The sequence below is a fragment of the Fructilactobacillus sp. X8R4C1 genome, from assembly GCF_059900905.1.
In genome coordinates, this window is sequence record NZ_JBWXVJ010000002.1 from 115,343 (window position 1) to 173,013 (window position 57,671).

Consider the following 57,671-nt stretch of genomic DNA (forward strand, 5'->3'; position numbering starts at 1 on the left):
GATTGAAAAACTTACTCGGAATGTTAACGAAAATAATATCAAATCATCTGAAATCAAAGAAAAGTTGATTCGCTTAAAGGAACAAAATAGTCAACTCAAGTTCAGCAGGGAAAGTCTTTTAAAACAAAGGTTGAATTTTGAAACTCAATTAAAAAGCTTAGCCAATAGTATAAATGGACTTAAGCAATCAATTAATCAAGAAGTGGTGGCAGTAAAAACTAATATTCCCGAACTAGAACAACAAATCCAAAGTACTAAGCGGGATGTTAACGATCTTAATTCAAAAATTGATAAGTTTAACCAAGATGATCAAAAATATGATCATCAAGTTTCCGATCTTCAGGATCGTTTAATTTCTCAAACAGAAATAGTTCAAAAGCTAGAATCGAATTTAAAAACTGCTATAGATAACCTTGATTCTGAGCGTTATCAACGCGATAACATGATTAAAGGAACTAGCTCAATGAAGAAGGTGGAACTTGCATTACCCGAAATCGATTCATTGATTAAATCCATCCAATCTAAAATTGACGAGTTGGGTCCGATTAATGTTAATTCAATTGATGCCTATGCAGAAGTGAAAGATCGTTACGAATTTATGAATCATCAACTTGATGATTTAATTGAATCTAAGAGCCAACTGATTGGGATAATGAATGAAATGGATCAAACGGTAAAAGTTAAATTTAGCGAAACTTATGATAAAATTGCAACTGCGTTTAGTCATATTTTTCGCAATATTTTTGGTGGTGGGGAAGCCAAACTAAAAATGGATGACCCGCATCATTTACTTACAACCGGGATCGATATCTTGGTAAAACCACCCGGAAAGAAATACCGTAATCTCAATTTACTTTCTGGTGGTGAGAAAGCTCTAACGGCTTTGGCACTGCTTTTTTCAGTTCTTGAGGTAAAACCAGTTCCGTTTGTAATATTGGATGAAGCTGAATCTGCTCTTGACCCTGCTAATGTGGATCGTTTTGCGCGGTATATGCAGAGTTTAAAGAATAATACACAATTTATTGTAATTACTCACAGAAAGGAAACGATGGTCTATGCGGATCATCTTTATGGAGTTACAATGCAAGATTCGGGTGTATCTAAGGTTGTTTCGGTCAACTTGGATGAATCTAAAAAGCTAGGAGAATAATTATGGGTTTATTTGATATTTTTAAAAGTAAGAAGAAGGAATCTGACGACAAAGAGAACGAAACCAAGCAGTCTAAAAGAGAAGATGAGAAAGCAAAGGCTACTGGTGACGACACCTCTGATCGAGGTGACCACTTTCAACAAACTGAAGAAAATGAAGTTAGTCAGAAAAATGATGGATCAAGTGAGAGTAAGAATGATGGAGCTGATGTTTCTGAAGAACCGGAAGAACAAACGCAAACATCAAAAGATGGTGTTCGAAGCACTGACGATAACAAGTCAGATGAAAAAGGCCAGTCTATGGTTGATACAGATCATTCTTCTAATAAAAATGAAGATGTCAAAGAGTCTACTGATGATGTAACTAAGCAGCCTGAATCAGCTGAAAAAGCATACGAACATGGTCTGGCAAAATCACGGTCTTCGTTTGGACAAAAATTAAATGCGCTATTTGCTAATTTTCGCTCAGTTGATGATGATTTCTTTGATGATTTAGAAGATACGCTGGTTGAATCCGATGTTGGATTTGAAACTGCAATCCAACTAACTGATGAACTAAAAGAAGAGGTTAAATTAAAAAATGCCAAGAAACCAAAAGAAGTTCAAAATCTAATCGTCCAAAAGATGATCGATTTGTATGATGCACCAAGTGATAAAGATAGTTCAATCAAATTATCTCAAACTGGCCCAACTGTGATTTTATTTGTTGGTGTCAATGGAGTTGGAAAAACGACGACCATTGGTAAGATGGCCAATAATTTTAAAAAGCAAAATAAAAAGGTGCTTTTAGCGGCTGCTGATACATTTAGAGCGGGTGCCATTGAACAATTAGATGAATGGGCCAAACGTGATGGTGTTGATATTGTTAAAAAGTCAGCTGGAAGTGACCCAGCTTCGGTTGTTTTTGAAGCAGTAGATAAAGCCAAAAAAGAAAATTATGATATTTTATTTGTTGATACTGCCGGAAGATTACAAAATAAAGTTAATTTGATGAATGAACTTGCTAAAATTGATAAGGTCATTAAGCGTGAAATTCCAGACGCACCTCAAGAAGTGTTGCTGGTGATTGATGCAACTACTGGTCAAAATGCTTTGAATCAAGCCAAGATGTTCAATGAAATCACTAACATTACGGGAATTGTTTTAACAAAGCTTGATGGAACTGCCAAGGGTGGAATTGTAATTGCAATCAAAAATAAGCTTAATATTCCGGTAAAGTTCGTTGGACTGGGAGAAACGGTTAATGATTTGCGTAAATTTGATTCTAAGAGCTTTATCGACGGTTTATTTAAGGGATTAATTCAAGACAATTAGTGGTGACTTTAGATGGACATTAAAAAGAATAATCGGATTAATGCTTTGTATGATTTTTATGGTGAATTACTCACTAAGAAACAGGCAGAGTACATTCAAGAATACTATGCAGATGATTTTTCGTTAGGTGAGATTTCAGAAAATTTCAATATTAGTCGCCAAGCGGTTTATGATAACATTAAAAGAACTGAGCAAATTCTTGAAGACTATGAAAGTAAAATGCACCTATATCAATTGTTTGTATTACGCAATCGGCAAACCGATGAGATTAGAGATTACATTAAAAAGCACTATCCAAATGATGAACACTTAAATGCGTTGGTGAATCACTTAGAAATTACGGAAGAAAATTAGGGGTGAAAAGATGGCTTTCGAAGGTTTAACCGATCGATTACAAAAAGCTTTTAAAAACTTAAGAGGAAAAGGCAAGGTCAGCGAATCTGATTTGCGTGAAACAATGCGGGAAATTAGATTGGCATTACTAGAAGCGGACGTTAACTTTAAGGTGGTTCGTCAGTTTGTAAAGAAGGTTCAAGAAAAAGCTAAGGGCGCGGATGTTCTTGAAGGATTAAATCCGGCCCAACAAATTGTTAAGATCGTTAACGATGAACTGACTAACATGATGGGTGAATCTGCCACTCCGCTAGTTAAATCAGACAAGATTCCTACAGTCATTATGATGGTAGGACTTCAAGGAGCAGGTAAAACTACTTCAGCGGGTAAATTAGCTAAAAGGCTTAAATCTGAAGATAATGCGCGTCCATTAATGATCGCTGCCGATGTTTATCGTCCCGCAGCAATTGAACAGTTAGAAAAGGTGGGCGAACAAGTTGATGTTCCAGTATTTCAAGAGGGAACGGATGTTGACCCAGTACAAATTGTTCAAGATGGTTTAAAGGAAGCTAGCAATAATAATAACGATTATGTGTTAATTGATACGGCCGGTCGGCTTCAAATTGACGAAAACTTGATGGATGAATTAAAGAATATTAAAAAGGTGGCCAATCCAAATGATATTCTTTTAGTTGTTGATGCTATGACAGGTCAAAATGCCGTTGATACGGCGGTCGGATTTAACGATGCTTTAGATATTACCGGTGTTATTCTAACAAAGTTAGACGGAGATACTCGTGGTGGAGCTGCTTTGTCAATCAGGGCAGTGACTGACAAACCAATTATGTTTGTTGGTCAAGGTGAAAAATTAGATGATTTGGACGTATTTCACCCCGATCGAATGGCTTCTCGAATTTTGGGAATGGGAGACATGCTCTCGTTCATCGAAAAGACTCAGAAAGAGTATGATGAAAATCAAGCTAAGGAATTAACCGAAAAAATCAAGGAAAATTCTTTTGATTTTGATGATTTTGTTGATCAATTAGAACAAATTCAAAAGATGGGTCCAATTCAAGATTTGGTTAAAATGATTCCAGGAATGGCCAATAATCCGGCATTAAAGAATTTAAACGTTAATCCAAAAGATTTAGACCACATTAAAGCGATTATCTATTCAATGACTGATGAGGAACGTTCCAACCCCGATGTTTTAAATCCCTCTAGAAGGCGTCGAATTGCTCGCGGATCGGCTCAACCGATTCAACAAGTCAATCGACTCATTAAACAATTTGATCAAATGAAGAAAATGATGAACAAAGTGTCTAACGGAAATATGTCTGGTTTGTCAAATATGATGGATTCTGCTGGAATGGGTGGAGGAATGACTGGTAAATTGTCGAATCTCGCCATGAAGCGGATGAGTCGCAAGATCAAAAAGAATAAAAAAAAGCGACGAAAAAATAAAAAAAGACATTAATTTCAGACTGTAAAGAAAAAAACCTTTACATCACTAATATTTATTGGTAATATTAGTAACTGTTAAGAAAACTATTAGGAGGTGTGTTTATGTCATTAAAAATTAGATTAAGAAGAATGGGTTCCAAGAAGCGTCCATTTTACCGTATCGTGGTTGCTGACTCACGTAGCCCTCGTGACGGTCGTTTTATCGAAAATGTTGGTACTTACAATCCATTAACTGAACCTGATCAAGTAACTTTAAAAGAAGAATCAATCATGGACTGGTTGGAAAAAGGTGCTAAACCTTCTGATACTGTTCGTAATATTTTGTCAGATGCAGGTATTATGAAACAATTACATGATGCTAAATTAGCAGCTAAGAAATAAGTGATTGATTATGGTTAATTTTGATAATTTAATTAAAACAATCGTTAAGCCATTAGTTAAGTATCCTGATGATATTAGTATTAATCATCAGGATACTGATCAATTTAGCGAATATATATTGTCTACCAATCCTAATGACGTTGGACGTATTATTGGAAAAAAGGGTCGAGTTGCTCAGACGATTCGAACCATAATTTATAGTGTTCACGTTAATGATGGAAAGCGAATTAAACTCGTTATTGATGATGGCAAAGATTAGCTCTTAGATAAAACTCGTTTTTATTTAAGAGTTTTTTTATAGAAATAGGTGAACTATGGATTACTTAGAAATTGGGAAATTAGTAAATACTCAGGGAATTAAAGGTGAAGTACGAATAAAACCTACTACTGATTTTATTGATCAACGCTTTAAAGTTGGTAATCTTGTTTATGTATTCCCCAAAGACGGAAAAATGGAAGAATTGAAGATTGACGGGGTTAGAAGCCATAAGGGATTTATTCTGTTGCATTTTTCTGGTCGCAATTCTATAAATGATGTTGAATACCTTAAACCTGCCATCCTAAAAATTACGTCGGAGCAAAGAAAAAATACTGACTTACAACCAGGCGAATATTTCTATCAACAAATTATCGGCATGGATGTTATCGATAAAGATGATAATAAAATTGGTGTAATAAGTGATATTATGGATATGCCTGCCAATGATGTCTGGGTAGTGGAGCGTGAAAATAAAGATGATTTGTTACTTCCAAAGATTGATTCGGTCGTAAAAAAAGTGGATATTCCTAATCATAAAGTAGTCGTTGAGTTAATGGAGGGAATGCAGTAACGATGAAGATCGATATATTGAGCCTTTTCCCTAATATTTTAAAGGGCCCTTTGAGTGAATCCATTATCGGTAAGGCCATTGAAAAAGAAATCATAAATATTGATATTACTAATTTTCGTGATTTTTCGACTAATAAACATCATAACGTGGATGATACCCCCTTTGGTGGGGGAGCTGGAATGTTACTTAAGCCTCAACCAATGCTTGATGCTTTTGCGCATTCTCAAGAAGTTTCAGAAAAACAGGGTTATTCATCTGGTAGAGTCATTTTAACTGATCCGGCAGGGAAAAAATTTGATGAAAACGATGCTGCAAATCTTGCCAAAGAGGACCATTTGACCTTTTTATGTGGTCACTATGAGGGCTTTGACGAACGAATTAAATCCGTAGTAACTGACGAGTATTCAATTGGTGATTTTGTCCTTACGGGTGGTGAATTGCCTGCGCTAGTAATGATTGATGCGACCGTTCGACTCATTAAGGGTGTCCTTGGTAATCAAGAGTCAGCTCCAGGAGATTCTTTTTCAAGTGGATTGCTTGAATATCCTCAATACACGCGACCAGCAGACTTTAGGGGATTAGAAGTTCCACCGATTTTAACTAGTGGTGATCATCAAAAAATTGATGATTGGCGACAGAAGGAATCTTTAAGAAAGACATATTTAAGACGACCAGATCTGATTAATTACAATAAACTGTCAAAAAGGCAAAAGGAATTATTGGCGGACGTTAAAATTGAGGAAGAAGATCGGTAAGTATTGAGTTTTTTGGTTTGTATGTTATAATTTTAAGTGGTCTTTTATGGCTAAATAAAACGGTATTCCGCTGTCGAGAAGATAAGAATGCTAGTTAGGAGAAATGATTATGCGTCAAAATAAATTGATTGATAAGATCAATAGTGATCAACTTCGTTCAGATATTCCTGAATTTCGTGTCGGTGATACCGTTACGGTTTCCGTAAAGGTTGTTGAAGGTAGTAACGAACGTATTCAGAAGTTTACTGGTGTTGTAATTAAACGTCATGGTTCAGGCATTCAAGCTACTTACACAGTAAGAAGAATTGCCAGTGGAGTTGGGGTTGAAAGAATTTTCCCATTACATTCACCACGAATTGCTAAGATTGATGTTGTTAGACATGGTTCAGTTCGTCGTGCTAAGTTGTATTACTTACGTGATCGTTCTGGTAAGGCCGCTCGTATTAAAGAAGCAAGTCGTAAGCATTAATTTTATGTAAAAAAAAGAGTTCGCATTGCGAACTCTTTTTTTATTGGTCATCAATTTCTTTAGCAGTTTTAGTACCTCTTCGACTGTTGTATTCATACATTAACCAACCAACCAGTGCAAAAGCTAGTGGTCCCACAATGGTCCAGAAGGCGGTGGTGTAATCATGAGTCAAGATTGGTTGAATAGCAGTAAAGCCAATTCCTAACACTAGTACAACCAAGATAATGGTTATCATGATGTTAGTAGCAATTCGATTCTTGTAAAAGACAAAGGGACGAGGAACATTCTTTAGTTTCTTGAAGAATGGGAAAGCTCCAACTAAGAATAAGTATGGGAAAGTTGTCGAAATATTAGCCATGTCAGTTAAAATTAAGTAAAATTGTTGAGCATTATTGCCACTGAAAGAAATGACAAAGATAACGGCAACAACAACAAATGCTTGAATCCACATTGCAAACCCTGGCATACCATGTTTATTTAATTTAACCACTTTTTTAGGCCATAAATCTGGATTGGATCCCTCAATAAATGATTTGATTGGGGAATATATCAGAACAAAGAAAGAACCTAAGTACGGAATAAACATCCCTAAACCGGCTATTCGGGCCATGAAGCGACCGAATTCCATTGCTGATCCGGCTGAAAAGCCAAGGGTTTTAGCGAAAACATAACCAAGGTTATTCATTAAAACGTAAGTGATATTACCTAGGTTGACCGAACCCTTTCCGACAACTTCATGCCAGTTAGCTGTAATACCAACCAAAAAAATGGATCCAGAATAGATGACTGCCATGATGATTGCCGCAATGATGACCCCACGGGGGAAAGTCTTCGTAGGATTTTTGACCTTATCAACGACTCCACCAATTGACTCCATTCCTCCATACGCAAAAATCGCATAAACAACAAATGACATGATGGCGATTGGAGTTACGAATAATGGATTAGGGGATTGAATGAAACTTTTAGCGCCATTGACTGGTTCAGCAAGTTGGCCCTTATTTAAGACCCAAACAATTACTGATAAGATAGCAAAGATCAGTGGCAAAGCAATTGATAATACTCCCCCGATGTTTGCAATCTTAGCAATTGAATCAAAACCATGAGTCGCACACAAAGTAATAATTAAAATCCAGGCAATCCCGAGGATTCCAATTGTTTGCATTGGGGTAAAAATTCCGAACAAATGCCATGTTTGGGTTTTGTCCGTTCCGAAAATAATGTTAGAAAATGGGATCCAAACCTTAGAAGAAGTCGAGATCATCCAAATGATCCATGATGATAACCAGATAAAGGTTCCGATGAAGGCTAAGCGTTCACCAATTGACTCTTTAAGCCAGGAATAAATTCCACCTTTAGCACTACTGAAAGTCGAACCATATTCGGCAAACATTAATGAAACCGGTAAGAAAAATACTAGTGCTCCAAATATGTACCAGATAATACTGGCGTAGCCCATTTGATCATAGGCGACGGTCGTATTACCAAAGCCAAATATCGCAGTGAGTATCATTAAAACTAAAGACATTAAGCCTAATTTACTTTGCTTTTTCCCTTTAGACATAAAGTCACTCTCCTTGATTAAATTTAATGGAAATACTAATAAAGTATACTCTCTTTTTTTATAGATTTAAATCTTGGTGATAGTTAAGAGGAGAGAAGTCCGTTGAGTTTGTAATCAAGTATTGACCAAGGTTCTTAAAGCTACGCAAAGCGAGTTTACTTGTCTTAGAACTGGCCTCATTAGCAAGCTGAGTTAGTTCTGTTGAATCCAAGCCGTGGGACTCCTGTTCTACCTGCTGTAAAATTTGTTCGTATTGTTCGATTAAACTTTGTTGCACGTTTTTAAGTTTGTCACCAAATTCAAGGTAGTGGGGGTCAACTAAGATTCCAACTAGCTTGAAGATCCAGTAAGCCGATTTAGGATCAAAATCCATCTTGACGTGGTACTTATATGCTTTGGGAGTATCAGAAATTCCCTCAAGAAATGGGACGTAAGTACTCTGAGCCGCTACACCCATAGCAAGCCAGTGAATTCCACCAATTTCAATTGGTAGATTAGGTTTGATTTGGAGCACGTGTGATTCTTGGGTTTTGGCTAAACTCACGGGACGAAATCGAGTTCGATCAGCTTCTTCGCCTGCACCAATTGGATCGAACTGAGTTCCCTGATAGTGTGAACTGAGCAACTTTTGGGCATCGAGTGCCGATATTAATTCTTCACTTTTCCTTGTAAAGGGGAGGTCTTGGGAAGTGGGATCCTGATTGATTTCTGGGTTAAACATTTTTTGTCCGTACCAAACTCGAGGGGTGTTGTAGTAGGTGTCTGATAAGTCATGGGTTCCAAAAATGTGTCTAAAGTTAAAACCAGAACGATCCGGATTTAAATTGTTTTTTGATACAAAGTCCCTAATCCCTGGTGACCACATGAAGTGATCATTATCTTTAAAGTTAACTTCTTCAATGGCCATTTGATTAGCAACGATGGCGTATTCATCGTCAGGAATTCTTTCAGCGATCCATTGGTGTCCGGAACCGATCTCTAAGTACCAAACTTCTTCTTTATCAGACATAAGGACTCCGTTGTTTTCATTGGCCCCATATTTTTCAACAATGTTACCAAGACGTTTGACGGCTTCCTTTGCGGAATGGACATAAGGCAAGACTACGGTTACCATGGCTTCTTCGCCGATTCCATCTTTTACAAGGGGGTCATAACCTAGGACACGTGCGTTAGCGTACGTACTTTCAGTTGCACTCATAGCAACCCCATATTCGTTAATACCATCCTCTTCAAATAAACCGTCTTGGTCGGTCCATTCGGGAGTAGCAGTGTATTTTCCCCGTGTTTTTGGTAGCGGCATTTTGAAGCCGTTATCAGTTGATTTGAATTCCTGATCATCCTGATACTCCTTATGTTCATGGACAACAAATCGTTTTGGCCATGATGCTTTAGCATCTTCATTGCGACCAATTAAAGTGCTGCCATCAACCGTGGAATCTTTTCCAACTAAAATGCTGGTACATGCGGAATATTCATTAAAACTTGTCATTTAGATTGCCTCCTATTAAATCACATGTAAGTATTCTACCATATTGCCTTTGTTATGGTATAACTTCACGTTTGGTATGCTAAATTACTTAGGGTATAATTAACACATAACATTTATTTGAAAAAACGAGGGAAAATATGAGTAGCAAGCAATACATAATGGCAATTGATGAAGGAACGACCTCTGCTCGAGCAATGTTATTTGATCATGATGGCCAGATTGTGGGAAAAGTACAACGTGAGTTTAAACAATCTTTTCCTCATCCAGGGTGGGTGGAACAAAATCCAATTGAAATTTGGAATGCCGTTGAATCTGTGATTTCTGAGGTATTGATTAACTCTGAAGTTCCTCCCTATAAAGTGCGAAGTATCGGCATTACTAATCAACGTGAAACGACTGTAATTTGGGATAGACGAAGTGGAAAGCCCATCTACAATGCTGTGGTGTGGCAATCAAAACAGACCAGTGAAATTGCTGATCGGTTAATAACTGATGGTTACGCTGATTTAATTCACCAAAAGACGGGACTGATTGTTGATTCTTATTTTGCTGGTACGAAAATTAGATGGATTTTAGATCATGTAAAGGGATCCCAGAGACGGGCGGAGAATGGAGATTTATTATTTGGAACCATTGATTCATGGTTGCTATGGAATCTGACCGGCGGAACCGTTCATGCCACTGATTATACTAATGCTAGTAGGACAATGTTATATAACATCAACGATTTGAAATGGGATGATGATCTGTTAGAGCTCTTCGATATTCCTAAGAAAATGTTACCTAAAGTGAAACCATCGTCACACTTCTTTGGATATACGAAGGGATATTCATTTTTAGGGGTACAGATTCCAATTGCCGGAATTGCCGGTGACCAACAAGCATCATTATTTGGACAATTAGCATTACAACCCGGAATGACGAAGAATACTTATGGAACGGGTGCCTTTATTATGATGAATACAGGAAAAACGCCAAGGTTTTCTAGTAATGGATTGTTAACCACAATTGCCTACGGATTGAATGGAGAAGTTAAATATGCTTTAGAAGGTAGCATTTTTGTGGCTGGATCGGCAATTCAATGGTTAAAGGATGAGATGGGTTTAATTTCATCGGCTAAGGCCTCTGAGCAAATGGCTTATGATGCCAAAACGAGTGACGGAGTTTACGTAGTGCCAGCGTTTACTGGACTAGGGGCACCATATTGGGATCAGGAAATTCGTGGATCGATTTTTGGCTTGACATCATCAACGACGCGTAATCAATTAGTTCGTGCGACCATTGAATCGTTAGGATTTCAAACAAAGGATGTTCTTGATACGATGGTAGAAGAGACTAAGATTCCGGTTAAATCACTAGTAGTAGATGGTGGAGCTGCTAAAAATGATTACTTAATGCAGTTTCAAGCCGATATTTTAAATGATCAAATTGAACGGTCATTAATTTCAGAGACTACGGCACAGGGAGCAGCTTATCTGGCTGGTTTGGCGGTTGGATTTTGGAAGGATATTGATGAAATTAAAAGAAGTAAGCGTGTTGGTACTTTTTTTGAATCACATATGAGTGGCGATAAAAGAAAAAAACTATACAAGGGATGGAAGATGGCCGTGAGAGCTGCCAAGCAATTTGAATAATAAGGACTTATCAGTATGAAATTACCTGAAGATTTTAAAAGTAAATATCATAATCTGTTAAAAGATGATTATCAAAGTTTTATTGATTCTTTTGATGAAGATTCTTACAATGCCTTTCGAACTAATCCGCTCAAAACTAAAGCTGATGTTCGTTTGGATATAACAAGCCCGATTTCCTATACCCAAAATGGTTATTACGGAAAAATTAGCGGGAAAACCGTCGAGCATCAGAGTGGTTACGTTTACAGTCAGGAACCATCTGCCATGTACGTAGCAGAGGTGGTTGATCCTAGTGTGGGAGATCACGTATTAGACTTGTGTGCTGCCCCAGGAGGAAAGTCGACTCATTTGGCTGGTATGATGAAAAACAAGGGCTTACTTGTATCAAATGAGATTGACCGGAGCCGAGCTAAGATTCTAGTTGAAAATCTTGAACGGTTTGGGGTGTGGGATCCGTTAATCTTGAATGAAGATCCACATAACCTGTCAAAGCATTTTCCAAGGTATTTTGATAAGATCTTGATTGACGCACCATGTTCGGGTGAGGGAATGTTTAGAAAAAATCATGACGCAACAAAATACTGGTCAATTGATTATCCGAAAGAGTGTGCTGTGCGGCAAAAAGACATTGTAAGAGAAGCCGTTAAGATGTTAAAACCAGGTGGACAATTGATTTATTCAACTTGTACTTTTTCACCAGAAGAAGACGAACAGATAATTGCTTGGATCTTAGCTAATTATGATTTTAAGGCTCTCCCGATTAAGAAGTATGATGGGATGATCGACGGAAAACCGGAATGGGCGGATGGAAACGAAGAGTTAACTAAAACGGCTCGTCTGTTTCCTAACTTATTTAAAGGTGATGGGCATTTTATTGCCAAGTTGCAGAGTACAGATGTTGGAAAATCCAAAAAGATTAAGCATCAAAGAAGTAACGTCTCAAGTAGTATAAAAAAAGAGTGGAAAGAGTTCTGTAACGTTAACTTTAAGCGCGATTTTTTGACAAAAGATCTTCTAGAATTTGGGAGTACCCTGTATTCATTTAATCCGGCAATCCCCGATTTAGATGGTTTAAAAGTAATGCGACCCGGAACGCCACTTGGAACGATTAAAAAGAATCGGATTGATCCTTCGTATGCATTGGCATTGGCAATTAATCCTAATGACGTAAAGAACATCGTTAAAATTACTGATCATCAGTGGCAGAGTTATGTCCATGGTGACACCGTTGCCGTGGATCCCAACTTAAAGAAGGGGTGGTACTTAATTCAATGTCGCGGAATGAGTGTTGGATTTGGTAAAGTCGTGAATGGGACGTTAAAAAACTTTTTCCCTAAGGGATTAAGGTTTAAAGCATGAGAAAATAAAAAGACCTTCGTTTTTTAAACGAAGGTCTTTTTACTTGCGTTGATTTAAGTAACTTTGTAATTCTGGACTGGTTACTGATTCACATTGACGCAGTTCATTAATGTTGTGCGCACCCAGTGCGGTGAAAATGGACTTAATGCCAATAATCCAATCGTTAATCATTTTCACGGTTTCATCTTCACCGTCATCAATTAGTTTCACCAAAATCTGACTTGCAATGCCAACGACATCGGCTCCCAAATACAATGATTTGACGATTTCCATGGGATTAGTGATACCACCAGTCGCTACGATGTTCATGTAAGGAACTTTTTGAGCTTCAAAGAGAGATTCTACCGTGGTAATCCCCCAGTTTTTAAAATAATTCATTTCTTTTTGATGACGACGGAAGTTCTCAATTTGAGCAAAGTTCGTCCCACCACGACCACCAATGTTTACATATTCAACTCCAAGGTCCAAAAGGGTTTGAATTGATTTAGAACTCATCCCGAATCCAACTTCCTTGACGATTACTGGTACTTTAATATTTTGGACAATGTTTGAAATATTGGATAGCCAGTTAAATGAATTTGATCCCTCGGGCATGATGAGTTCTTGAACTGAATTAACGTGGATCTCTAATGCATTAGCTTGAAGAATATCAATTGCTTGCTCAGCCGCTTTTGGGGTTGTCCCAGCACCAATGTTAGCAAAGATCAGTCCATCTGGGTTTTGCTTTCTAATGATCGAAAAGGTATCAATTAGTTCCGGATGTTTGATTGCTACACTTTCAGATCCCGAAGCCATTGCGATTCCACAGCGCCTTGAGATAGAAGCTAGGTGAAAATTTAATTTTTTGGTATACTCACTGCCACCAGTCATCGCTTCAATGTAAAAGGGGACCCTTAAAGACAGCGAGCCTAATTGAGTCGAGATATCTACATCCTGATATGTCATTTCAGGGAATGTTACTGGCATAAAATGAACCTGATCGAATCCAGCTTCAGATTCCGTATGGTGAAATTTTTTAGCAAGCGAGACGTGTTCATCTTTTCGATGTGACTGTTGGTTAGTCATTTGTTTCTCCTAATTATTATGAATATTAAGGTCTAGTAGCTTAATTCCATGGCGGTTCCAATCGCTAACAAGATCATCGATATTATCATCCTTATTAATAATGACGATCCCACAATCACCGCCACCAGCTCCCGAAGTTTTGGCTGCACCACCAAAATGATCGGCAATGTCAATTAATTCTTTTAGCTTGGGGGTTTCAATTTCAACGTTGGCAAATTCACCGAGTTTTAAAAGGAGTTTGCGGTTGTTTTCAATGTTCTTTTGGATCGTTTCCAGATTAGAACTTTTAAAGCCATTAACAATATTTAAGACACACTCCTGACTGAAGTGAAGAAAGTCTTGATAAAGTTCAGAATTTCTGGCTTTTTTTAGCTCCACTCGATCAACTAGATTTGAAGTTGAAGCGGGTGAACCTGACCATCCAATTAATAATTGTAAATTCTTTGGTGCTGTTAGTGGCATAATTTTTAAACTAGGCCATTTTAAATCTAACAGTTCCACTAAATCAACATCTTTACGGGCATTGGCTAACCACTGTCGGTCAAATGAATGGTAAGCAATCCAACCGCCGAATACACTAGCAGCTACATCGCCTAATGAACCATTTCCTTGAACTTCAAAATGAGCAATTGCGGCTAGCTTGAAGAGCTGCATCGTTGAAAGGTTAATGTCGTAGAATTCGCATAAGGCTTTAACGGTTGCAACCGTGACGGCAGCTGAAGAACCTAATCCGTACTTACGTCCGTCGGCACTATCGAGTTCACTATTTACGATGATATCGTATGTTTTTAAACTTTTATTGAGAGTTTCAACGTATTCTTCAGTTACTTTAATCGCTGAAATGATGTACTGAAAAGGATTATCACGATTATCGAAGACCATGCGATGGCCTAATCTCTTCCAATGGAGCATATTTTCATCGTACTGTTTTGAATAGATGCTTCCAAAATCTGAACTTGCTTTAATGCCAACCCTAACAAAGCGATCACATGCAGCGATGATAGCAGGGTAGCCGGTCTCAACTACTGCATATTCACCAGCTACGTACAATTTACCCGGTGCTTTTGCGGAAATCATGTAATTAATTACTCCCTTAATTTAAATATTCGATTCCAGGACCTGGAGTGGTAGCAACCACGTTTGATGATCCAAAAGTGCTTTTAAATCGATTTACAACTTGGTTTAAATTATCATGTTGGACTAACACTTTTACATTTGGACCAGCGTCAATTGTAAAATAGCAACTGATGCCATTGTCTCTTAATTCGTGAACAATTTGAATTGCTTTAAGTGTATCTCCATTAAAATATGTAAAAGCTGGATCGGAACTGAACGTGAGGGCGTGCATTTTCATGGCATTTTCCTCAGCAGTGTGGCCCATTAAGTCGAAGTTATGAGTACGAATTGCTTTTCTCATCGTGGTCATGTCATGACTAGTAACTTTTTTCCATGCTTGATAGTAAGGGGAGGTGGACTTAGAAATTTTCATACCCTCTCTACTAGAAATCTTTTTTTCGTTTCGATTAATAATAACAGCTACTAGGTTAATGTCCCAATCAATGTCTTCTTCAATTGGAATGGCAAAGGAAGTTTCGTCACTATGACCCTTTTCCCATTTGACGAAACCGCCAAAAATAGAGCGCGTTGCTGAACCTGATCCTCGTCTAGCGAGCCTAGAAAGATCTTTTTTAGAAAGATTCATTCCAATGGCTTTACTAGAAGCGGCAGCGAGAGCAGCAAAACCTGAAGCAGATGAAGCAAGCCCAGCAGCAGTAGGGATATTGTTATTTGTCTTAACGTGGGCGTGAATATCAACATTGGCTTTTTTTCGAACGATGTCAAGAAAACTGACAATCTTTTTTCCTTCCGAATCATTAATTAGATGATTGTTAAAAGTGATTTGATCAGAACTTAGAGATGGGTCAAAGCGAACTTCAGTATCGGTATAGAAGTCATTTAAAGTTAAAGACAGGCTACTGTCTTCTGGAATAATGAGTTGACTATTGGCCTTCCCCCAATATTTGATTAGTGCAATATTAGTATGAGCACGAGCCTTCTGGGTTCTATAGATATTAGTATTGTCGGACATAATAAATCTCCTTACTTCATTTCATTTAATGATTGGACCCAAACTCCTTGTGCTCCACTTTGTTTAAGAGTTGTCTTGATTTTTTGCGTGGTGGTTTTAGAATCTGACAGAGCAATAATGCATCCACCGAGTCCGCTTCCCGTTAGTTTAGCACCGAGGGCACCCGCCTGATTAGCAGCATTTACCAGGGTATTAATTTCTGTTGAACTAACTCCCAATTTTGAAAGATCATTTTGGGCCAGATTCATTAATTTGCCGGTTTGTTTGAGTTTATTGTATGTCAGAGAATGTTTAGCTGCTTCAGCTAAATCCCCCAGGTCGTTAATTAAATCATTCGTATTTTGAAAGTTATGGTCCATTTCATCTCTTACCATTGAAACCGCCGTGGAAGTATTACTTGAAATGCCGGTATCAGCAATGATGAGAGTTCCTGTGCTTGAAACGGGGAAATCATAAAACTGACCCTTTTCAAATAAGATGGGATTAAGTGCGCTGACGGTTTTAGCGTCAATTCCACTTGGATTACCATGAGTTATCTTTTCCTCTACATCGGTAAATTTCTTAAGCTGGTTAGCGTTTAGTTGATGATTAAAGAAATGAAAAAAGGCTCTGGTAACTGCACTAGCGGTTGCAGCGGATGAACCCATCCCTCTCCCCAACGGAATTGCACTATCAATTTTGATATTAATTGGGATGCTATTAGGATTTAATGATTGGTTAAGACGATTAATAAGTGTCTGTAATCCATTCATTGAAGAAGGAAGAGCACTAATTGGACCATGGTAGTATTTACTGAATAGTTGATTGTTACCATCAGAAGTAATGGTGGTTTTCACTTTAATTTGTGGCACAGGAAAAACAATCGCAGGCTTTTGGTAGACGGCACTGTGCTCACCTAAAAAAATTATTTTTGCATGACTCAACCCGGTTGCAGTCGTGTTCATATTTCAATCGCTCACTTTCCAAACATACTTATTTTATCATAATTTAGAACATGACCAATATATTTTAGAATACTTTACTAATGATTAAATGTTGGTTTATATAAATATTAAGATAAATGTAGTAATATTATAGTGGAGTTAGTTTTAAAGGTAGGTGAGACAGGTGCCCAAGAATACAAAATATGCAGTCGTTGACATGGAGACAACTGGAACGGATGTCTCTAATGGTGACCAAATTATTCAATTTAGTTGTACTTTTGTTCAAGGTGGTCAAGTGGTCGATTCCTACTCAACATATGTTAATAATGGTGAAGCGATTCCTAAAGATATCACCCACTTAACTGGCATTAACGCCCAGACAATTAAAGGAGCACCAACGTTTGATCAGGTTGCTCCCCATATTTATAAGATACTGAGTGGTACTGTCTTCGTTGCCCATAACGTTAATTTTGACTTTCCGTTTTTAAATGCGGAATTAGAAAGAGTGGGTTATCCTGAGTTAGATATTAAAGCCATTGATACGGTCACGTTGAGTCAAATCTTTTTTCCGGAATTAACGGGATATCGATTAAAGGACTTAAGTCATCATTTTGGGATTTCACACACCCATCCGCATTCCTCTAAAAGTGATGCTGACGCAACTGCTCATTTACTGTTAACAATCATGAAGAAGATTGAAAAATTACCCTTAGTGACAATTCAGTCTATTCTTAAGGTTCATCCTGATCTCCCTAGAGATACGGTTCAATTTATTGAAGATCGTGAAGAGATTAAGCGGGAACATTTAAAGAATTTGAATTCGCAATATGTGGTTGTAAATGGGATTGCGCTAAAAAACCAAGTACCATCCTATTCAATCTCAGAGCACAATTTGATAAAGTATCCTAGGACTAAAAAGCAGAAGGAACGCCAATTTATGGGTAAGTTAAATTGGCGAAGTTCACAAAGTAAAATGATGAACTTAATTTATAATAATTATCATGATAAAGAAAACCCCACCTATAATTTATTAATTGAAGCACCAACCGGGAGTGGGAAAACCCTGGGATACCTGATTCCAATGGCTTATTTGGTTAATGAAGGTGAACAGCTAGTGGTCAGTACTTCTACCAATGGACTTCAGGAACAGTTGTATTCTACAATTAAGAGTCAACTAGAACCGTTACTTAATACTAGTTTTGATGTTGCCATGTTAAAGGGTGTCAATCATTATATTAATCTAGAACGGTTTAGCAAAACACTTCAGTTTCACGATAAGTCTAAACAGTCACAATTCATGAAAGCACGAATCTTGGTCTGGCTCACAGAGACAAGCACGGGTGATCTTGACGAATTAAATCTTCCCAATGAAGTTCCCTTTATTGATCAAATTAATTATCAAAATTCTCATGTGGAGACGGATAAGAAGAATTCTTTTCTAGATGTTGACTTCTTACTTGCTCAATTGAAGCGGATGGAACGTGCTGATATTGTTATCGTTAACCATAATTATCTTTTTGAGAATAGTCATCAATTAAGTAGTTACATGACTTCAAAGCCATACTTAGTGGTTGACGAAGCTCATAAGCTGGCTGACGTTGCGTTTTCATCGCAAGAAAAAGTCATTAAATTCAATACTTTAAAGAAAAATATTGGAAGAGTTAAGAATGATTTATTTCAAACCCACGGGTTAAATTTAAATGAAATCTTTTCTGACGATATTGATGAGTTAAATCGACTTAATGGGTTAGATTCCCGGCTAGATGCTATTTTTGATACGAATCAGTTGATTTTACAGGATTTTAAGGTCAAATTCATGAAACCCGTTACTACTAGGCGTTCTGAGTCTTCGATTAGTGCAAAAGAACTACTTCAATTTGTGAAAGACCATCAGGGTCAAATAAACCATTTGACTCATATTAACGTAAAATTGGAAGAATTTATAAATACTTTCAAAAAGTTAGTTAAGAAGGAAAAGAATCGTTGGACGATTTCTGATGAAGCTTTGATTGAAAAGTTTGAACGTCATTTACTTACAATTACTGATTACATTGATAGTGTTAATGTGGATCAAGTTAAGCAAAGGGTTAGTGAGCGATCCTCTTTTTACTGGATCTATTATACAGAGGATCTAGATCCTAATCATGTCATCCTCATGACTGGCGATTTTGCTTCCAAAAATAAGTTAAAGGAAAATATCTATCACTATTTTAAGCCAGCAATTTTTACCGGTTCGACGTTGTTTACATCAAAAAAGTCACAGTATATTTTTGATCAGCTTGATTTAAGTCGGAGTGATACGAGAATGAAACGGCTAAAATCTTCTTTTGATTATTCCAAGCAAGCTGAAATGATGATTTCTGAAACGACACCGATGCCACCTAGTGTAGATAATGATGAATATATCTCTTATCTGGCTAACTCAATTTGGAAGCTTATCAACGCTAATGCAGTACCAACGCTAGTACTGTTTAACTCATTGGATATTTTGAAAAAAGTGTACGAAAAATTAGATCAGAACAATAACGATAATTTTATGATTCAAGCCGCCGGTGTTTCTGGGAGTCAAGAAAAAATGATCAAAAGGTTTGAGTCAACCAAGGATGCAGTTCCGGTAATACTTGGAGCTAATGGTTATTTTGAGGGTGTTGATTTTTCGGATAATTTACTCAAGCAACTCATTATTACCCGGATACCGTTTGAATCTCCCAATAATCCGGTTGTTTCAAGTCGGGCTAAGTTTTTAAAGGAACAAAACAAGAATCCATTTTATAATTTTGACTTACCAGAAGCTATTATCAAGACTAAACAAGGTGTGGGAAGATTGATTAGAAGCTCAACTGATTATGGTATCATTAACTTTTTGGACAGTCGTTTGATTGACAAACGGTATGGTAAGCAAATCATCGATGCGCTTCCCTCTGATTTACCAATTAAAACGGGGTCGATCGCTAAGATTGTTAAAGATGGTCAAGATTTCTTTAATAAGAGGGATTAATTAATTATTAAACAAGGAAAGTTTGCTATAATGATGCATGTAAAAGCTAAATAAAAGAGGAATTTTCATGTACAGAGAACAATTAAAACGAAAAAGGACTCATCGGATTCGATGGATAACTGTTGCGGTGATCGTTCTAATCATTCTGGGTGTTATTATTTTCTTTCATGTTGCTAAAGCACCCCAATTACGCGCTCGTTCTCATGTCACTACGGTAGCAGAAAATAGTGCTGGATTTCATGATATTAATCATTTCTACTCGTCTAATTTAAATAAGACATACTATTCAGTTGGTGGTTATAATAAACAGAATCAGTATGCGTATGCCATCTTACCTAAGAACGGGAAAAGTATGCAGGTCGTTACCCAAAAGAGTGGGATTACACAACAGGAAGCAGAAAAGACGGCTCAAAAAATTGGGAAAGCCTCTAAGATTATTAACACCGGACTTGGGATTTATCAGGATCAGCCAGCCTGGGTGGTTTCCTATTTAAATCAGAACAATCGAATGAATTATGTCACGGTAAATTATAAGACGGGCAAGATTGTGCAAACAATTAAGAATTTGTAATGATGAATTATTGAAGGAGGAATAAAATGAGTGAAAATTTAGAGCGCTATTTAGAAAGTGGTTCAATTAGCGTTTCTGGTTTTTTATTGCAGCATTTCTCTGAGTTGGGGATGACCCCAACTGAATTAGTGGTCTTCTTGGAGTTAGTACTAGCTCGTTCTAAAGGGGATTTGTTTCCAAGTGCTACTGAGTTGTCGAAAGCAACTGGTTTAAAAGAAGACGATATTTATAATTTATTACATCAATTAGTTACTAAAAAGATTATCAACATTTCTAGTACGAAGTCTGGGAAGGACGAATATAAGTTTGATCTTTTAAATCATAAAATGGACAAGTTGCTTGATTCTACATCGTTAGTAAACACTAATAATCATGCTCAAAAAGAGCGTAACAAACAAAGTAATGATATTAAGGAACGAAAAGGATTATTTAAAAAAATTCAAGAGGAATTTGGTCGGCCATTATCTTCAATCGAGTTGGAAACAATCAATCAATGGCTTGAACAAGATCATTACTCACCAAAGATTATTGGATTAGCCCTCAAAGAGGCGGTTCTAAGTCAGGTTTATAGTTTGAAGTATATGGATCGAATTCTTTTGAATTGGCAGCATCGCAACATTAAAACCGCTGCACAAGTTCAGGAAGCCAATGAACAGCGACAGAGAAATTTAAACAGTGATCAACCAAGAAAACCAAAACAAAATATTCCGATTTTTAAAATTAATCAATGATGCATGGATGTAAAAGATCTATGCATTTTTTTTGTGGTTAAATGATTAAAATTCAGGTGAAAAGTTAAAAGTTACTTTAACTTAATTAAAAAAACAAAACAACAACAAAAAAGACCCAAGCCACATAAATCATAAAGTGGATGAGTCTTAAAGAGAATATTCAATTTATTGATTTGGAGTAGAAGTGCTTGATGATTGACTATTATTAGAAGCAGGAGTGCTCTGATTATTGTTATCTTGATTATTTGATGATTCAGAAGATGATTGATCATTAGGTTTGCTCGATTCAGATGGCTCTTCAACCTTAGAACTAGACCCCGATGACGTCTGACTTGAACTAGAATTATCGTCAGATGATGAACTGTTGGAGTCTTTTGAACTTGATGAATTTGAGACAACTGAACGATTCTTGGATGCTTGTCCAGATTGACTAGCATTATTAGCTGAAACCGCGGTTCCCATGTGGCCTTCGATATAGTATTCGTTTACGCCATCTCGTTTGGTTTCAATCACATTATCCGGCTTCTGCCAATCAATATTAGGTTTATTAGCAGATGCCTGTGACATTACTTCTTTGTAGTAGGTTTGAGCAATTCGTGTTTGTGGCTCGGAAATATAGTTTCCAGGTTTAAACTGGTGGTCATATCCGGTCCAAATAGAAAGTGAGAAATTCTTCGTGTACCCACTAAACCATGAATCCATTGATGATTGGTCAGGCACTTTCTTAATCCAATCGTCTGGATATTGAGTAGTACCAGTTTTACCAGCTTGATAAAGTCCAGGGATCTTAGCAGCAGTTCCAGAACCATTAGGGGAAGTCATGACGCCTTTGAGCATGTCATTTATCATAAAAGCAGTATCTGGTGACATGGCTCGATGCCCCTTAGGGCTGTATTGCTTTTCAACTCCGTTGACATTAACTACTTTATTGATTAAATATGGTTTGTAATACGTCCCACCATTTGCAAATGCAGCATACGCAGCCGCTTCCTGCTCTGATGAGATATAGGCACCAATTCCGTTTTGTAGTTCAAGTGGTTTATTAAATGTCATTCCTAATCCAGCTAAAAAGTCTTGTGATCGTTGGATTCCAACCTGTTGAAGGGTTCTGATCGCAGGAATATTACGTGATTCAACAAGTGCTTTTCGCATCGTGATGGTACCTTCGTGCTTATTGTCAAAGTCTTGAAGTTCTTTATTTGTTCCGGGATACGTGAAGGGCGTGTCTTGAACAGCTTGATAAGTTGGCCATTTTAAGTATTCAATTGCTGGTCCATAGTCCATTAGTGGTTTCATAGTTGATCCACTTGAACGATCGGTTTGAATTGCACGATTTAATCCAAAGGCAATTTTTTGTTTTCTTGATCCAAGCATCGAAACCACTTTACCGTTATTGGAATTTACCATCGTGGCACCAATTTGGAAGTTATTGTTAGGAAATTGAATAGGTGAGTTGGGATCGTTGGCCAGTTTATACATTTGTTTTTGAGTGTCCATATTCAAATTTGTATAAACCTTATTTCCAGCATTTAATTTGTATCCCTTTTTGTCTAGTTCTTGAACAACTTGTTGGATATAGGCATCGGCATACTTCTCATTTTTTGCGTATGGAGACGAATTTGAATTGTGTTGTTTAACCAGACCATCTTGAATACTGGTCTTTTCAGCTTCACTAGCTTGCTCCTTAGAAATCACTTTATTGTTAGCCATTGCTTCTAGAACTTGATTTCTTCGTTCAGTTGCTAACTTAGGATTTGTATAAGGATTATATTGAACAGGAGCTTGAGGTAAACCAGCCAAAAAAGCCGTTTGTGGGAGGTTAATCTTCTTTAATGGTTTATTGAAATAATAATCGGAAGCAGTTTGCATTCCGTAAGCATTATTACCCATGTAAACCTTGTTGATATAAAACTCTAAAATTTGTTGTTTACTATAATCATGGTCGACTTTGACCGCTAACCAGGCTTCTTGAGCCTTGCGTTTTAGCGTTTGGTCCGAGGCCTTAGTCGAAAAGACTGATAATTTGACTAATTGTTGGGTAAGGGTACTGCCACCTTGTAAACCACCTTGGCCACGAAGATTTGAAAAGGCTGCTTCAACAATTCTGGCCGGATCAACCCCATGATCCTTATAAAAATGACGATCTTCAATTGAAATAATCGCATTTTTTAGGTTATCAGGAATCTGATCTTGTTTCACGTAGTCCCGATTTTGGGCACCTAAACGTGAAATTATCTTACCACTTGAATCATATATCGTCGTTGAATTATCACTAGAGAGGGTATTATAAGATATCTTTGGAGCACTAGCTGCATAGTAAGTAAAAAGCCCTGCTCCACAAATAAGTATGGCAACGATTACTGCCAAAATCCATAAAATGATTTTTTTCCAAAGCTTCATCTTTTTCTTTCGTGGTTGCTGATGGTGCTTAAACCTTTGTACCCTAGAAATATTTTCATCTGAATCAGCCATTAGACTTCTCCTTTACATATTGTTCTTATTATCGATAATTTGATCAACCGCTCTGAGGTATGGAATCAAGGGTTGAAGATGGTACTTAATTTGGTACGCATTCTCCTGAAGCTCTATTTTTGAAATTGACTTTCTTCCGCCCTGATTTTGTCGGTCCCAATAATAGAATAGATTCGGTCCTTCAAGCACAAAAAGTTCATTACTTTTAACAAATTTTATCATTGCAAAGGTGATCCCACCTAATTTGGTGCATTTTTTCATGTGTTCAATTTGATGTTTATGAAAGTTACTAAGAGGAAAAGAAGTGGTACTAGTAGTTTCTTTAGCATCAAAATCAATATATTTGCCCCGATAAATACCATTATAGTCAGTTGTAGAAGCATGCTGGAAATATGCCTCCTTAATAACGGCTGCACTACGTTTGGGGTAATCAACATTTACAATTTGAACTGGAGTAGGTTTTTTATGAACCACTGCAATATCCCTTTCCAAATAATATTTGTTGCTTTCATTTAATTCAGCTTCAAGGGACATCCCCCGATCACCGTACTTAATGGTAGATTTATTTTTTTTAATGATAAGTTTACTTGATTTACTGGTACTTCGATAGGAATTACCGTTAGGATAATGGAAATTCATTGTATAACCTCAATTCATTTATTAAAAATGATCATGTTATCATATACGTAGTATATTATAGCAATTGTAGGTAACTTGGAGAAATAATTATTGAAAGGTGGATAGAAATGAGCCGCGTTTGGGTATCAGGGTACCGGAGTTATGAATTAGGAATCTTTCAAAATGATGATCCTAAGTTAAAAATTATTAAGCAAGCTTTGTTTGATCAACTTTCACAGTTAATTGAAAATGGATGTGACTGGATTATCACCGGCGGACAGCTCGGGATTGAACAATGGACAGCCGATGTTTCTAAGAAACTTCAAAAAAAGTATCCACATGAATTTCAATTAGCAGTAATGTTACCATTTAAAAAATTTGGGTCAAACTGGAATGAAGATAATCAAGCAAAATTAAATCAAGCAGTTTCTAAAGCTGATTTTTCAAATTCAGTAAGTGATCATCCGTATGATTCACCTAAACAACTAAAAAATTATCAACGATTTATGCTCACGCATACAGACCAATCATTATTAGTGTATGATCCAGAAAATGAAGGTAAAACTAAGTATGACTATCAAGCTATTCACCAGTTTCAAAAAAATCATGCATATCCGATGCAATTGATCGATTTTGATCAGTTACAAGATCTTGCTGATGATTATCAAAGACAGTTAAATGATGACTTTTAGTTTTATTTCTGATAGAATAGAATTATGCGGAAATGATTGGTGAGGTGTGCATTAATGGAAAATATTAATTTTACTCCAAAACAAATTCTACAAAAGGAATTTAAGCAAAAAATGCGGGGTTACGATCCTGCTGAAGTTGATACTTTCTTGGATAGTATCATTAAGGACTATGAGACTTTTCAACGTGAGATTGATCAGTTAGATCAGGAAAATCAAGATCTAAAGTTAAAAGTTGACGAATTATCTCGTCAAGTATCAATGGGATCGAGCACACAAAGTACTCAACGTCCTATCGAACGTTCAAGTGCTCCACAACGGGCACCAGAAGAAACAACTGCTGAGCCAACTAAATCTGAGGAAGCATCAAAGAATACTGCTTCAAGTCAGCCGGCTCAAGGTCAGAATCCTACTGACATGGATATCTTAAAACGGTTATCCAGCTTAGAGCGTCGTGTATACGGCGAGGATTCAGATAAATCTAATAGGTTTTAAAGACTTGGTGCAGGTCCTGAGTAATCGCGGTCAACAATTGTTGGCTGAGGAAAGTCCACTCTCGCACAAGCTGAGATGCTTGTAGTGTTCGTGCTCGGTGAAAAAATAAGCCGAGGGATCATTGATTTGATTACGGCGAAAGAAAGAACTAAGGCAATTGCTATGCTCTAGTATTTCATAAAGTGCCACAGAAACGACTAATTTGAGAAATCAAATTATTGGAACGCAGTAAACCCCGCGAGCGGGAAACCCAAACTTTGGTAGGGGAGCTTCACACACGGAAATTGAACCAAGTGTGGGGGAAGAACAATTTGTTCTTGAGATAGATGATTACTACTTAACCACTTTTTCCTGAAGTTGTGGTTAAGCACAAAACATGGCTTATAGGGGCCTGCACCATTTTTCAGGTTGAGTGGGATCTTCCCACTCTTTTTTTATATAAAAGGGAATGAATAAAATGAAAAAATTTAATTTAATGGCAACTTGTTCTGCTGGTTTAGAAGGCTTAGTAAGAGATGAGTTGCGGGAATTGGGATACGATCCAGAAGTTAAGAACGGAATGGTTCTTTTTACTGGAACGATTACTGACATTATTAAGGCTAATTTATGGTTAAGAACTGCAGACCGAATTAAAATTATTGTGGGTCGTTTTAAAGCGACAACTTTCGACGAGTTGTTTGAGAATACTAAGAGGTTGGATTGGGAAGACCTGATCCCGATGGATGGAAAGTTTCCAGTCGAGGGACGTTCACAAAAATCAGTTCTTCATAGTGTTCCGGACATTCAAGCCATTACTAAAAAAGCAATCGTTGAAAAGATAAGTAAATTTTATCATCGCCGCACCAGATTACCTGAATCAGGGGCACTATATCCACTTGAAGTTCGGGTTAATAAAGACGAAGTTATGGATACACTAGACACTACTGGCTCTAGTTTGTTTAAACGTGGATACCGAGTTGCAAAGGGTGAAGCCCCATTAAAAGAAAATATGGCCGCAGCTCTAATTATTTTAACAAATTGGCATCCCAAACAAATGCCATTTCTGGATCCAATGTGTGGGTCGGGGACCATCCCAATTGAAGCGGCTTTAATTGCTAGAAATATTGCACCAGGTTATAATCGTGAGTTCGTATTTGAACACTGGGATTGGGTGGATCCAGAACTTGTAAAGAAAGTGCGTGCCGATGCAGATTCAAAAGCTGATTATGACACTGAGTTTGATATCATGGCCTCTGATGTTAATGAACAAATGATTAATTATGCCAAAGTGAACGCTGAGGAAGCTGGTTTACTTCATGACATTCAGTTTAAACAAGTGGCCGTCCAAGACTTTCATACCGATAAACAAGATGGGGTTTTAGTTACTAATCCGCCATATGGTCAAAGAATGGGTAATACTAAAGAAGCAGCTCAGCTTTATCATGACATGGGAAAGGTGTTTATTCCTATGAAAACTTGGTCTAAGTATTACTTAACCAGTGATTTAAATTTTGAAAAAGAATATGGCAAAAAAGCCACTAAACGACGTAAATTGTACAATGGACGAATCAGAACGGATTATTTCCAATACTGGGCTGAGCAAACTTTTAACAAGAAGGACAAGTAATTGAAAAGAAAAATTGCGATTATTGGTGGTGGAATAGTTGGTTCCACCCTTGCATATTACCTAAGTCAACTTCCAAATGCTGATGAACGAGAGGTAACGATGTTTGACGATAGTTATGGGCAAGCAACCAAAGCTGCTTCAGGAATCGTATCACCATGGTTGTCGAAACGTAGAAATAAACAATGGTATAACTTAGCAAAGGCTGGAGCTAAGTTGATTCCTAAAATTGCTGATCAAACTCAAATGAATTCAGCAACTTTTAATAGTAGTGGGACCATCATTACAAGACAAGATAATAACGATTTAGATGACCTCTATGCTTTAGCTAAAAGAAGGGCTCAAACAACTCCTGAGATGGGAAACATAATGAGGTTAGATAAAAAAGAAGTGCAAAATAAAATTCCCATTCTTACGATTACTCACCCAGGAATTTTTGTTTCCGGAGGTAGTCGGATTAATGGGAATCTCTTCTGCAAGCATTTAGTTGCAATCGCCCAAAAACGAAATTTGACTCTTTATAAGGGCAGAGTGATACTTACTAGTGACCATACCATTAGTTTTAAAGATCAACTATTAAGTTTCGATCAAATTGTCATAGCTACCGGTGCTTGGGTAAAAGAAACACTTGCTCCTCTTAACATTAAAGTAAAAGTCAGACCTCAAAAAGGACAACTGGTAGAATTAAAAGTATCTGATATTCCAGCTCATGAGAACATGCCGGTGATGATGCCAGAAGGAGAATATGACTTTATTCCGCTTGGACACGGAAAATTGATTATTGGAGCTACTCACGACGATGAAAAGGGCTTTGATTTAAAAGAGGAACCAAAGGTTAATGATGAATTGCTTAATTCAGCCAAAAAATTAATTCCTACCTTGGATTATTCTGATATTATTGGTAGTAGAGTGGGAACGAGAGCTTATACAGATGACTTTGCTCCCTTCTTTGGTTCAGTCCCCAATTACAAAAAATTGTTGATCGGTAGTGGTCTTGGATCGTCGGGTCTAACTACTGGACCAATGATTGGAAAATTATTATCGGATTATATCGTTTTTGGCACTACTAAAGACTGGTATATGTACGAAAAACCAATCTCTAACTACGTTAATTAATTAGAATGAAGAGCTTGAAAAGCTAATTCGTGAGCACCTAGATTTTGAGTGTCTGGAATCCATTTAGTTAACACCATTGCGAAATGATTTTGTAATTTAACGATTTCATCAACGTATTTTTGATAATGTTTGGCGTATTGTTTATTAAGACTGTCGCTTAAAATGGAACTGTCAGTGTAGTACAGGACAGTAATATCACTTGGATGCTTGTTAATACTATTTAAATGATCACAAAGCTCTCTTAGGGCAGTGAGGCATGCTTTGAATTCACCAATATGATTATTCTTTGCTTTACATTGCTTTTTAATTTGAATTTGTTGTTTCTGATGAAGAATTAAAATTCCAATTCCACATTGATTACTTTTAGGTTTAATAGCTGCATCAGAATATAATTTATACATTAATAAATTACTCCATTCGTTTAATAAAGAGGTTTAGACTATGATAACTCAAAAGAGAAAATTTTTGTATCAACCAAATATCACTACTAGTATTATCTGCTGGAGTTGGACGTTTATTGTTTTGCTAATTGGGGTGATCATTTGGTTAGAAATAACTCACTTTCAAGAAATTACATTAGGTTTTTTTATTGTTTTTATCCTACTATCATGGATTCAAATTCATTTTAGAAAGTTAATCTTATCAAATAAGACATTAACAGTGCGGAGCGTGTTTCATCCCAAGGGGATTCAAATGAATATTAAGGACATTATTGATATTCATTCCAAAAAATTTCAATTATCTTTCAACTATAAGAATAAAAACTATAATTTTATACTTCCCAACAATTCTATCATCGAATTAAAAGAAGCTTTTAGCACTGAAGTAAAAAAATAGAGGGTGTATGAATGAAAACTGACATTGAAATATCACAGGAAAGTCAATTGGATCCGATTCAAGATATCGCAAGTAAACTTTCGATTCCCCAAAACGAAGTTGATCCATATGGAAAGTACATGGCAAAAATATCAGGTAATACTCGTGATCGACATACTAAAAAGAAACTGATTTTAGTAACTGCTATTAATCCCACTCCGGCTGGAGAAGGGAAATCCACTGTATTAATTGGTCTTGGCGATGCGTTAAATCAACTAAATAAAAAAGTTGCCATTGCTTTGCGGGAACCTTCTATGGGTCCTGTGATGGGAATGAAAGGTGGAGCAGCAGGAGGCGGATTTGCTCAAGTTGAACCAATGGTGAACATTAATCTTAATTTTACGGGAGATATTCATGCTTTAACTTCTGCTAATAATACTCTAGCGGCACTGATCGACAATTCGATTCAACAGGGAAATCCTTTACATTTAGATCCACGTAAAATTCAGTGGCACCGAGCAATGGATGTTAACGATCGTGAACTAAGAAATATGGTCATTGGACTAGGTGGATCTAAGTCCGGCGTTCCTAGAGAAGAGCATTTCGAAATCACAGCTGCAAGTGAATTAATGGCCATTTTGTGTCTATCAACTGATTTAAATGATTTAAAAGAACGTATTAAGAATATTTTAATTGGATACACTTATGATAATGAACCAGTTTTTGTTTCAAATCTGGGGGTTGAAAGTGCTTTAACAATTATTTTAAAAGATGCGATTAATCCTAATCTAGTTCAGACGTTAGAACATACCCCAGCGTTTGTTCACGGAGGACCGTTTGCTAATTTAGCTATGGGGTGTAACAGTGTTCAAGCTACTAATGTGGCTCTTAAAGTTGCTGATTATACGTTAACTGAAGCAGGATTTGGTTCTGATCTAGGTGGTGAGAAATTCATGGATTTGGTAGCACCACACTTAAATGCAGATCCGAGTGCAGTCGTTATGGTTGCATCAATTCGTGCTCTAAAGTTCAATGGTGGGATTAGTAAAGAAAACTTAGCTATACCAAACGTTAAAGCATTAAAATCTGGAGTAAAAAATCTTGATCATCATATTAAGGCAATGAAATCCTTTAACAAACCAATTATCGTCGCCATTAATCAGTTTACTGATGATTCCCCTGAAGAAATTAAGTGGTTAAGTGATCATTTAAGAAAACAAGACGTTGAATTTGGTATTAGTAAGTCATTTCTTGAGGGTGGTAAGGGTTCAATTGACCTTGCTCAAAAATTAATCAAACTTGTTGAGAATAATGCATCCATTAAGCGAATTTACAATGATGAAGATTCCTTGATTGATAAAATTAATATGGTCGCTAAAAAGATTTATGGAGCAAAGGACGTTGTCCTTTCTGGGAAAGCCATGAAGCAATTAAAGGGCATTGAAAAAAATGGATGGGATAAACTACCGATCTGTATTTCTAAAACTCAATATTCTTTATCAGATAACCCCAAAAAATTAGGCGATCCAAGTGGGTTTACTTTGCATATTACTGAATTATTGCCGAAACTAGGAGCAGGATACATTGTGGCGATGGCTGGAAAAGTAATCACTATGCCGGGATTGCCTAAGCATCCAGCTGCAGCAGAAATGGATATTGATAAAAATGAAAAAATCACTGGATTATTCTAAAAAACAAATCTTGGCATGGATATGTTTTGCACTAATGTTTTTTATTCTCCTGATTTTTGATCAAATTTCGAAATGGTGGATTCGGATTAACATTCCACTTGGAAAAGAAATTCCATTCGTTCCTGGAGTTATATCATTGACTAATATTAATAACACAGGTGCTGCTTGGAGTTTTCTTGCTGGGAAATCTGTCATCTTTGAATTCATCGCCACTGGAGCTGTTTTGGTTTTTATGATATTTATTTACATCGAAAGATATCATATCGGATACTTGTTTGGTTTAATATTGATGTTGGTTGGAACGATTGGTAATTTGCTAGATCGGTTGTTTCTAGGAGCAGTTACCGATATGATTCAATTAGATTTTATAAATTTTCCAATTTTTAATATAGCTGACTCCTGTGTAACGATTGGTGTGATCATCCTGTTCTTAGTTATCGTATTAGCAAAACCTGAGAGTGAGAAAAATGCAAAATAGAGAATTTAGAGCTGATAATGAAAACGAGCGACTTGATAAATTGGTTTCGGATCACTATGAAGATTTAAGTCGTAGTCGTGCAAATGAATTGATCAAGGATCATTTAATTTTAGTTAATGGTGATACTAAAAAGCCAAAATACAAATCCCAAAATAATGACCTCATTCAAATTTCTATCCCTGAGCCTAAGCAAATGAATTTAGTACCAGAAAACATTAAGCTGGATATTATTTATGAAGATGATCAGGTAATTGTGGTCAACAAACCACAAGGTATGGTAGTCCATCCAGCTCCCGGTCATCCTGATCATACGTTAGTTAACGCGCTGTTATATCATACAAAATTATCTTCTATTAATGGAACAGTCAGACCAGGAATTGTTCATCGCATCGATAAGGATACTTCTGGATTGTTGATGGTAGCTAAGACCGATATTGCTCATAGATCATTGTCCAAACAACTAAGGGAAAAAACTAATCGCAGAAAGTATTTAGCGTTGGTTCATGGTAATATTAATGAAGAACGCGGTACCATTGATGCTCCGATTGGTAGATCTTTTAAAGACCGCAAGAAACAGGCAGTAATTCCCGGCGGAAGGAATGCCATCACTCATTTCCACGTTCTTGAACGGTTTGGTGGGAAATATACTTTAGTGGAATGTCAGTTAGAAACCGGAAGAACTCATCAAATTAGAGTCCATATGAAATATATTGGTCATCCACTCGTTGGCGATCCACTTTATGGACCTAAAAATACCATTAAAGGGAAAGGACAGTTTTTACATGCTGCTGAACTGGGATTTAAACATCCAGTTACACATGAAGAACTCAATTTTAAAGTTCCAGCACCACCAATTTTTCAAAAAACAATCGATCAATTAAGAAAACAGTATTCTGATATCAGTTAAGGAGTGACATTTATGGCAAAAGAGAAAGTTGTAGTTGATGGCATGGCCATGCAACGTGCTTTGACACGAATCACTTATGAAATTATTGAGAAAAATAAAGGTATCAACGACTTAGTTTTAGTTGGTATTAAGACTCGTGGAGTTTATTTGGCAAGAAGAATTGCTAAACGCTTGGAAAAACTTGAAAATGCTAAAATTCCGGTTGTGGAACTAGATGTAACCAAATATCGTGATGACTTAAAGAACCGAAAAACAAAGCCTAATCCAACTAATAATGATGGGGTAGACATTAATAATAAAAATGTAATCCTAGTTGATGATGTGTTATACACTGGCCGGACTGTCCGGGCAGCATTAGGAGCAATCAATGAAATGGGAAGACCGAAGAGAATTGGTTTAGCTGTATTAGTTGATCGTGGTCATCGTGAACTACCAATTCGGGCTGATTTTGTTGGGAAAAATATTCCTAGTTCAAAGGACGAAAAAGTTAATGTCTTGGTTTCAGAAATTGATGATCGTGATTCTGTCGAAATCGTTTCTAACAAGTAAGGGACCTTCATTATGACTAAAAGATATTTAATCCTAAATGATGGCACTTCATTTGTGGGAAAATCGATGGGGGCTGAATCAACCGTAACGGGCGAGATTGTTATGAATACGAATCTTAATGGCTACCAGGAATCAATCACAGATCCAATTTATCACAATCAAATCGTGGCATTCACACAGCCTTCAGTTGGAAATATCGGAATCAATCGAAAAAACTATGAGTCTATTTTGACATCAGCTAAGGGTGTGGTTGTTCATCATAGTGAGGATATTTCAACTAGTTACTTAAAAAATATATCTTTAGATACATTTCTTAAGCAACGTAATATTCCGGGGATAACTGCAATTGATACTCGTTATCTTTTGAAATACATTATGGCACATGATATTTCAAAAGCGAGTCTCGTTGATGTTAATGATGAACATGCATTTGATCAGTTAAATGCAGCCGTTTTAAGTAATCAGCAGATTCAACAGGTTGCCACACCCAAACCTTATTTGGTCCCTGGGAACGGCAAAACCGTTGCGGTACTTGATTTTGGCTTAAAAGAAGGGATTATTCGTCAATTATCTCAAAGGAATTGCAATGTAATTGTGCTTCCCTTTGACACTTCATACCAAGAAATCATTGATCTTGACCCAGAAGGAATTATTTTATCAACAGGGCCTGGATCTCCGCACGAAATTGATGAAAGTGTTTTAAAGACGATTGCTAAATTAGAACAGGCACTTCCAGTTTTTGGTATGGGATTAGGGCATGAATTGTTAGCTATGGCTAATGGAGCCAGTGTTTATCGAATGAGACTTGGACACCATGGAAGCAATCATCCCATTCAAAAAATTATTACTAATCAAATTATTTATGCTAATCAAGCTCAGGATTATGCCGTAGATCCAAATTCTATCGACACATCAAAACTAATTGTGACATACATAGACTTAATCAATGGAACAGTTCAGGGAATTAGGCACCGTGACTATCCAAGTTTCTCAGTTCAATTTTCTCCGGATGGGTCTAGTGGTCCAACTGACAGTATTGACTTATTTGATGAATTTCTAGAAAGTATTACAGCTCATGGGAGATAGCCTAATGAAAGACGATATCAAAAAAATACTAATAATCGGAGCAGGACCATCTGGAATTGGTCAAGAATGTGAGCTTGATTCCGCTGCATTTCAAGCACTAAAGGTTTGGAAGAAACTTGGGATTACTACTTTTCTTTTGGATAATAATCCATATTCAGTAATATTACAGGAAATGAATCCTGATAATGTTTCCATTAAACCTGTTAATACTGAAAATGCTAAACATGTTATTGAAACAGAGAACATTGATGCAGTTACCTCAGTTTTCGGCGGAGTTAATGCACTAAAGGTTATTCAACGCTTAAATAAAAATGGAATATTAAAAGAAAATAATGTAAAAATTATTGGTTTAAATGATGATAATATTGATCTGTTTAACAATGAAAATCGATTGAATCAAAGATTAAAAGAATATGGGATTCCCACCCCTGATTATTATATTGTTGATAATTTTGATGATTTAAGGAATGTAATTGATAAAATTTCATTTCCAATTTCTGTTAGACCGTTAGATCCTAAAGTTCGACAACAACGGTTGATTTTTCAAAACATGGAACAAATAACTAACGATGCTGATACCATCTTTGAGGAGTCAAAGTCTAGTAAATGCCTAATTGAACGGGAAATTGTCGGCTACAAAGAAGTTGGAACGGTTTCACTGCGTGATACAATGGGGACAAAATTGATGGTATCTTCTTTAGAAGATATGAATCCAGTCGGAGTGAACTCAAATGATTCGGTCGTTTATACCCCGGCACAAACTTTAAGTGATACCCAGATTCAAATGATGCGATCAATTTCATTTCAGGTCATGGACGTTTTGGGAATCAAGGGCGTTTGTCATGTACAATTTGCTCTGAATACTGAAACAAATGATTGTTTTGTTCTAAAGGTAAATCCTAGTTTTAACATGAGTACTACCTTAGCAGCAAGATCAACGGGATATCCAATTGCCTTAGTTACCTCACAATTATTATTAAATTATCCAATTACTAAAATTAAGTTACCAGCACGTTTTCATAAATTTACGACGGTGCTTCAACCAATCAGTGATCATATCACGGTAAAAATCCCCATCTGGCCGTTTGAGCAATTACCTGATGCTGATTCACGACTTGGAACTAAAACCAAATCCATTGGATCAGTAATTGGGGTAGGTCGTAGTTGCGAAGCCGCTTTGTTAAAGGCCATTAGAAGTTCGCAATCGAGTCCAAAAGATGTTTTGCCAAGTTATTCTGAACTTTCCGAAGATGAACTAATTTCACAATTAATTCACCCAACCGATATCCAACTCCCAATTCTATTTGAAGCCCTCTCACGTCATTATAGTATTGAAGATTTACAAGAATTGACCAAAATTGATCAATTTTTCTTTGTGATCATGGCAAATATTGATAAGAGTCGATCGTATATTTTTAAACACCAAAATGACGCTAAAGCTTTCAGGTTAGCTCATGAAATGGGATTTGGTGATGGAATGTTGTCATCCATTTGGCATATAGATATCAATCAACTTCGTCAAAAGGATTCTTATAAAACCTATAAAATGATCGAACCAACGGCTGGAGAATTTCCCGAAAAAATTAATTCCTTTTATGCTAGTTATGAAATTGACAACGAATCTAATCAAATCGGGAATAACACCGCACTAGTAATTGGAAAGGGTAGAAATAAAATTGGCCCCAATATTGCTTCTGATTTCTATACTAGTGAAATATTAATTCAACTTAAAAAGATTGGATTTGACACTGTAATTTTAAATAATAATCCTAATTCTGCCTCCTTAGCGCCAATGATGAGTGACAAGCAGTACATTGAACCAATTCAACTGGGAGAAATTTTAGACGTCATTCAAACTGAGAAACCCCAATACGTCTTTCTGCCGGGTAATCGTCACTTCCTAATTCGTGAACTTAGCAAGTATCATGATTTCAAGTTGGTGGTTTTACCACCAAATCAAAAAGATGCAGTTTGGTATGGATCTCATGTTGATTTTGCGTTTGATTTATTAGTAACGGAGAACAAAATAGTTCCAATTTCAACCGTGGGGTTTAAATCCGGTGATGGAAACGATGACGATATCAGTCTTCAAACAGATTATTATGTTCCTTATGGTAAAGATGTTTTGAATGTGGAAGGGCTAGTTGAACGAGCTAAGGTAGCGGTGAAAAATCAAAGTCTTCATGGACTAGTTCAGGTTCTTTTTTACAGGGATCAAGACAAGATTAAAATTACTGGTGTGAGACCACTTCGAATTACCGAGACCGTTCTTTTAAATATGTCCACTGGAATTAACTGGATTGGAGTGCTGGTCAGGATGGCAACCGGACATTTAAATATTGATAAAATTGTAAATACCGTTCCCAAAATTGATTCTTCAACACACTTTACGGTGATGCAGGCTTCTTTCCCATTTAAGCAACTTGGAGTGTACGATTATCAAAAAGACCGATCACTCGAGTCAGGGGCTAAATTATCAATAGGTCATACTATTAACGAAGCAACCAACAAGTTATTGAAGTAAAAAAACAAGATACTAATTAGTATCTTGTTTTTTACTATTCTCTCTTAAATGTTTAACAATTGCTTCCGTTGGCGTTACGTAAATCGTATTTTGCCCCCGATAGGTAACAAAACCGGGTTTCCCTCCATTGGGCTTTTTTACAGCTTTTACTTTAACGTAATCAACTGGCACGTTGGCAGATGCTCGTGCTTTGGAAAAATAAGCAGCCAGTTCAGCAGCTTGAAGAATTGTTTGTTCAGTTGGATTGAAAGATCTAATTATTACATGAGATCCGTGGATATTTTGGACATGAAGCCAAGTATCACGTTTATCTGCTGTCCGAAGGGTAAGTTGATCATTTTGTAAATTATTTTTACCAACCAAAATTATCTCACCATCATCTGAGACAAACTTTTCAGGTTTGCTAACTTTAGTTTTATGATGTTTACTGTTACCTTTTTTTGACTTCCTAATGTATCCACCATTTTTTAATTCTGTCTTAATGTCATCTAAATCACGTGGATCCGCGATTTCAATTTGGGATTCAATACTCTCAAAATAATCAATTTCATCCTGACATTCCTTGATTTGCTTAACTACATATTCCTTTGCATTGCGCTTTTTATCGTATTTTTTAAAGTATTTTTGAGCATTTTCAGAAGCTGAGAGGGAAGGATCTAGTGAGATAATGATCTCCTTATTATTATTGTAAAAATTGGGTAGTTTAATCTCTTTAGATCCAACTTTAACTTGATTTAAATAAGTCATTAAAATCTCACCTTTAACCCGTAGGTCATCTGCATGCTCAGATTCTTCTAAGGTATTTTGTAATTTTTTAAGCTTTTTCCGATTCTTTTTTAATTCATTTTTGGTAATTCGAATTAATTGTGACCCTTGTTCTCGAACTCGCTCACGTTGAACCTTAGTTTGGTAATATTCATCTAACATTTCGCTTAAAGTTTTAAATCTTTTATCCGGCTGAATGCCGATATACTGAAATGCTGAAAATTGTAATTTTCCCTTCATATCATCTCCAATAATAGGTTCTGGATTTTCGAAATGATTAAAAAATTTCCAATATTTTTGTTTTAAAGTTGATCCAGATACATGAAGGGCACTTGCGAGCGCATAGGACGTATCAGGCCCAAGTCCTTGAAGATATTTACGTAATTGAGTAGCAAATACATCTACATTTGGAAACTCACGATTGATTTTTTCAATTTGTGTAAATTCTTTTTCGTTAACTTGAAATGGATCAATCAGATCTTGTTTTGGGGGTTGAATATATTTAGATCCTGGAAGAATGGTTCGATATCGATTTTGAGCAGATGAAATTCTTCTAACTGAATCAATTATTGATGAATCTTTAGCTTGAACTAAAATGATGTTACTATGACGTGCCATTACTTCAATGACAAGGACTAATTCCTCAATATCACCTAATTCATTCCTTGTATTAAAATGAATGTGAATAATCCGATCATTGTTTACTTGATGAATTTTGCTAATAAAACTTCCACTTAAATGTTTTCTTAACGTCATTGCAAAGTTAGTTGGAACTTTCGGATTTGTAAAAGGGACGTTTGTAATTTGTACTCGAGCGTATGAGGGATTCGCTGATAATAATAACTGATAATTATTATGATTAGAACGAATAGTTAAAATAATTTCATTAGGGTAGGGCTCGTTTATTTTTGAAACACGTCCGTTTAGTAATTTGTTATTTAATTCATGACTCATTGCATGTGTAAATGATCCGTCAAATGACATATATAACACTCCTTTTGGCTTCATTGTCCAGTATAACTTATATTGTTGAGTGGTAGCACATAAATATTAAATCCATAATCTTGTATTAGGCAATTAATGGTATAATATTTTACGGAGGAATATCAATGAAAAATAGTTTAACTGCTCTTAGAGTTGTTGGAAAAATGCATCAACAACAGCTCCAAGCTCTTACCAAAAAATCAAATCTTACTATTTCAGAATGGCAATTGTTAATTGCCATTGATGATGGCTATACGACCCAAGAATCGCTTTCTAAGTCAATGAAATTAGATACATCAACTTTATCGCGACAATTGAAACGATTAGTTGTAAAAGAAATGATTCAAAAGAAAGCCATTGGGCAGGATAAACGCCAGTTAATATACAGTATTACTGATAAGGGTAAGAAGGCATGTCATCAAATTAGTAATGACTACGAAGATCTTTCCACACAAATTTTTAATCAGTGGACTGATGAAGAAAAGAATCTTTTAAAGATTCTCCTCAATCGATTAGAAACAAGTATGAAGAAAATCCGTAAATAGGTTAGGTGAAAGAAATGAAGACAGCGATTGTTACTGATAGTACATCGTATTTATCTAAGGAAGATATCAAAAAATATAATGTTCATATTATTCCAATCTCCGTAATCTTCAACGGTAAAAGTTACCGCGAAGGAATTGACATTACAAATAAGGAATTCTACCAAAAGCTTAAAGAGTCACCCAAATTACCGACGACTTCACAGCCGCCAATTGGAGCACTAATTGAAGAATATAATAAATTAGCTGACGATGGTTATGATGCAGTGATTAGTATTCATTTAGCTTCAACCATTTCTGGCATGTATCAAGCAGTTTGTAATGTAGCCAAAATGATGGATAACATCAAAATTTATCCTTTTAATTCTGGAATTACTGTTGATCCAATGGCTGCTTTAGTGAAATATGCAGCTAATTTAGCACAAAATAATGTTCCTCCAGAAGAAATTATTCAAAAACTTAAACTTCTTCGGTCAACCATTGATGAGTTAATTGTTGTCGATGATTTAGATAACCTAGTGAAGGGCGGGCGTTTATCAAATGCAACAGCGTTTGTAGGTGGACTATTAAACATAAAGCCCATTTTAACTTTTGATAACCAAACTGATGAGATCGTAGCATTTGATAAGGTTCGTTCTAAGAAAAAGGCACTTAAACGTGTTGAAGATTTATTTTCTCAAGCAGTATCAAAAGCCAATTATCCAATTGAAGTTGCTGTAATTGATGCCAATAACCCTAAAGAAGCTGATGTTTGGCAGAAATCCATTCAAGAAAAATATCCAAATATGAAAGTTACCCGCGGATCATTCGGACCAGCAATTGGAACCCATTTAGGTAGCGGAGCTCTTGCATTAGGATGGATCAAAGATATTAATAGATAAAATAAGTTTGAAATTAAAGAACACCAAAAATGGTGTTCTTTTTAATATATATTTATAGAGGGAAACACTTAATTATTTATTCTTTTTCTAGTTTACATAATATATATTATACGAAGTAGACTTAATATTAATAAAAGATCAATTCATACTTATTTTAGATTATCATCATTTGTATAACTTTAAATTGATTTTGCAACTTCATCATTTGGATTCACAATAATTTGATCTGACTGTAGATTCATCTACTTTTAAAAGTTTTCGCGAGTAATTCTTGATCGTTACTATCGTTTCCAAACGCAATCTAGTTTCTAATAGTTGCTATCGGTTATAATTCTTAATGTACTGAATTTGTTAATATTTTGAGCTGTCAGATCAATATTCTTTTCGCCAAAATGACGTATTTTGTTTAATGAATACTGTATTTTATCAATTAAGTCACTATTTATGTCCAATAAAATGATTTTAACGGCTTTTTTGATTGATGAGATAGCTACATTTTCAGCTAATTGATTTGAGTCTAGTTGCTTAAATATTGGATTTAAAGCGCTTACTTTATCACTGTAATTCCAATTATCATCAATTATGTAATTTAAATCGTATTTTTTAATGATATTTTTAGTCAATTGTATATCACAATTACTAATGGGTTTTATTGAATAAGTATGACCATTTCTTGATACAAGAGCCCCATTGCACCTATTAATGTCTTATTTTTAAATGTTGGTACGCTTGAAATTAGATATCTGATTGGCCTGGTTGAATCAAAGATAATTTCATTACGTTTTGCTAGTTGTTTAATTGCATTTACAATTTCTGAATTTATTTCAACACCATTAAAGCTCAACGTTCGGTCAACATCAAAGTCTTATTTAAATAGTTTCTATACTCAATGATACGCTAATAATGAGTGCTTTTAAATAACCTTCATTATTGGCTTGCTTTCAAAAAAATAACAACAGCATTTGTTGTTATTTCATCGATTAAATTTTTGATTATTTTCAGTGGTTAAACCGGTCTAATCTAAATGGTTCTAAGTTATAAGGATTTGATTTTCCAAGATCTTGATCACTTAATAGTTTACCAAGTACACTGGCAAATTTGAATCCGTGTCCACTTAATCCAGTTACAATTTGAATCTTATTCATGGATGGAATCCGGTCAATAATAAAATCACCGTCAGGAGAAAGATCATACGAACATGTACCACCATGGTCAATACCATCAGTCCCTGTCAAATGATGCTTTAGTAATGGATCGATTTCATCTAAATCTTCAGAATAATCGCCAAAATTGCCCCTTTCTTTTCTATTTTTAATCTTTTGACCACCCTGGTGACGTCCAATTTTAATGGTGCCATTACTTCCTGGGAAACCGTAATACTGAATAGCATTTGCAAGTTCTACCGTAAAAGCTGGGAACCCTTCATTTTCATTTAAACCGTTATCGGCGACGTTAAACCATGCAAATACCTTTCTTGTTGGCGTGATTGGTAAATTTGGCAATAGTTGTTTGACCCAGGTTCCTGCTGATAAAATGACATTTTTGGCATAAAAAGTATGATCTTGTGTTTTAATCTCAACAATTCCATTGTCTTGCTGATCAATCTTTCTAACAAAACTATCAAAGCTTTGGGTAACGCCATTATTTTTAGCACCTTCGATATATGTTTTAATAATTTCCTCTGATTCTAAATACCCTGCACCTGGCTCTAAAATCCCTTCGTATTGATCGTTAAAATTCCAGTTATGCCATTGATCGTGAATTTCAGTTGAAGTATAAGGAACAATATCAATATCGTAGTCATTGGCAGACGCTTTGATATTATTTAAAAATGCTGAATCTTTTGGCCCAACGGTCAGAACGCCAGTTTTATGGAAAAGACGTTTGCCCGTCTGTTTCTGGAGTTTATCCCATAATCTTTGAGCTTCTAGTAGTAGCGGGATATACTTCTCTCCCTCACCATAGGCATGCCGGATAATTCTAGTCTGCCCGTGATGTGATCCTAGTGTATGTGGGGGTTTAGCAATATCTAGCTCTAAAATATTGCTATTATTTTGACTGGCGTAATATCCTGCCGCCGAACCAACTGATCCTGTTCCAATGATTGCTAAATCAAAAATATTATCAGACATATTATGCCTCCGTTGTTTTATTATATTAAAAGAAAATACAAAAAAGCTCTTGAAACAAAAGTTTCAAGAGCTTGGACGAATAAACGCGGTACCACCGAGCCTTGATTGTCAGTTTTCTGCCAATCCTCAGTAACATTGCTAATTATATCTAGAATAAATTAAGCAGTGTATAGCGCTCTAATGGACGCCATCCAAATATGACTTGTAAATAACTTGTCTATATATGCTCCAAGACCATTTTCCTAAATGCCAATATGCAAACATCTCAGCGTCGCTTGCTCTCTGTATCATGGTTGGTTCAGTACTCATCTTTTCTTAGCATTTTCTTTAGACAGTACATTATGCTTAACCAACGTTTTTGTCAATGATAATTAATCAATAATTTTTAAAAATTTACTGATGACTAATTCAAATCCCCATCAGCAATTTTTTCAAGCATTGGTCTTGAAGGGATGAAAAAAGTTTGACCAGTTAATAAGGTTGAGAACGTTAACAAGAAATCATCTTCATCAACCATCTGTTGAAGCATGCCCTTAATAACGTGCCAGTATCGTGAATACGCAATAAAGTAAGTTCCTGTATCATTGTTAGCAGGATCAGAATAAGGAACATTCATCCTGACAATTTTTTGTTCAACTCCATCAACGGATGTGTTTGAAGTTACATTATGGGCATTTTTAAATTTTTCTTCATCCGGTAATTCTAAGTCAGAAAATTTTTCTCTCCCAATGGCTTTATCTTGAGTAGTAGTATCTAGGTGATTCCAATAATCCATGTTATGGTGCCATTTTTGTGCAAAAGCATATGAACCATTGATAAATTCAGGATCTTCATCACCAATAAGCGCGTATGGAGCAACATCTTCAACTTGTGGAACTTCAGTCCCATCAATGAAACCGATGATAGCTCTTCCCTCTAAATATCTAAAACCATGAGTTTCGTTCACTACTTTAGTAAAATCTCTTAAAAAGAGCATGAATTGAGTAGTAACTTCGTATACAACGGCTTCAGTATTAGCACGAATATGAAGAAAGATGTCTCCTTCAGACGATGGCATCGAATAGTTTGGACCTTTAACACCAGTAAAATCTTCTAATTCTTTAGGTTTATTAGCCTTCGGAAACAAGTAGTCCCAAGCTTTACTACTAAAGCCAATGGCAACTCGAAGGTTTGCTTTAGGTTCTCTAATTCTCATTGATCTAATAATAGATTGTGAACGATCAGCAAAATCTTGGATTCCTTCTTGAGCCGCCTTTTGATCTTTTCTAGTTAGCTCTAAAGTGGCAAATTCAACGTTTTCACCAGTATCTTTCCAAACGTCTTGCGATTTATTTGGTCTTATCTTTTCTTCAGTCATTATAATACCTCCCAGAATATACTCAGTATTAATATGAGATTAGAATCACTTTATTACTAATCTCATACCACTTTTATTTTACTACATATAACTAGTCATTAAAAAAGAATGTCAAATTGGCATTCTTTTTGTTAACTTATTTACTTCTTCCAATGATCATCAATGAATTTTTTCCGTCCGCCACTTTCTTCGATGGCGTATCGAAGTGGATTCTTCTTGTAGAAGTCTTGATGGTAATCCTCAGCTGGATAAAACGGTTGAGCGTCTTCAATTTTCGTTACAATTGGTTCATCAAACTCGCCACTATTTTCTAATTCTTTCTTAGATTCTTCAGCAATTTTACGTTGTTCGGGACTATTCACGTAAATTACGGGACGATAAGAATCACCACGATCTTGGAATTGCCCCATTGCGTCGGTTGGGTCAGTTTGATGCCAATAGATTTCAACTAATTTTTTATATGAAATGATGCTCGGATCAAAAGTAATTTTAACTGCTTCTGTGTGACCGGTAGTACCTGAAGCAACTTGCTCATAAGTTGGATTTGGGACATGACCACCTGTGTATCCAGATACAACGGAGATAATTCCTGGCATCTGATCAAATGGTTGGACCATGCACCAGAAACAACCACCGGCAAAAATTGCTGTTTCTTTTTTATCATTCATTAATAAAGACCTCTATTTCAGTTATTTGTATTATTCAACAAACTTTTTGTATTTGCCATACCCTTCTTCGTCCATCTTATCATAAGGGATGAACTTAAGAGCGGCAGAATTAATACAGTAACGTAAACCACCCTTATCTTGCGGTCCATCTGGAAAAACATGTCCTAGATGGGACTTAGAGTCTGCGCCACGAACTTCTTGTCTAATCATACCAAAAGAAGTATCAGTATCATTCTTTAATTCGTCTTCACTAATTGGTTTAGTAAATGATGGCCAGCCACAACCAGCGTCATACTTATCAGCAGAACTAAATAATGGCTTACCATTTACAACATCAACATAGATTCCCTTTTTATAAAAATCATCATATTTGCCAGTAAATGCAGGTTCAGTTCCAGCATTTTGAGTTACGTTGTACTGCTCAGGTGTTAAGCGGTTTCTCAAATCATCTTTATTATTTTCAGCCATAATATAAACCTCCTATTTGTTTCTATATTTAATTTATATCTTATCCAATTAAATAGCAAACAATTTGTTTTAAACCAAAAAATCCACAATTAAGTGGATTTTTTATAACTATTCTTTTTCTAATGCATCAGTTAATGGGGGGACAACTTGCTTCTTTCGAGAAACGACTCCAGGCAAATTCATAATGTCATCATCATTGAATTTGTTATCAAAAGCTTGTTCGACCACACTCTTTGGTTCCCCAACAACAATTAGTTCTGAATTACTATCAAGAATATTGGTTACAAGCACTAAGAATAAATCATAGTCCTTATCCTTAGATTCGGCCTTCATAGCTTTCTTAATATCATCAGCACGTTTGGTAATATCGTCTAAATCAACAACGTTAATTTGGTCGATCCTGACATTTTTACCACCTAATGTAAATGACTTAGCATCTCCGTCAATAAGCTGTTGGTCAGTTTTTGCGTCAACGTTAGTCCCGGCCTTAAGCATTTTAACTCCATAATCTTCATAATCATCGATTCCGGCAATGTCCGCTAAAGCTTTGAGTGCATCGCGATCAAAATCAGTAGTAGTCGGTGATTTTAACAATAAAGTGTCAGAGATAATAGCTGACAACATTAAACCGGCTAATTTCTTGGGAATTTTAATACCCTCTTCTGAAAACATCTTAGTAATAATTGTACTGCAGCATCCATAAGGTGCAGCACGATAATACAAAGGTGCAGCAGTGTTAAAACCATTAATTCGGTGATGATCAACAACATCAGTTACAGTTAATTGATCAATATCGCTTACACTTTGTTGAGGTTCGTTGTGGTCGACTAGCATTACTTTATCAACTTCAGGTTTTGCACGTTCAATCACACGTGGTGCTTTAGTATCAAAGTAATCAAGCACATACTTAGTTTCAGCATTGGGATTACCTAAAGCGACTGCTTCTACATCATACCCGTCTTGTTTCTTCAAATATGCGAGTGCCATTGCAGCCACAATTGCATCCGTATCCGGTACTTTATGTCCAAAAACTAGTTCTTTACTCATGATTCTCTCTCCTCTTTTTCCATATTTCCAAGAGTCTCTGACGATCTCTAACTTCTATATTAATACTACTTAAGTATACATCTTTAGCCTGCTCATATTCTCCTACAAAACCACTAAATTCGTCAAATAATTTATTTAACCGCGGAATACCATCTTTAGTATCACGATAGACGGCAACGGCTTGAAGAGAAAAATCAGGAATAATATCAGTATAATAAGTATTCTTTTGAGCCATTTTAGTTCGATCACGTGTCATCATAAAGGTCTTCGGCAGAATGGTATTTAACCCAGATGATAAAGCAAATTCTATGATTTGCACTGGTCTTGTAAAACATGCTTCCATTTTTGGCATTTCATAGCGCTTGGCGCTGTAAATGTTCTTTAAAAATTGATTAAAGTAATAACCATTGGGGAAACCTACCATTGGTCCAACAACTTTTTTAAGATTGATTTTACTTCCAATTTTACTTTTATCATGATGAACATAGCACAAAGTATCGTGAGTAATCGGTTTAATGGCCATTCCCTTCCAATTATGCAATTTCTCGTTTGGTAGGTACATAATGGCTAAATCAATTCTTCCACTTTCAAGATCAGAGATTAATGTTTGTTGAGTCAACATGTACATTTCAATTCGCAAATCTGGATTCTTTTCATAGAAATATAGGGCAAAATTTTCAAATATTTCATCTTCAATTGCAGAAAGAATTCCAACCTTAATTGTTCCACGGATTGAGCTTGAATATGATTCAATTTCATCAGTAGCATTATCAAGGATTCCATATACTTCCTCGGTAGCATTTTTTAAAGTATAACCCGCATCAGTTAAATGAATTTGTTTACCAACAGAATAAAATAAGTTAGCATGGAGCTTATTTTCTAATTTTTTAATTTGTTGGGATAGTGCAGGCTGTGTAATTCCTAAAATACCCGCAGCTTTTGTATAGTTCAGCGATTCAGATAATTGTAAGAAATATACCAAAGCCTTGGATGAAAATAATGATTCCCTCTTAGATTCTCTCAAAACTAATACCTCGCACTAACATTTATTATTATATTGTGTATATTATCACGAAATCACTATATTTACTATAGCAAATTATCAACTTGAGATTGCTTTAAAGTGTCATGAGCAATCAAAATTGGAGTTCCAATCATCTTCGTATTCATTACGGACGATCCGTTTGACAAACGACCAGATGTTCCGTAGTCACCCAAGACCACTTCGTGTGAAGTCGCGTGATCAGTATAAATTTTAAGCGTTTCATCACTAGAATCAATTTTGATAAAATCAGCTAACAGGTTACTTTTGGTTTTAAACTCTTTTAAAACTTTAATTCCTTTTCGTGCACGGCTAGTCACTGGAATGTCGCTTACTCTCATCTTTTTAAAGTTCCCATTTTGGAAAACAACTCCAATTTCAGACTCATCATTTACAAATTGCATGTTAACGACGTGATCATCATCAGCTAAACTAATTGCTTTCACTCCTGTGGTCCTCGGACCATTCAACGAAACTTCCTGCAAGTCGTATCTAAGGGCCATTCCCTTTTCTGTCATCAATAAGACACTACCAGGATCTTCAACCCGATTGTATGAGACATTGACTACTTTTGATAGCGGCCCCTTCAACTTTTCATACATTGCAGCACGACTTTTATAGGTACGACTAGGAAGTAATTTGCTAAATTCAGTGCGCTTAATATGGCCAGCACTAGTTGTAATTACAAATTCACCATCTTGTTTACTTAGATCAGAGAAGTCATAAACAGCAATGATTTTCTCATTGGCATCAAGCCCATTCATTCTTGAGATATGTTCTCCCGTGTCTTTCCACTTAACGTCTTCGACTTCATAAACACGGCGATAAATCATATTACCCTTGTCAGTGAACATAAACAGCGAATCACGAGTGTTTAATTCATTTAAGTAAACGGCATGGTCATCGTCTTTTAAGCCGTTATCAGTGATCTCAGACGCATTAAATGAGCGAAGACTACTGCGTTTTAGATAACCATCATTACTTACCATTACCATTACATTTTCGTCCGGAAGCGTAACTTCCTCACTAACTTCCAGATTTTGAATTTTGTCTTCAATTTTAGTACGACGTGGATTACGGTAACGTTTTGCAATATCTCTAAGTTCACTTCTTAAAACAGAGTCAAGTTCATCTGGACTTGCTAAAATAGTCTCATATTCAGCAATTTTAGCTGCCAAATCAGCGTTTTCTTTTTTTAATTCAGTAACATCTGTATTAGTTAAACGATACAATTGTAAGGCAACAATCGCATCCGCTTGTTTTTCGGAAAAGTCGTATTCAGAAATTAAATTATTTCGCGCATCTTGTTTATCTTTACTAGCACGAATGGTTTTAATCACCTGGTCTAGGATTGATAATGCCTTAATCAAACCCAAGACAATGTGTTGTCGTGCATTGGCTTTATCTAAATTAAATTTAGTTCTTTTAGATATAACATCGCGTTGATAATCCAAGTAAGCAACTAAGATTTCTTTTAGAGAAAGCCTTTTTGGTGCCATATTGCTAATAGCAACGACATTAAAGTTATACGAAATTTGCAGGTCAGTATTTTTGAACAAGTAATTTAAGATACTAGTACTATCAACGTCCCGTTTCAATTCAATTGCAATCGTTAATCCTTCACGATCTGATTCGTCTCTTACTTCGGCAATTCCATCGATTTTTTTGTTAATTCTAACCTCATCAATTTGTTTAACTAACTGGGCTTTGTTAACTTCATAAGGAATTTCGGTTATCTTGATCATCTGTTTATTTCCACGTAATGCTTCGATTGAAGTTTTAGAACGGATCATGATGCGTCCCTTACCAGTTTCGTAGGCCTGTTTAATTCCGTCAAGTCCCTGAATGATTCCGCCGGTTGGAAAGTCTGGTCCTTTAACGTACTTCATTAGACTATCAAGTGTGGCATTTGGATGCTTTTGTAGATAAATTAATGCATCAATTACTTCACCGAGATTGTGTGGTGGAATTTCAGTGGCATATCCCGCTGAAATTCCAGTAGCACCATTTACTAGTAAGTTAGGAAATCTAGAAGGAAGAACGACAGGTTCATACTCCGTATCATCAAAGTTTAAAACCCAATCAACGGTATCCTTATCGATATCCCGCAACATTTCATCTGATATTTTACTTAAGCGAGCTTCTGTGTAACGCATGGCTGCTGGAGGGTCACCATCCATTGAACCATTGTTTCCGTGCATCTCAATCAACGGTTCCCGTAGTTTCCAGTCTTGACTCATACGAACCATAGCTTCATAGATTGAACTATCGCCATGAGGATGAAAATTACCCATGACGTTACCAACTGATTTAGCTGCTTTTCTAAATCCTTTAGAAGAAGTATTGCCATCCTTATTCATGGCATACAAAATCCGTCTTTGAACGGGTTTAAGTCCATCACGGACGTCTGGCAATGCTCTCTCTTGAATAATTGATTTAGAATAACGACTAAACCGTTCGTCCATAACTTCTGAAAGAGTTAAATCTTTAATTTTAGATCTATGTGCCATTTCATCACCTCCAAGCTAATTTTTCTCAGTATTATCTAAAATACTTCCGTCTTCTTCGAGATTAAATTGAACGTTATTTTCAATCCATTTTCGACGTGGTTCTACTTTATTACCCATTAAAGTTGATACTTGTCGTTCTGCATCAGCTGCATCATCGATTCGAACTCGAATTAAAGTCCTTTTGGCAGGATCCATCGTAGTTTCCCATAATTGATCCGCGTTCATCTCGCCCAAACCTTTGAAACGCTGTAACGAATATCCTGATTTAAAATCTTTAATGTCTTGATCACGTTCTTCATTGGTCCAAGCATATTCTACTTTGGATCTCTTCCCCTTACCATGTTGCAATTTATAAAGTGGCGGTAATGCAATATATACCTTACCTGCTTCAATCATTGGCCGCATGTATTTATAGAAGAAAGTTAAAAGGAGGATCTGAATGTGGGCACCATCATCGTCCGCATCTGTCATGATAATAATTTTGTCATAATTTGATTCCTCGATCTTAAAATCAGTTCCTACACCAGCTCCTACTGTGTAGATAATCGTACTAATTTCCTCATTTTTCATAATATCGGGAAGTTTAGCACGTTCAGTGTTTAGAACCTTCCCACGTAACGGTAAAATTGCTTGATGCTTTCGATCTCGTCCTTGCTTAGCGGAGCCTCCGGCCGAATCTCCTTCAACTAGAAATAATTCGTTTTCATTCGTATCTTTTGACTGAGCTGGGGTCAGTTTCCCAGAAAGGAGTCGTTCTCGTTTCTTTTTCTTTTTACCGTGTCGACTTTCTTCCCGAGCCTTTTTAGCAGCCTCACGCGCTGTGCGCGCATTGGTGGCCTTTTTAATCAAAGTTTTAGCAAAGTCACTATTTTCCATGAGGTAATAAAGTAATTGTTCTGAAACAACACTATCAACAACTGACCTTGCAATCGGGGTTCCCAACTTTTCTTTAGTTTGACCCTCAAATTGGAGCAGTTCTTCAGGTACTTTTAACGCTACGACAGCAGTTAACCCCTCACGAACATCGTTTCCCTCCAGGTTCTTGTCTTTATCTTTTAATAAATCAACTTTTCTAGCGTATTCATTGAAGGACTTGGTCCATGCACTCCTAAAGCCGGCTTCATGACTCCCACCGTCCTTAGTTCTCACATTGTTAACAAATGAAAGCATATTTTCGGTATAGCCGTCATTGTATTGAGCAGCAACTTCAACTTCGATGCCATCTTTTTTACCATCGAAATACATAACTTTTCCAAGGGTACTTTTGCCTTCGTTCAGATAGTCAACAAATTCCTTAATCCCATCTTTGAACTGAAATTCATCTTCACGAATCTTTCCGGGTCTTTCATCTTTAAGCGTTATTTTAACGCCCTTCAGCAAAAAGGCAGACTCACGAAGCCGTTCTGCCAAGATATCATAATTATAAGTTGTAGTAGTAAAGATGTCCGGATCAGGTTTAAATGTGACAGTCGTTCCAGTATGTTTATTGGTTTTTCCAATTTTTTTTAGGGTTCCAACAGGATGCCCACCATTTTTAAAATCTTCTTGATAAAGAGTACCATTACGGACAATTTGAACCGTTAAATGAGTTGAAAGTGCATTAACAACACTTGACCCAACTCCGTGCAATCCCCCAGAAGTTTTATATCCTCCTTGGCCAAATTTCCCACCAGCATGAAGAACCGTTAAAATTACTTCAGGAGTTGGTTTTCCAGAAGAATGCATTCCAGTTGGCATACCACGCCCATGATCAACCACTGTGATACTATCATCTTCGTGAATGGTAACGTTGATTTCATCACCATAGCCAGCTAATGCTTCATCGACTGCATTGTCAACAATTTCGTAAACTAAATGGTGCAATCCCTTTGAATCAGTAGAACCTATGTACATACCAGGTCGTTTTCGAACTGCTTCTAAACCATGTAAAACTTGAATTGAAGAGTCATCATACTCTTGCTTTTTTGCCTGTGTCATTAGGAAAGACTCCTTCTTTTAGTCATCGTTTTTAATAATAACCTATTTAAACTTGATTGCAAAGACGTTTTAAAGTTAGCTCATTTTTCCAAACTAAATTTTAAAATCATCTTTTTAATGATAAAATAAACTTTTGGGACTTATATATTACATTAATAATACGGAGGAAGATATGGTTAAATTTATTATTCTCCTAATCTTTGCTTATTTATTGGGATCAATTCCCAACGGAATTTGGATTGGCAAAGTATTTTTTCATATCGACATTAGACGACATGGCTCCAAAAATATTGGCGCTACCAACACTTATCGGGTACTAGGATGGTTTGCAGGAACCATTGTGATGATTCTTGATATTGCTAAGGGCGCCATTGCTACTTGGTTACCAATGCAGTTTGGAATCCATTCATGGTACCCACTCATTTTTGGACTGGCAGCGATCTTAGGCCATACTTATTCAATTTTTGATCATTTTCGTGGTGGTAAGGCAGTCGCAACTAGTGCCGGGATGCTTTGGGCATATAACTTCGTCTTTTTCTGCATTGCGGCCGGAACTTGGATTATCTGTATCTTTGTTACTAGTATGGTAAGTCTTGCTAGTATGCTAGGCTTTACCATTATTGTTATTGCATCATTATTTGAAAATGATCCAGCACTGACAATTCTAGCAATTTGTTTAACAATCTTTACTTTCTATCGCCACCGTAACAACATCATTAAGATTATTCATGGAGATGAAAATCTCGTTCCGTTTGGTCTTTATTACTGGTACTTAAAATACGTAAAGAAATCCATTCCTTCAAAAAAACAGCATAAATAAGGGGGCACTCAACGAGTGTCCCCTTATTTAATTTAATCTTATTTAGAAGAAAGTAATATCAAAATTAGCATTTAAGCTTTCGTTTGGGTCAAGTTTACTTATATCGGCCTTATCTTTTAAAAATCCAGTACTGCCTTCCTCATCAGCAATTCCCCACCATGGTTCTAAACACACAAAGGGAGCATTTTTAGGATAAGTTGACCAGATACCAATGTACTTACAGTCGTAAGCAGTCAAAGCGACTCCATGCTCGGTGACATCTGATTGGAGCATAACGGTAGTTTGCTCATTATCAGATACATCAAGAACCTTTGCATCATGAATAAATAGGTCACGATTTAACTGTAGTGGATTGTTCAGCGTTTTTTCAATTGGATGTTTAATATTACTGTATCCATTCTGATCAATTCTAACAGTTTTATAGTCATGCTTTGGAGCAATCGAGACCGAATAATCATCAAATGTTTCTTTCTTAGGAAACAATGGGACGTTGAATCCTGGATGAGCTCCTAATGAGAAATACATTGGATCTGGATTGATATTTTCTACTACCATTTCAACCGCAATGGTGTGTTCATCTAGCTCATAGTGAATGGATAAATTAAAGTTAAAGGGATAAATCTTTCTAGTAGCCGCACTCGAATGCAACATAAAATTGACTTCGGTTTGGTTGTGAGATTCGATCTCAAACTCACTATCTCTAGCAAAACCATGCTGATACATATGATAACTGTTTCCATCGTAAATATAATCATCATCTTGAAGTCGACCAACGATTGGAAACAAGATCGGTGCATGACGCTTCCAGTACTTTTTATTAGCACCCCAAATATATTCAGTACCGCTTTGATCCTTAACCGAAACAATCTCAGCACCTTTTTGATTAATTCGAACCGTTAAGTAATCATTTTTTAGTGTAACTGGCAATTTAATCCCTCCCTTTCTTTATATATTATTTCACAAAATGTAGAAACTATAAAATATATCGTGCTATATTTTCATCAGCCGCAAGATTACCAACTTTGTCTTCAACGTATTGTTGGTTAATCGTAATATCACCCATATGCATATCTGGTCCTTCATACAAAATATCTTCAAGTAATTTTTCTAGAATTGTGTGAAGCCGTCTAGCCCCGATATTATCAGTATCATGGTTAACAGAATATGCAATATCAGCAATTTTTTCAATTGCTTCCTTAGTAAAAGTTACTTTAATATTATCCGTCCCAATTAATGCTACATATTGCTTAATTAATGCATCACTCGGTTCAGTTAAAATTTTAACAAAGTCATTCTTACTTAGATCATTTAATTCTACTCGAATTGGGAATCGACCTTGCAGTTCAGGAATTAAATCTGAAGGCTTACTATCAGCAAAAGCACCGGAACCGATAAACAAGATGTGATTGGTATTTATGACTCCATACTTAGTATTTACATTTACACCTTCAACGATTGGTAAAATGTCTCGTTGAACACCTTCTCTTGACACTTCTCCACGAGTTTGTTTGTTTCCACCAGTCAATTTATCAATTTCATCTATAAAAATAATCCCGGTATTTTCGGCACGTTTAATTGCTGAGCCATTCACTTTGGCATCGTCAATTAGTGTTTCTGATTCTTGATTGATTAATGCTTCACGAGCTTCTTTTAACGGAAGGACTCTTTCAACTTGCTTCTTTGGCAGCATACTCTCTAATCCCTGCAAGTTAATTCCCATTTGTTCCATTTTGCCGTTGTCCGCGTTTAGTGCAGCCGCTGGGTCATCAATGGAGATTTTAACTTCATGGTCCTCTAACTCGCCTTTTTCAATTTGATTTAAAATTTGATCGGCATCGTTTTTAATTTTATTCTTTTCGTCATTATCCATGAAGGGATCTTTTTGAGTTAACCAAGATAGATCTATTGGTTTCCCCTTCTTAAACGCCTTATTAAATTCTTTAACCGTATCTTCTAATTTTTTATCATTATTTGCGATTGCTTCTGGATCATCTACGTGGTTTTCTTCGCGTGAAATGATCTCAGCCAAGTCCTTATTCGCTTTCTTTTCAGCTTCACGTCTAACGTTTTTAAACTCAATTTTCTTTTCCATTTGAACTGAGCTCTCAACTAAATCACGAACCATTGAATTAACATCTCCACCAACGTATCCAACTTCAGTGAATTTGGTTGCTTCTACTTTGACAAATGGAGCGTCTACAATCTTAGCCAAACGACGTGCAATTTCTGTCTTACCAACTCCAGTGGGACCGATCATCAATAAGTTTTTAGGAGTAATGTCCTCTTGCATCTGTGGGCTTAATTGAAGACGACGGTAACGATTACGCAACGCGATTGCTACAGACTTCTTAGCATCGTCCTGTCCAACAATATAATTATCTAATTGGGAAACAATTTCTTTTGGTGTCATTTGTTCTTCTTTTGTCATTAATTAATACCTCGGTTTATAATTCTTCAGAAATTACATTGTGATTAGTAAAAATATCAATGTCAGCAGCGATGTTAATAGCAGCTTTGGCAATTTCTTCAGCTGACATTTCAGGCGCCTTATGTTTCATTGCAGTGGCTGCTGCTAATGCAAAATTACCACCAGATCCAATTGCTAAAATATCATCGTCTGGCTCAATTACTTCTCCTGAACCAGATACTAAAAGCAAATTATCATGATCGGCAACAATTAGCATGGCCTCAAGTTTTTGTAACTGTTGATCGCCGCGCCATTCTTGAGCTAATTTTACTGAAGCTCTTTTTAAGTTGCCGCTATATTCTTTCAACTTTTTTTCAAACTTTTCTTCTAGGTTAAATGCATCAGAAACACTTCCAGCAAAACCGACTCCAACTTTCCCATCAAAGATCCGACGGATTTTATGTGCGGTTCCCTTCATGATAACTTTTTCTCCCATAGTAACTTGACCGTCACCAGCTAGTGCAACGTGACCATTATGTCTGATGGCGCAAATTGTGGTAGCTTCAAATTTTACTGTCATAATTAAATTCCCTTCAAAAGTTAGTTTGGATTATCTTCATCAGGACGCTTAAAGAACTTCTGGTAGTTCTTAAGTAGTCCTTCTTTAGTAACATGAGTATAAATTTGGGTTGTAGATAAATCAGAATGACCAAGTAATTCCTGAACAGTTCTAAGATCAGCTCCATTATTCAACATTTGAGTGGCAAATGTATGACGAAGCATGTGAGGATGAATTGAACTATTAAGACCACTTCTTTTCATAATTCCATCTAAAATGTATTCAATACCGCGGCTTGACAGTTTATCACCATGCTGATTGATAAATAAGTAAAGATGGTCTTTATGATATTTACGCATAATTGGCGTTCGGCATTTCTCCATATATCGTAAAATAGCACTTTTAGCATACCTTCCAAATGGCAGATAACGTTCCTTGTTTCCCTTACCTAAAACAAGCATGATTCGATTATCAAAATCAATGTCGTTAATATCAAGATTGGAGCACTCACTGACTCTCATTCCCGTCCCGTATAGAACCTCGAGAATGGCACTGTCACGAGTAGCAATTCGTTTGTCTTGATTACTTGCGGCTGTTTTAAAAAGAATGTCTAATTCTTTTTGATAAAAGAATCTTGGTAAATGCTTATTATGCTTTTTTATGTGAACATATTCAAACGGATTGTCCGAAATTAGTTCATTGTTTAGCAAAAAATTAAAAAAAGACCTTAATGAAGAAATTTTACGAGCGATGGTGCTATTTTCATCTCCTCTATCGTGCAAAGTACCTAAGAAAACTTCAACGTCAAAATTGTCGATATTTTTAAAGCTTTTAGTGTTTCCTGACGTCTGTAGAAATACATTAAATTCCTCAAGATCGTCTTCGTAAGCTTTAGCCGTGTCTTTTGAATATTGACGTTCGTTTACAATATATTTTACGAATAGTTCGATTAGTTTTTTGTTTTGCATTTGTTTTTCCTAAGTTAAAGTAACTTTTTACATTTTACCTTATAAATAAAACCGTTCCGAGGAACAGCTATTTTAATTATTTCTGAATATCTTCTTTATAATCGCCGTTTGGACAAATAACTTGCATGCCACCACGAACCTTTTTTTCAACCAAGAAATGACCACACTTTGGACAATCTCGTCCAATTGGCTTATCCCACGAAACAAAGTCACATTCAGGATAACGTGAACACCCATAAAACAACCGATTCTTTTTTGTTTTACGTTCAATAACTTGACCCTTCTTACACTTCGGACAAGTTACCCCAATTTCTTTGACAATTGCTTGAGTATTGCGACAATCTGGAAAGCGTGAACAAGCGTAAAATTTACCATACTTCCCCATCTTTACGACCATCGGTGCACCACATATCTCACAGTTAAACCCGGCTAATTCATCCTTAATTTGAACATCTTCCATAAGTTGTTCCGCATGGTCCACTTCTTTTGAAAATGGTTGATAGAAGTGATCTACAACTTCAACCCATTTTTCTTTAGCTTCTTCGATCTCATCCAATTTTCCTTCGACATCAGCCGTAAAATCAACGTTGACAATGTCAGGAAAGTACTCTTCAATAATTTTATTCACAATCTCGCCGAGTTCGGTTGGTTCAAACCGTTTTCCAACTAGTTTAACGTAATAACGTTTTTGAATTGTACCTAATGTTGGCGAATAGGTAGATGGACGTCCCACTCCATTCTCTTCTAAAGTTTTAATCAGATTGGCTTCAGTGTATCGAGCTGGTGGTTGAGTAAAGTGTTGGTCTGGATTATTTTTAGATAATTTAACGGTGTCACCACTATTTAAATCAGGCAAGATATTATCTTTCTCTTTCCCATTTGAATAGACTTTCAAAAAACCTTCAAATTTCATCTTTGAGCCGTTAGCACGATACGTTACACCATTTTGTTCAATGGTTACTGTTTCAGTATCCATAATTGCTGGAGTCATTTGACTAGCTACAAATCGTGACCAAATTAAATTGTAAAGTTTATATTGATCCTTAGTAAGATATTGTTTAATGTTTGCAGGAGTCCGATAAACAGATGTAGGTCGGACTGCTTCGTGCGCATCCTGAGCGCCTTCTGGCATTTTCCCCTTAATTGGTTTATTAGCAGAGTATTCTGCCCCATACTTTTCATGAAGAAAGGTAGCTGCCTCATGCTTAGCAATTGATGAGATTCTTGTTGAATCAGTTCTCATATAAGTAATGAGACCCTGGCTTCCTTCTTTGCCAATATTAATTCCCTCATAAAGTTGCTGGGCAGCCATCATTGTTCGTCCAGTCTTAAAATTTAATTTCCGGTTAGCATCTTGTTGAAGAGTACTAGTTGTGAATGGTGCGTTCGGTTGTCTCCGCCGTTCTTTTTTAGTGACTTTTGTAATATCAAAATCAGCTTTTGGATCAATTTGTTTTAAAACTTTTTGTACATCATCATTATTCGCAAGTTTCGCTTTCTTGCCATTAAGACCGTAGAAACTAGCTTTAAACTTTGAACGCCCAGACTTAAATTCAGAATCGATTGTCCAGTATTCTTCTGGCTCAAATTTTCTAATCTGACGTTCCCGATCAATCACTAACCACAATGCTACTGACTGTACCCGTCCGGCACTTAATCCCTTTTTTACTTTTTTCCAAAGCAGTGGAGAAATCGAATATCCCACTAATCGATCCAAAACCCGACGTGCTTGTTGAGCATCCACGAGATTCATATCGATCGTTCTTGGATGTTTAAAAGCATCCTTAACGGTATCCTTGGTAATTTCGTTAAAGACCACGCGATTTTGATCATTAACGTCAAGATTCAACACGTGGGAAACATGCCAGGCAATTGCCTCACCCTCACGATCAGGGTCAGATGCTAAATAAATCATCTTCGACTTCTTAGCCTCAGACTTTAGCATTTTAATTACGTCACCCTTCCCCCTAATTGAAATGTAATCAGGTTTAAAATCGTCTTCAATGTCCACGCCCATCCTACTCTTAGGGAGATCACGAACGTGTCCTTTACTTGCTACGACCTTATAGGTACTTCCTAGATACTTTTGAATTGTCTTTGCTTTAGCTGGCGATTCGACAATCACTAACTTTTTCTTTCTTGAACTTGCTTTACGTTTTTTTGTTTTAGTTGTTTTCTTTGTCTTTGCTACAGAAGTTGTGGCCATTAAAATTATCCTCGTTATTTTTTTCTTCATTAATACATGATAATTTCCGTTTAAATTTCTTCCATATCATATTGCAGTTTTAAAGACCTGTCAAACTAAAGAATCTTCCAAAACATCATTATCACTCAAACAAGGACGTGCTCCAGAAGCAATTAGTTGATTACAACCCTTAGAAA

53 protein-coding genes and 1 other RNA gene (2 of these 54 running past the window's edge) are annotated in these 57,671 nt (G+C 36.3%); 29 read left to right on the forward strand and 25 right to left on the reverse strand.

Annotated features, from left to right (window positions below):
- From smc to rplS, 9 genes are all read left to right on the forward strand, one after another.
- Positions 1-1,150: the 3' portion of a chromosome segregation protein SMC gene (smc, locus tag AC6UDA_RS03560; RefSeq protein WP_500710954.1), read on the forward strand. It extends 2,384 nt beyond the left edge of the window; only the last 1,150 of its 3,534 coding nucleotides appear in the window; its start codon lies beyond the left edge, outside the window; it ends in the stop codon at positions 1,148-1,150.
- Positions 1,151-1,152: 2 nt separating this feature from the next.
- A complete protein-coding gene (ftsY, locus tag AC6UDA_RS03565) occupies positions 1,153-2,463 on the forward strand; it encodes a signal recognition particle-docking protein FtsY (RefSeq protein WP_500710956.1) in 1,311 nt (436 codons plus the stop codon).
- A 12-nt stretch (positions 2,464-2,475) separates the two neighbouring features.
- Positions 2,476-2,817 (forward strand): putative DNA-binding protein, encoded by a 342-nt coding sequence (locus tag AC6UDA_RS03570; RefSeq protein ID WP_500699492.1) that lies wholly within the window; start codon positions 2,476-2,478, stop codon positions 2,815-2,817.
- A gap of 10 nt (positions 2,818-2,827) precedes the next feature.
- Positions 2,828-4,273 carry a signal recognition particle protein gene (gene ffh, locus AC6UDA_RS03575; protein WP_500699491.1) on the forward strand — a complete coding sequence of 482 codons (1,446 nt, stop codon included), beginning with the start codon at positions 2,828-2,830 and terminating at the stop codon, positions 4,271-4,273.
- Between the two features lie 89 nt (positions 4,274-4,362).
- Complete coding sequence (gene rpsP / locus AC6UDA_RS03580; RefSeq protein WP_500693721.1) at positions 4,363-4,641, forward strand: 30S ribosomal protein S16; 279 nt, start codon at positions 4,363-4,365, stop codon at positions 4,639-4,641.
- 10 nt (positions 4,642-4,651) lie between these two features.
- On the forward strand, positions 4,652-4,900 hold the full coding sequence (locus AC6UDA_RS03585; RefSeq protein WP_500696715.1) for a KH domain-containing protein: 249 nt from the start codon (positions 4,652-4,654) through the stop codon (positions 4,898-4,900).
- A 55-nt stretch (positions 4,901-4,955) separates the two neighbouring features.
- A complete protein-coding gene (gene rimM, locus AC6UDA_RS03590; protein WP_500696714.1) occupies positions 4,956-5,471 on the forward strand; it encodes a ribosome maturation factor RimM in 516 nt (171 codons plus the stop codon).
- A gap of 2 nt (positions 5,472-5,473) precedes the next feature.
- On the forward strand, positions 5,474-6,226 hold the full coding sequence (trmD, locus tag AC6UDA_RS03595; protein WP_500693724.1) for a tRNA (guanosine(37)-N1)-methyltransferase TrmD: 753 nt from the start codon (positions 5,474-5,476) through the stop codon (positions 6,224-6,226).
- Positions 6,227-6,335: 109 nt separating this feature from the next.
- Positions 6,336-6,695, forward strand: coding sequence for a 50S ribosomal protein L19 (gene rplS / locus AC6UDA_RS03600; protein WP_500693725.1), 360 nt, complete (start codon positions 6,336-6,338; stop codon positions 6,693-6,695).
- Positions 6,696-6,735: 40 nt separating this feature from the next.
- On the opposite strand, the gene yjeM is transcribed toward rplS, so the two are convergent.
- Together yjeM and AC6UDA_RS03610 are read right to left on the reverse strand one after the other, a co-directional pair.
- Positions 6,736-8,259, reverse strand: coding sequence for a glutamate/gamma-aminobutyrate family transporter YjeM (gene yjeM, locus AC6UDA_RS03605; protein WP_500710959.1), 1,524 nt, complete (start codon positions 8,257-8,259; stop codon positions 6,736-6,738).
- Between the two features lie 58 nt (positions 8,260-8,317).
- The gene (locus tag AC6UDA_RS03610; RefSeq protein WP_500710961.1) at positions 8,318-9,748 is read right to left on the reverse strand and encodes a C69 family dipeptidase; all 1,431 of its coding nucleotides are present in this window, start codon (positions 9,746-9,748) and stop codon (positions 8,318-8,320) included.
- Between the two features lie 137 nt (positions 9,749-9,885).
- On the opposite strand from AC6UDA_RS03610, the gene glpK reads away from it, so the two are divergent.
- A complete protein-coding gene (glpK, locus tag AC6UDA_RS03615; protein ID WP_500710964.1) occupies positions 9,886-11,382 on the forward strand; it encodes a glycerol kinase GlpK in 1,497 nt (498 codons plus the stop codon).
- Between the two features lie 15 nt (positions 11,383-11,397).
- Positions 11,398-12,741, forward strand: coding sequence for an RsmF rRNA methyltransferase first C-terminal domain-containing protein (locus AC6UDA_RS03620; protein WP_500710966.1), 1,344 nt, complete (start codon positions 11,398-11,400; stop codon positions 12,739-12,741).
- 39 nt (positions 12,742-12,780) lie between these two features.
- On the opposite strand, the gene fni is transcribed toward AC6UDA_RS03620, so the two are convergent.
- The 4 genes from fni to mvk are packed head-to-tail and all read right to left on the reverse strand — an operon-like array spanning position 12,781 to position 16,839.
- A complete protein-coding gene (gene fni, locus AC6UDA_RS03625; RefSeq protein WP_500710968.1) occupies positions 12,781-13,806 on the reverse strand; it encodes a type 2 isopentenyl-diphosphate Delta-isomerase in 1,026 nt (341 codons plus the stop codon).
- 9 nt (positions 13,807-13,815) lie between these two features.
- On the reverse strand, positions 13,816-14,883 hold the full coding sequence (locus AC6UDA_RS03630) for a phosphomevalonate kinase (protein WP_500710970.1): 1,068 nt from the start codon (positions 14,881-14,883) through the stop codon (positions 13,816-13,818).
- Between the two features lie 16 nt (positions 14,884-14,899).
- Positions 14,900-15,895, reverse strand: a complete 996-nt coding sequence (gene mvaD, locus AC6UDA_RS03635) for a diphosphomevalonate decarboxylase (RefSeq protein ID WP_500699487.1) — start codon at positions 15,893-15,895, stop codon at positions 14,900-14,902.
- Positions 15,896-15,906: 11 nt separating this feature from the next.
- Positions 15,907-16,839, reverse strand: coding sequence for a mevalonate kinase (gene mvk, locus AC6UDA_RS03640; RefSeq protein ID WP_500701066.1), 933 nt, complete (start codon positions 16,837-16,839; stop codon positions 15,907-15,909).
- 163 nt (positions 16,840-17,002) lie between these two features.
- Here mvk and AC6UDA_RS03645 point away from each other — a divergent pair, with 163 nt between their 5' ends.
- The 3 genes from AC6UDA_RS03645 (at position 17,003) to AC6UDA_RS03655 (ending at position 21,118) form a co-directional block, all read left to right on the forward strand.
- Complete coding sequence (locus tag AC6UDA_RS03645; RefSeq protein ID WP_500710972.1) at positions 17,003-19,816, forward strand: helicase C-terminal domain-containing protein; 2,814 nt, start codon at positions 17,003-17,005, stop codon at positions 19,814-19,816.
- 67 nt (positions 19,817-19,883) lie between these two features.
- Positions 19,884-20,387: a cell wall elongation regulator TseB-like domain-containing protein gene (locus AC6UDA_RS03650; RefSeq protein ID WP_500693735.1), complete on the forward strand. Its 504-nt coding sequence runs from the start codon at positions 19,884-19,886 to the stop codon at positions 20,385-20,387.
- Between the two features lie 26 nt (positions 20,388-20,413).
- The gene (locus AC6UDA_RS03655; RefSeq protein ID WP_500707105.1) at positions 20,414-21,118 is read left to right on the forward strand and encodes a DnaD domain-containing protein; all 705 of its coding nucleotides are present in this window, start codon (positions 20,414-20,416) and stop codon (positions 21,116-21,118) included.
- Positions 21,119-21,283: 165 nt separating this feature from the next.
- On the opposite strand, the gene AC6UDA_RS03660 is transcribed toward AC6UDA_RS03655, so the two are convergent.
- Entirely contained in the window at positions 21,284-23,590 is a 2,307-nt protein-coding gene (locus tag AC6UDA_RS03660; RefSeq protein WP_500710974.1) for a PBP1A family penicillin-binding protein, read from the reverse strand.
- Between the two features lie 12 nt (positions 23,591-23,602).
- Positions 23,603-24,229, reverse strand: a complete 627-nt coding sequence (gene recU, locus AC6UDA_RS03665) for a Holliday junction resolvase RecU (protein WP_500693738.1) — start codon at positions 24,227-24,229, stop codon at positions 23,603-23,605.
- Between the two features lie 107 nt (positions 24,230-24,336).
- Between recU and AC6UDA_RS03670 the strand changes: the two genes are divergently transcribed.
- The 5 genes from AC6UDA_RS03670 (at position 24,337) to AC6UDA_RS03690 (ending at position 28,111) form a co-directional block, all read left to right on the forward strand.
- On the forward strand, positions 24,337-24,900 hold the full coding sequence (locus AC6UDA_RS03670) for an SLOG family protein (protein ID WP_500693739.1): 564 nt from the start codon (positions 24,337-24,339) through the stop codon (positions 24,898-24,900).
- Between the two features lie 54 nt (positions 24,901-24,954).
- Positions 24,955-25,392 carry a cell division regulator GpsB gene (gene gpsB / locus AC6UDA_RS03675; RefSeq protein ID WP_500710976.1) on the forward strand — a complete coding sequence of 146 codons (438 nt, stop codon included), beginning with the start codon at positions 24,955-24,957 and terminating at the stop codon, positions 25,390-25,392.
- A 12-nt stretch (positions 25,393-25,404) separates the two neighbouring features.
- Positions 25,405-25,781, forward strand: an RNA gene (rnpB, locus tag AC6UDA_RS03680) — RNase P RNA component class B.
- 68 nt (positions 25,782-25,849) lie between these two features.
- Positions 25,850-26,998 (forward strand): THUMP domain-containing class I SAM-dependent RNA methyltransferase, encoded by a 1,149-nt coding sequence (locus tag AC6UDA_RS03685; protein ID WP_500710978.1) that lies wholly within the window; start codon positions 25,850-25,852, stop codon positions 26,996-26,998.
- Positions 26,999-28,111 (forward strand): NAD(P)/FAD-dependent oxidoreductase, encoded by a 1,113-nt coding sequence (locus AC6UDA_RS03690; protein WP_500710982.1) that lies wholly within the window; start codon positions 26,999-27,001, stop codon positions 28,109-28,111.
- Here AC6UDA_RS03690 and AC6UDA_RS03695 read toward each other — a convergent pair.
- Positions 28,108-28,512: a reverse transcriptase-like protein gene (locus AC6UDA_RS03695; protein ID WP_500695657.1), complete on the reverse strand. Its 405-nt coding sequence runs from the start codon at positions 28,510-28,512 to the stop codon at positions 28,108-28,110. The genes AC6UDA_RS03690 and AC6UDA_RS03695 overlap by 4 nt on opposite strands.
- A 40-nt stretch (positions 28,513-28,552) precedes the next feature.
- Here AC6UDA_RS03695 and AC6UDA_RS03700 point away from each other — a divergent pair, with 40 nt between their 5' ends.
- Genes AC6UDA_RS03700 through AC6UDA_RS03730 form a run of 7 tightly spaced genes read left to right on the forward strand, consistent with a single transcriptional unit; the run spans position 28,553 to position 36,162 of the window.
- Positions 28,553-28,948, forward strand: a complete 396-nt coding sequence (locus AC6UDA_RS03700) for an EbsA family protein (protein ID WP_500695656.1) — start codon at positions 28,553-28,555, stop codon at positions 28,946-28,948.
- A gap of 11 nt (positions 28,949-28,959) precedes the next feature.
- Positions 28,960-30,618 (forward strand): formate--tetrahydrofolate ligase, encoded by a 1,659-nt coding sequence (locus tag AC6UDA_RS03705; RefSeq protein ID WP_500710985.1) that lies wholly within the window; start codon positions 28,960-28,962, stop codon positions 30,616-30,618.
- Complete coding sequence (gene lspA / locus AC6UDA_RS03710; RefSeq protein WP_500710987.1) at positions 30,593-31,096, forward strand: signal peptidase II; 504 nt, start codon at positions 30,593-30,595, stop codon at positions 31,094-31,096. The genes AC6UDA_RS03705 and lspA overlap by 26 nt, the downstream gene beginning before the upstream one ends.
- The gene (locus tag AC6UDA_RS03715; protein ID WP_500693747.1) at positions 31,086-32,003 is read left to right on the forward strand and encodes an RluA family pseudouridine synthase; all 918 of its coding nucleotides are present in this window, start codon (positions 31,086-31,088) and stop codon (positions 32,001-32,003) included. The genes lspA and AC6UDA_RS03715 overlap by 11 nt, the downstream gene beginning before the upstream one ends.
- Positions 32,004-32,015: 12 nt before the next feature.
- Positions 32,016-32,552: a bifunctional pyr operon transcriptional regulator/uracil phosphoribosyltransferase PyrR gene (gene pyrR / locus AC6UDA_RS03720; protein WP_500693748.1), complete on the forward strand. Its 537-nt coding sequence runs from the start codon at positions 32,016-32,018 to the stop codon at positions 32,550-32,552.
- A gap of 12 nt (positions 32,553-32,564) precedes the next feature.
- Complete coding sequence (locus AC6UDA_RS03725) at positions 32,565-33,638, forward strand: carbamoyl phosphate synthase small subunit (protein ID WP_500693749.1); 1,074 nt, start codon at positions 32,565-32,567, stop codon at positions 33,636-33,638.
- 4 nt (positions 33,639-33,642) lie between these two features.
- Positions 33,643-36,162 carry a carbamoyl phosphate synthase preATP-grasp domain-containing protein gene (locus tag AC6UDA_RS03730; RefSeq protein WP_500710989.1) on the forward strand — a complete coding sequence of 840 codons (2,520 nt, stop codon included), beginning with the start codon at positions 33,643-33,645 and terminating at the stop codon, positions 36,160-36,162.
- 12 nt (positions 36,163-36,174) lie between these two features.
- Here the strand turns inward: AC6UDA_RS03730 and AC6UDA_RS03735 are convergent, their stop codons facing one another.
- On the reverse strand, positions 36,175-37,911 hold the full coding sequence (locus tag AC6UDA_RS03735) for an Rqc2 family fibronectin-binding protein (protein ID WP_500710991.1): 1,737 nt from the start codon (positions 37,909-37,911) through the stop codon (positions 36,175-36,177).
- A 125-nt stretch (positions 37,912-38,036) separates the two neighbouring features.
- Between AC6UDA_RS03735 and AC6UDA_RS03740 the strand changes: the two genes are divergently transcribed.
- Together AC6UDA_RS03740 and AC6UDA_RS03745 are read left to right on the forward strand one after the other, a co-directional pair.
- The gene (locus tag AC6UDA_RS03740) at positions 38,037-38,456 is read left to right on the forward strand and encodes a MarR family winged helix-turn-helix transcriptional regulator (RefSeq protein ID WP_500693752.1); all 420 of its coding nucleotides are present in this window, start codon (positions 38,037-38,039) and stop codon (positions 38,454-38,456) included.
- Between the two features lie 14 nt (positions 38,457-38,470).
- Positions 38,471-39,334, forward strand: coding sequence for a DegV family protein (locus tag AC6UDA_RS03745; RefSeq protein ID WP_500695648.1), 864 nt, complete (start codon positions 38,471-38,473; stop codon positions 39,332-39,334).
- Positions 39,335-39,642: 308 nt separating this feature from the next.
- Here AC6UDA_RS03745 and AC6UDA_RS03750 read toward each other — a convergent pair whose 3' ends face one another.
- The 9 genes from AC6UDA_RS03750 to parE all read right to left on the reverse strand — a co-directional run bounded on the left by AC6UDA_RS03750 (position 39,643) and on the right by parE (position 50,535).
- Positions 39,643-39,957, reverse strand: a complete 315-nt coding sequence (locus AC6UDA_RS03750; RefSeq protein WP_500696687.1) for a hypothetical protein — start codon at positions 39,955-39,957, stop codon at positions 39,643-39,645.
- A gap of 375 nt (positions 39,958-40,332) precedes the next feature.
- Positions 40,333-41,466 (reverse strand): N-methyl-L-tryptophan oxidase, encoded by a 1,134-nt coding sequence (solA, locus tag AC6UDA_RS03755; protein WP_500710993.1) that lies wholly within the window; start codon positions 41,464-41,466, stop codon positions 40,333-40,335.
- A 403-nt stretch (positions 41,467-41,869) separates the two neighbouring features.
- Complete coding sequence (locus AC6UDA_RS03760; protein WP_500699471.1) at positions 41,870-42,823, reverse strand: Dyp-type peroxidase; 954 nt, start codon at positions 42,821-42,823, stop codon at positions 41,870-41,872.
- A 140-nt stretch (positions 42,824-42,963) separates the two neighbouring features.
- Complete coding sequence (gene msrA / locus AC6UDA_RS03765) at positions 42,964-43,491, reverse strand: peptide-methionine (S)-S-oxide reductase MsrA (protein WP_500695645.1); 528 nt, start codon at positions 43,489-43,491, stop codon at positions 42,964-42,966.
- 30 nt (positions 43,492-43,521) lie between these two features.
- The gene (gene msrB / locus AC6UDA_RS03770) at positions 43,522-43,959 is read right to left on the reverse strand and encodes a peptide-methionine (R)-S-oxide reductase MsrB (RefSeq protein WP_500693758.1); all 438 of its coding nucleotides are present in this window, start codon (positions 43,957-43,959) and stop codon (positions 43,522-43,524) included.
- Between the two features lie 108 nt (positions 43,960-44,067).
- Entirely contained in the window at positions 44,068-45,006 is a 939-nt protein-coding gene (locus AC6UDA_RS03775; protein WP_500710997.1) for a manganese-dependent inorganic pyrophosphatase, read from the reverse strand.
- The gene (locus AC6UDA_RS03780) at positions 44,999-46,030 is read right to left on the reverse strand and encodes a LysR family transcriptional regulator (protein ID WP_500695642.1); all 1,032 of its coding nucleotides are present in this window, start codon (positions 46,028-46,030) and stop codon (positions 44,999-45,001) included. Before AC6UDA_RS03780 ends, AC6UDA_RS03775 begins: the two co-directional genes overlap by 8 nt.
- 65 nt (positions 46,031-46,095) lie before the next feature.
- On the reverse strand, positions 46,096-48,558 hold the full coding sequence (gene parC / locus AC6UDA_RS03785; RefSeq protein WP_500711000.1) for a DNA topoisomerase IV subunit A: 2,463 nt from the start codon (positions 48,556-48,558) through the stop codon (positions 46,096-46,098).
- Positions 48,559-48,573: 15 nt separating this feature from the next.
- Positions 48,574-50,535, reverse strand: coding sequence for a DNA topoisomerase IV subunit B (gene parE, locus AC6UDA_RS03790; protein WP_500706485.1), 1,962 nt, complete (start codon positions 50,533-50,535; stop codon positions 48,574-48,576).
- A gap of 172 nt (positions 50,536-50,707) precedes the next feature.
- On the opposite strand from parE, the gene plsY reads away from it, so the two are divergent.
- Complete coding sequence (gene plsY, locus AC6UDA_RS03795; protein WP_500693763.1) at positions 50,708-51,355, forward strand: glycerol-3-phosphate 1-O-acyltransferase PlsY; 648 nt, start codon at positions 50,708-50,710, stop codon at positions 51,353-51,355.
- Between the two features lie 42 nt (positions 51,356-51,397).
- On the opposite strand, the gene AC6UDA_RS03800 is transcribed toward plsY, so the two are convergent.
- The 6 genes from AC6UDA_RS03800 to dprA all read right to left on the reverse strand — a co-directional run.
- On the reverse strand, positions 51,398-52,282 hold the full coding sequence (locus tag AC6UDA_RS03800) for an aldose 1-epimerase family protein (protein WP_500696681.1): 885 nt from the start codon (positions 52,280-52,282) through the stop codon (positions 51,398-51,400).
- A 46-nt stretch (positions 52,283-52,328) separates the two neighbouring features.
- Positions 52,329-53,783, reverse strand: a complete 1,455-nt coding sequence (gene hslU / locus AC6UDA_RS03805; RefSeq protein ID WP_500711002.1) for an ATP-dependent protease ATPase subunit HslU — start codon at positions 53,781-53,783, stop codon at positions 52,329-52,331.
- A 16-nt stretch (positions 53,784-53,799) separates the two neighbouring features.
- The gene (hslV, locus tag AC6UDA_RS03810; protein WP_500695638.1) at positions 53,800-54,342 is read right to left on the reverse strand and encodes an HslVU peptidase proteolytic subunit; all 543 of its coding nucleotides are present in this window, start codon (positions 54,340-54,342) and stop codon (positions 53,800-53,802) included.
- Positions 54,343-54,362: 20 nt separating this feature from the next.
- Positions 54,363-55,289 (reverse strand): tyrosine recombinase XerC, encoded by a 927-nt coding sequence (gene xerC / locus AC6UDA_RS03815; RefSeq protein ID WP_500711004.1) that lies wholly within the window; start codon positions 55,287-55,289, stop codon positions 54,363-54,365.
- Positions 55,290-55,365: 76 nt separating this feature from the next.
- Entirely contained in the window at positions 55,366-57,495 is a 2,130-nt protein-coding gene (topA, locus tag AC6UDA_RS03820) for a type I DNA topoisomerase (protein WP_500695636.1), read from the reverse strand.
- Between the two features lie 90 nt (positions 57,496-57,585).
- On the reverse strand, positions 57,586-57,671 hold the 3' end of the coding sequence (dprA, locus tag AC6UDA_RS03825) for a DNA-processing protein DprA (RefSeq protein ID WP_500711006.1). 787 nt of this gene lie beyond the right edge of the window; only the last 86 of its 873 coding nucleotides appear in the window; its start codon lies beyond the right edge, outside the window — the gene reads right to left on this strand; its stop codon occupies positions 57,586-57,588.

What these genes read in the sequence shown, in the direction of transcription:
- ftsY (WP_500710956.1), top strand. Translation starts at nt 1,153, where the DNA reads ATGGGTTTATTTGATATTTTTAAAAGTAAGAAGAAGGAATCTGACGAC.
- AC6UDA_RS03570 (WP_500699492.1), top strand. Translation starts at nt 2,476, where the DNA reads ATGGACATTAAAAAGAATAATCGGATTAATGCTTTGTATGATTTTTAT.
- ffh (WP_500699491.1), top strand. Translation starts at nt 2,828, where the DNA reads ATGGCTTTCGAAGGTTTAACCGATCGATTACAAAAAGCTTTTAAAAAC.
- rpsP (WP_500693721.1), top strand. Translation starts at nt 4,363, where the DNA reads ATGTCATTAAAAATTAGATTAAGAAGAATGGGTTCCAAGAAGCGTCCA.
- AC6UDA_RS03585 (WP_500696715.1), top strand. Translation starts at nt 4,652, where the DNA reads ATGGTTAATTTTGATAATTTAATTAAAACAATCGTTAAGCCATTAGTT.
- rimM (WP_500696714.1), top strand. Translation starts at nt 4,956, where the DNA reads ATGGATTACTTAGAAATTGGGAAATTAGTAAATACTCAGGGAATTAAA.
- trmD (WP_500693724.1), top strand. Translation starts at nt 5,474, where the DNA reads ATGAAGATCGATATATTGAGCCTTTTCCCTAATATTTTAAAGGGCCCT.
- rplS (WP_500693725.1), top strand. Translation starts at nt 6,336, where the DNA reads ATGCGTCAAAATAAATTGATTGATAAGATCAATAGTGATCAACTTCGT.
- yjeM (WP_500710959.1), bottom strand. Translation starts at nt 8,259, where the DNA reads ATGTCTAAAGGGAAAAAGCAAAGTAAATTAGGCTTAATGTCTTTAGTT.
- AC6UDA_RS03610 (WP_500710961.1), bottom strand. Translation starts at nt 9,748, where the DNA reads ATGACAAGTTTTAATGAATATTCCGCATGTACCAGCATTTTAGTTGGA.
- glpK (WP_500710964.1), top strand. Translation starts at nt 9,886, where the DNA reads ATGAGTAGCAAGCAATACATAATGGCAATTGATGAAGGAACGACCTCT.
- AC6UDA_RS03620 (WP_500710966.1), top strand. Translation starts at nt 11,398, where the DNA reads ATGAAATTACCTGAAGATTTTAAAAGTAAATATCATAATCTGTTAAAA.
- fni (WP_500710968.1), bottom strand. Translation starts at nt 13,806, where the DNA reads ATGACTAACCAACAGTCACATCGAAAAGATGAACACGTCTCGCTTGCT.
- AC6UDA_RS03630 (WP_500710970.1), bottom strand. Translation starts at nt 14,883, where the DNA reads ATGATTTCCGCAAAAGCACCGGGTAAATTGTACGTAGCTGGTGAATAT.
- mvaD (WP_500699487.1), bottom strand. Translation starts at nt 15,895, where the DNA reads ATGTCCGACAATACTAATATCTATAGAACCCAGAAGGCTCGTGCTCAT.
- mvk (WP_500701066.1), bottom strand. Translation starts at nt 16,839, where the DNA reads ATGAACACGACTGCAACCGGGTTGAGTCATGCAAAAATAATTTTTTTA.
- AC6UDA_RS03650 (WP_500693735.1), top strand. Translation starts at nt 19,884, where the DNA reads ATGTACAGAGAACAATTAAAACGAAAAAGGACTCATCGGATTCGATGG.
- AC6UDA_RS03655 (WP_500707105.1), top strand. Translation starts at nt 20,414, where the DNA reads ATGAGTGAAAATTTAGAGCGCTATTTAGAAAGTGGTTCAATTAGCGTT.
- AC6UDA_RS03660 (WP_500710974.1), bottom strand. Translation starts at nt 23,590, where the DNA reads ATGGCTGATTCAGATGAAAATATTTCTAGGGTACAAAGGTTTAAGCAC.
- recU (WP_500693738.1), bottom strand. Translation starts at nt 24,229, where the DNA reads ATGAATTTCCATTATCCTAACGGTAATTCCTATCGAAGTACCAGTAAA.
- AC6UDA_RS03670 (WP_500693739.1), top strand. Translation starts at nt 24,337, where the DNA reads ATGAGCCGCGTTTGGGTATCAGGGTACCGGAGTTATGAATTAGGAATC.
- gpsB (WP_500710976.1), top strand. Translation starts at nt 24,955, where the DNA reads ATGGAAAATATTAATTTTACTCCAAAACAAATTCTACAAAAGGAATTT.
- AC6UDA_RS03685 (WP_500710978.1), top strand. Translation starts at nt 25,850, where the DNA reads ATGAAAAAATTTAATTTAATGGCAACTTGTTCTGCTGGTTTAGAAGGC.
- AC6UDA_RS03695 (WP_500695657.1), bottom strand. Translation starts at nt 28,512, where the DNA reads ATGTATAAATTATATTCTGATGCAGCTATTAAACCTAAAAGTAATCAA.
- AC6UDA_RS03700 (WP_500695656.1), top strand. Translation starts at nt 28,553, where the DNA reads ATGATAACTCAAAAGAGAAAATTTTTGTATCAACCAAATATCACTACT.
- AC6UDA_RS03705 (WP_500710985.1), top strand. Translation starts at nt 28,960, where the DNA reads ATGAAAACTGACATTGAAATATCACAGGAAAGTCAATTGGATCCGATT.
- lspA (WP_500710987.1), top strand. Translation starts at nt 30,593, where the DNA reads ATGAAAAAATCACTGGATTATTCTAAAAAACAAATCTTGGCATGGATA.
- AC6UDA_RS03715 (WP_500693747.1), top strand. Translation starts at nt 31,086, where the DNA reads ATGCAAAATAGAGAATTTAGAGCTGATAATGAAAACGAGCGACTTGAT.
- pyrR (WP_500693748.1), top strand. Translation starts at nt 32,016, where the DNA reads ATGGCAAAAGAGAAAGTTGTAGTTGATGGCATGGCCATGCAACGTGCT.
- AC6UDA_RS03725 (WP_500693749.1), top strand. Translation starts at nt 32,565, where the DNA reads ATGACTAAAAGATATTTAATCCTAAATGATGGCACTTCATTTGTGGGA.
- AC6UDA_RS03730 (WP_500710989.1), top strand. Translation starts at nt 33,643, where the DNA reads ATGAAAGACGATATCAAAAAAATACTAATAATCGGAGCAGGACCATCT.
- AC6UDA_RS03735 (WP_500710991.1), bottom strand. Translation starts at nt 37,911, where the DNA reads ATGTCATTTGACGGATCATTTACACATGCAATGAGTCATGAATTAAAT.
- AC6UDA_RS03740 (WP_500693752.1), top strand. Translation starts at nt 38,037, where the DNA reads ATGAAAAATAGTTTAACTGCTCTTAGAGTTGTTGGAAAAATGCATCAA.
- AC6UDA_RS03745 (WP_500695648.1), top strand. Translation starts at nt 38,471, where the DNA reads ATGAAGACAGCGATTGTTACTGATAGTACATCGTATTTATCTAAGGAA.
- solA (WP_500710993.1), bottom strand. Translation starts at nt 41,466, where the DNA reads ATGTCTGATAATATTTTTGATTTAGCAATCATTGGAACAGGATCAGTT.
- AC6UDA_RS03760 (WP_500699471.1), bottom strand. Translation starts at nt 42,823, where the DNA reads ATGACTGAAGAAAAGATAAGACCAAATAAATCGCAAGACGTTTGGAAA.
- msrA (WP_500695645.1), bottom strand. Translation starts at nt 43,491, where the DNA reads ATGAATGATAAAAAAGAAACAGCAATTTTTGCCGGTGGTTGTTTCTGG.
- msrB (WP_500693758.1), bottom strand. Translation starts at nt 43,959, where the DNA reads ATGGCTGAAAATAATAAAGATGATTTGAGAAACCGCTTAACACCTGAG.
- AC6UDA_RS03775 (WP_500710997.1), bottom strand. Translation starts at nt 45,006, where the DNA reads ATGAGTAAAGAACTAGTTTTTGGACATAAAGTACCGGATACGGATGCA.
- parC (WP_500711000.1), bottom strand. Translation starts at nt 48,558, where the DNA reads ATGGCACATAGATCTAAAATTAAAGATTTAACTCTTTCAGAAGTTATG.
- parE (WP_500706485.1), bottom strand. Translation starts at nt 50,535, where the DNA reads ATGACACAGGCAAAAAAGCAAGAGTATGATGACTCTTCAATTCAAGTT.
- plsY (WP_500693763.1), top strand. Translation starts at nt 50,708, where the DNA reads ATGGTTAAATTTATTATTCTCCTAATCTTTGCTTATTTATTGGGATCA.
- hslU (WP_500711002.1), bottom strand. Translation starts at nt 53,783, where the DNA reads ATGACAAAAGAAGAACAAATGACACCAAAAGAAATTGTTTCCCAATTA.
- hslV (WP_500695638.1), bottom strand. Translation starts at nt 54,342, where the DNA reads ATGACAGTAAAATTTGAAGCTACCACAATTTGCGCCATCAGACATAAT.
- xerC (WP_500711004.1), bottom strand. Translation starts at nt 55,289, where the DNA reads ATGCAAAACAAAAAACTAATCGAACTATTCGTAAAATATATTGTAAAC.
- topA (WP_500695636.1), bottom strand. Translation starts at nt 57,495, where the DNA reads ATGGCCACAACTTCTGTAGCAAAGACAAAGAAAACAACTAAAACAAAA.